This window comes from Acinetobacter populi, from assembly GCF_002174125.1.
In the GTDB taxonomy this organism is placed as follows: domain Bacteria; phylum Pseudomonadota; class Gammaproteobacteria; order Pseudomonadales; family Moraxellaceae; genus Acinetobacter; species Acinetobacter populi.
The window spans coordinates 288358-346028 of the sequence record NZ_NEXX01000002.1 but is presented as its reverse complement, the minus strand read 5'-3'; the positions used below and the strand labels follow the sequence as shown (position 1 = coordinate 346028).

At 41.5% G+C, this 57671-nt stretch carries 50 protein-coding genes, 1 tRNA gene and 1 pseudogene (2 of these 52 only partly in view); 28 read left to right on the top strand and 24 right to left on the bottom strand.

Annotated features, from left to right (window positions below):
* The 3 genes from CAP51_RS07780 to CAP51_RS07770 all read left to right on the top strand — a co-directional run.
* A protein-coding gene (locus CAP51_RS07780; protein ID WP_087620182.1) for a hypothetical protein crosses the window boundary here: on the top strand, positions 1–100 show its final stretch. The gene continues 149 nt to the left of window position 1, outside the view; the window shows 100 of its 249 coding nt (coding positions 150–249); the start codon falls outside the window, past its left edge; the stop codon is at positions 98–100.
* 158 nt (positions 101–258) lie between these two features.
* Positions 259–570, top strand: a complete 312-nt coding sequence (locus CAP51_RS07775; protein ID WP_087620181.1) for a phage holin family protein — start codon at positions 259–261, stop codon at positions 568–570.
* Positions 567–1328, top strand: a complete 762-nt coding sequence (locus CAP51_RS07770) for an NlpC/P60 family protein (RefSeq protein WP_087620180.1) — start codon at positions 567–569, stop codon at positions 1326–1328. The genes CAP51_RS07775 and CAP51_RS07770 overlap by 4 nt, the downstream gene beginning before the upstream one ends.
* A gap of 11 nt (positions 1329–1339) precedes the next feature.
* On the opposite strand, the gene CAP51_RS07765 is transcribed toward CAP51_RS07770, so the two are convergent.
* The 3 genes from CAP51_RS07765 to cysS all read right to left on the bottom strand — a co-directional run bounded on the left by CAP51_RS07765 (position 1340) and on the right by cysS (position 4160).
* Positions 1340–2353 carry a tyrosine-type recombinase/integrase gene (locus CAP51_RS07765; protein WP_087620179.1) on the bottom strand — a complete coding sequence of 338 codons (1014 nt, stop codon included), beginning with the start codon at positions 2351–2353 and terminating at the stop codon, positions 1340–1342.
* Between the two features lie 214 nt (positions 2354–2567).
* Positions 2568–2643 (bottom strand) — tRNA-Gly (locus CAP51_RS07760).
* A gap of 74 nt (positions 2644–2717) precedes the next feature.
* Positions 2718–4160: a cysteine--tRNA ligase gene (cysS, locus tag CAP51_RS07755; protein WP_087620178.1), complete on the bottom strand. Its 1443-nt coding sequence runs from the start codon at positions 4158–4160 to the stop codon at positions 2718–2720.
* Between the two features lie 248 nt (positions 4161–4408).
* Here cysS and CAP51_RS07750 point away from each other — a divergent pair, with 248 nt between their 5' ends.
* The 5 genes from CAP51_RS07750 to lptB are packed head-to-tail and all read left to right on the top strand — an operon-like array spanning position 4409 to position 7787.
* Positions 4409–5392: a KpsF/GutQ family sugar-phosphate isomerase gene (locus CAP51_RS07750; RefSeq protein ID WP_087620177.1), complete on the top strand. Its 984-nt coding sequence runs from the start codon at positions 4409–4411 to the stop codon at positions 5390–5392.
* 2 nt (positions 5393–5394) lie between these two features.
* Positions 5395–5934, top strand: coding sequence for a KdsC family phosphatase (locus tag CAP51_RS07745; protein ID WP_087620176.1), 540 nt, complete (start codon positions 5395–5397; stop codon positions 5932–5934).
* A gap of 29 nt (positions 5935–5963) precedes the next feature.
* Complete coding sequence (gene lptC, locus CAP51_RS07740; protein ID WP_087620175.1) at positions 5964–6521, top strand: LPS export ABC transporter periplasmic protein LptC; 558 nt, start codon at positions 5964–5966, stop codon at positions 6519–6521.
* The gene (gene lptA, locus CAP51_RS07735; RefSeq protein WP_087620174.1) at positions 6502–7050 is read left to right on the top strand and encodes a lipopolysaccharide transport periplasmic protein LptA; all 549 of its coding nucleotides are present in this window, start codon (positions 6502–6504) and stop codon (positions 7048–7050) included. Before lptC ends, lptA begins: the two co-directional genes overlap by 20 nt.
* Entirely contained in the window at positions 7050–7787 is a 738-nt protein-coding gene (lptB, locus tag CAP51_RS07730) for an LPS export ABC transporter ATP-binding protein (protein ID WP_087620173.1), read from the top strand. Before lptA ends, lptB begins: the two co-directional genes overlap by 1 nt.
* Before the next feature lie 100 nt (positions 7788–7887).
* On the opposite strand, the gene CAP51_RS07725 is transcribed toward lptB, so the two are convergent.
* Positions 7888–8736 (bottom strand): DMT family transporter, encoded by an 849-nt coding sequence (locus CAP51_RS07725; RefSeq protein ID WP_087620172.1) that lies wholly within the window; start codon positions 8734–8736, stop codon positions 7888–7890.
* 141 nt (positions 8737–8877) lie between these two features.
* The gene (gene ahpC, locus CAP51_RS07720; protein ID WP_087620171.1) at positions 8878–9441 is read right to left on the bottom strand and encodes an alkyl hydroperoxide reductase subunit C; all 564 of its coding nucleotides are present in this window, start codon (positions 9439–9441) and stop codon (positions 8878–8880) included.
* A gap of 408 nt (positions 9442–9849) precedes the next feature.
* On the opposite strand from ahpC, the gene hrpA reads away from it, so the two are divergent.
* The 3 genes from hrpA to CAP51_RS07705 all read left to right on the top strand — a co-directional run bounded on the left by hrpA (position 9850) and on the right by CAP51_RS07705 (position 16293).
* Positions 9850–13731 (top strand): ATP-dependent RNA helicase HrpA, encoded by a 3882-nt coding sequence (gene hrpA, locus CAP51_RS07715; protein ID WP_087620432.1) that lies wholly within the window; start codon positions 9850–9852, stop codon positions 13729–13731.
* Positions 13732–13753: 22 nt separating this feature from the next.
* A complete protein-coding gene (locus tag CAP51_RS07710; RefSeq protein WP_087620170.1) occupies positions 13754–14860 on the top strand; it encodes a beta-ketoacyl-ACP synthase III in 1107 nt (368 codons plus the stop codon).
* A 329-nt stretch (positions 14861–15189) separates the two neighbouring features.
* Entirely contained in the window at positions 15190–16293 is a 1104-nt protein-coding gene (locus tag CAP51_RS07705) for a beta-ketoacyl-ACP synthase III (protein WP_087620169.1), read from the top strand.
* A 60-nt stretch (positions 16294–16353) separates the two neighbouring features.
* On the opposite strand, the gene tal is transcribed toward CAP51_RS07705, so the two are convergent.
* Positions 16354–17343, bottom strand: a complete 990-nt coding sequence (tal, locus tag CAP51_RS07700) for a transaldolase (RefSeq protein ID WP_087620168.1) — start codon at positions 17341–17343, stop codon at positions 16354–16356.
* A 225-nt stretch (positions 17344–17568) separates the two neighbouring features.
* Between tal and CAP51_RS07695 the strand changes: the two genes are divergently transcribed.
* The 8 genes from CAP51_RS07695 (at position 17569) to CAP51_RS07660 (ending at position 26092) form a co-directional block, all read left to right on the top strand.
* Complete coding sequence (locus tag CAP51_RS07695) at positions 17569–18882, top strand: serine hydrolase domain-containing protein (RefSeq protein WP_087620167.1); 1314 nt, start codon at positions 17569–17571, stop codon at positions 18880–18882.
* Between the two features lie 72 nt (positions 18883–18954).
* On the top strand, positions 18955–19500 hold the full coding sequence (locus CAP51_RS07690; protein ID WP_087620166.1) for a DUF3465 domain-containing protein: 546 nt from the start codon (positions 18955–18957) through the stop codon (positions 19498–19500).
* A gap of 257 nt (positions 19501–19757) precedes the next feature.
* Entirely contained in the window at positions 19758–20753 is a 996-nt protein-coding gene (locus CAP51_RS07685) for an aliphatic sulfonate ABC transporter substrate-binding protein (RefSeq protein WP_087620165.1), read from the top strand.
* A 90-nt stretch (positions 20754–20843) separates the two neighbouring features.
* Positions 20844–21740 (top strand): LysR family transcriptional regulator, encoded by an 897-nt coding sequence (locus CAP51_RS07680; RefSeq protein WP_087620164.1) that lies wholly within the window; start codon positions 20844–20846, stop codon positions 21738–21740.
* Positions 21741–21839: 99 nt separating this feature from the next.
* On the top strand, positions 21840–22925 hold the full coding sequence (locus tag CAP51_RS07675; protein WP_087620163.1) for an LLM class flavin-dependent oxidoreductase: 1086 nt from the start codon (positions 21840–21842) through the stop codon (positions 22923–22925).
* Between the two features lie 16 nt (positions 22926–22941).
* Positions 22942–23931 carry an ABC transporter substrate-binding protein gene (locus tag CAP51_RS07670; RefSeq protein WP_087620162.1) on the top strand — a complete coding sequence of 330 codons (990 nt, stop codon included), beginning with the start codon at positions 22942–22944 and terminating at the stop codon, positions 23929–23931.
* A gap of 5 nt (positions 23932–23936) precedes the next feature.
* Positions 23937–24503 carry a cysteine dioxygenase family protein gene (locus tag CAP51_RS07665; protein WP_087620161.1) on the top strand — a complete coding sequence of 189 codons (567 nt, stop codon included), beginning with the start codon at positions 23937–23939 and terminating at the stop codon, positions 24501–24503.
* Positions 24500–26092, top strand: a complete 1593-nt coding sequence (locus CAP51_RS07660; protein WP_087620160.1) for a rhodanese homology domain-containing protein — start codon at positions 24500–24502, stop codon at positions 26090–26092. The genes CAP51_RS07665 and CAP51_RS07660 overlap by 4 nt, the downstream gene beginning before the upstream one ends.
* 150 nt (positions 26093–26242) lie before the next feature.
* Here CAP51_RS07660 and CAP51_RS07655 read toward each other — a convergent pair whose 3' ends face one another.
* The 11 genes and pseudogenes from CAP51_RS07655 to lipA all read right to left on the bottom strand — a co-directional run bounded on the left by CAP51_RS07655 (position 26243) and on the right by lipA (position 37672).
* Positions 26243–28228, bottom strand: coding sequence for a family 2A encapsulin nanocompartment cargo protein cysteine desulfurase (locus tag CAP51_RS07655; protein ID WP_087620159.1), 1986 nt, complete (start codon positions 28226–28228; stop codon positions 26243–26245).
* Positions 28203–29135: a family 2A encapsulin nanocompartment shell protein gene (locus CAP51_RS07650; RefSeq protein WP_087620158.1), complete on the bottom strand. Its 933-nt coding sequence runs from the start codon at positions 29133–29135 to the stop codon at positions 28203–28205. Before CAP51_RS07650 ends, CAP51_RS07655 begins: the two co-directional genes overlap by 26 nt.
* Positions 29136–29567: 432 nt before the next feature.
* Positions 29568–30482: a serine O-acetyltransferase EpsC gene (epsC, locus tag CAP51_RS07645; RefSeq protein ID WP_087620157.1), complete on the bottom strand. Its 915-nt coding sequence runs from the start codon at positions 30480–30482 to the stop codon at positions 29568–29570.
* A 67-nt stretch (positions 30483–30549) separates the two neighbouring features.
* A pseudogene (locus CAP51_RS07640) lies at positions 30550–31056 on the bottom strand (rhodanese-like domain-containing protein).
* A 201-nt stretch (positions 31057–31257) separates the two neighbouring features.
* Positions 31258–32337 carry an alanine racemase gene (gene alr, locus CAP51_RS07635; RefSeq protein WP_087620156.1) on the bottom strand — a complete coding sequence of 360 codons (1080 nt, stop codon included), beginning with the start codon at positions 32335–32337 and terminating at the stop codon, positions 31258–31260.
* Positions 32338–32364: 27 nt separating this feature from the next.
* The gene (dnaB, locus tag CAP51_RS07630; protein ID WP_087620155.1) at positions 32365–33807 is read right to left on the bottom strand and encodes a replicative DNA helicase; all 1443 of its coding nucleotides are present in this window, start codon (positions 33805–33807) and stop codon (positions 32365–32367) included.
* A gap of 148 nt (positions 33808–33955) precedes the next feature.
* Positions 33956–34402 carry a 50S ribosomal protein L9 gene (gene rplI / locus CAP51_RS07625; protein ID WP_087620154.1) on the bottom strand — a complete coding sequence of 149 codons (447 nt, stop codon included), beginning with the start codon at positions 34400–34402 and terminating at the stop codon, positions 33956–33958.
* Between the two features lie 8 nt (positions 34403–34410).
* Positions 34411–34638, bottom strand: a complete 228-nt coding sequence (gene rpsR, locus CAP51_RS07620) for a 30S ribosomal protein S18 (protein ID WP_087620153.1) — start codon at positions 34636–34638, stop codon at positions 34411–34413.
* 11 nt (positions 34639–34649) lie between these two features.
* Positions 34650–35036: a 30S ribosomal protein S6 gene (gene rpsF / locus CAP51_RS07615; protein WP_087620152.1), complete on the bottom strand. Its 387-nt coding sequence runs from the start codon at positions 35034–35036 to the stop codon at positions 34650–34652.
* 233 nt (positions 35037–35269) lie between these two features.
* Positions 35270–36373: a winged helix-turn-helix domain-containing protein gene (locus CAP51_RS07610; protein ID WP_140404412.1), complete on the bottom strand. Its 1104-nt coding sequence runs from the start codon at positions 36371–36373 to the stop codon at positions 35270–35272.
* A 213-nt stretch (positions 36374–36586) separates the two neighbouring features.
* Complete coding sequence (gene lipA / locus CAP51_RS07605; RefSeq protein WP_087620151.1) at positions 36587–37672, bottom strand: lipoyl synthase; 1086 nt, start codon at positions 37670–37672, stop codon at positions 36587–36589.
* 361 nt (positions 37673–38033) lie between these two features.
* Here lipA and CAP51_RS07600 point away from each other — a divergent pair, with 361 nt between their 5' ends.
* The 5 genes from CAP51_RS07600 to CAP51_RS07580 all read left to right on the top strand — a co-directional run bounded on the left by CAP51_RS07600 (position 38034) and on the right by CAP51_RS07580 (position 43875).
* Positions 38034–38996: a thiamine pyrophosphate-dependent dehydrogenase E1 component subunit alpha gene (locus tag CAP51_RS07600; protein WP_087620150.1), complete on the top strand. Its 963-nt coding sequence runs from the start codon at positions 38034–38036 to the stop codon at positions 38994–38996.
* A gap of 14 nt (positions 38997–39010) precedes the next feature.
* A complete protein-coding gene (locus CAP51_RS07595) occupies positions 39011–40030 on the top strand; it encodes an alpha-ketoacid dehydrogenase subunit beta (protein WP_087620149.1) in 1020 nt (339 codons plus the stop codon).
* A gap of 1 nt (position 40031) precedes the next feature.
* Complete coding sequence (locus CAP51_RS07590; protein WP_087620148.1) at positions 40032–41588, top strand: 2-oxo acid dehydrogenase subunit E2; 1557 nt, start codon at positions 40032–40034, stop codon at positions 41586–41588.
* Positions 41589–41598: 10 nt separating this feature from the next.
* A complete protein-coding gene (gene lpdA, locus CAP51_RS07585; RefSeq protein ID WP_087620147.1) occupies positions 41599–42999 on the top strand; it encodes a dihydrolipoyl dehydrogenase in 1401 nt (466 codons plus the stop codon).
* A 90-nt stretch (positions 43000–43089) separates the two neighbouring features.
* Positions 43090–43875, top strand: a complete 786-nt coding sequence (locus CAP51_RS07580) for an acetoin reductase (RefSeq protein ID WP_087620430.1) — start codon at positions 43090–43092, stop codon at positions 43873–43875.
* A gap of 143 nt (positions 43876–44018) precedes the next feature.
* Here the strand turns inward: CAP51_RS07580 and CAP51_RS07575 are convergent, their stop codons facing one another.
* A complete protein-coding gene (locus tag CAP51_RS07575) occupies positions 44019–44255 on the bottom strand; it encodes an SEL1-like repeat protein (protein WP_087620146.1) in 237 nt (78 codons plus the stop codon).
* A 333-nt stretch (positions 44256–44588) separates the two neighbouring features.
* On the opposite strand from CAP51_RS07575, the gene CAP51_RS07570 reads away from it, so the two are divergent.
* On the top strand, positions 44589–44924 hold the full coding sequence (locus tag CAP51_RS07570) for a hypothetical protein (RefSeq protein WP_087620145.1): 336 nt from the start codon (positions 44589–44591) through the stop codon (positions 44922–44924).
* A gap of 35 nt (positions 44925–44959) precedes the next feature.
* Here CAP51_RS07570 and CAP51_RS07565 read toward each other — a convergent pair whose 3' ends face one another.
* The gene (locus CAP51_RS07565) at positions 44960–46501 is read right to left on the bottom strand and encodes a M16 family metallopeptidase (RefSeq protein ID WP_087620144.1); all 1542 of its coding nucleotides are present in this window, start codon (positions 46499–46501) and stop codon (positions 44960–44962) included.
* The gene (locus CAP51_RS07560) at positions 46498–47904 is read right to left on the bottom strand and encodes a M16 family metallopeptidase (protein WP_087620143.1); all 1407 of its coding nucleotides are present in this window, start codon (positions 47902–47904) and stop codon (positions 46498–46500) included. Before CAP51_RS07560 ends, CAP51_RS07565 begins: the two co-directional genes overlap by 4 nt.
* A 384-nt stretch (positions 47905–48288) precedes the next feature.
* Here CAP51_RS07560 and ftsY point away from each other — a divergent pair, with 384 nt between their 5' ends.
* Together ftsY and CAP51_RS07550 are read left to right on the top strand one after the other, a co-directional pair.
* A complete protein-coding gene (gene ftsY / locus CAP51_RS07555) occupies positions 48289–49419 on the top strand; it encodes a signal recognition particle-docking protein FtsY (protein ID WP_087620142.1) in 1131 nt (376 codons plus the stop codon).
* Positions 49420–49573: 154 nt separating this feature from the next.
* Positions 49574–50254, top strand: coding sequence for a DUF2057 family protein (locus tag CAP51_RS07550; protein ID WP_087620141.1), 681 nt, complete (start codon positions 49574–49576; stop codon positions 50252–50254).
* A 58-nt stretch (positions 50255–50312) separates the two neighbouring features.
* Here CAP51_RS07550 and CAP51_RS07545 read toward each other — a convergent pair whose 3' ends face one another.
* From CAP51_RS07545 to CAP51_RS07530, 4 genes are all read right to left on the bottom strand, one after another.
* Positions 50313–52769 (bottom strand): acyl-CoA dehydrogenase, encoded by a 2457-nt coding sequence (locus CAP51_RS07545; RefSeq protein ID WP_087620140.1) that lies wholly within the window; start codon positions 52767–52769, stop codon positions 50313–50315.
* A 267-nt stretch (positions 52770–53036) separates the two neighbouring features.
* Positions 53037–54242: an acyl-CoA dehydrogenase family protein gene (locus tag CAP51_RS07540; RefSeq protein ID WP_087620139.1), complete on the bottom strand. Its 1206-nt coding sequence runs from the start codon at positions 54240–54242 to the stop codon at positions 53037–53039.
* A 15-nt stretch (positions 54243–54257) separates the two neighbouring features.
* Entirely contained in the window at positions 54258–55568 is a 1311-nt protein-coding gene (locus CAP51_RS07535) for an acyl-CoA dehydrogenase family protein (protein ID WP_087620138.1), read from the bottom strand.
* A 295-nt stretch (positions 55569–55863) separates the two neighbouring features.
* Positions 55864–57240, bottom strand: a complete 1377-nt coding sequence (locus CAP51_RS07530) for an ABC1 kinase family protein (RefSeq protein WP_087620137.1) — start codon at positions 57238–57240, stop codon at positions 55864–55866.
* Between the two features lie 331 nt (positions 57241–57571).
* Between CAP51_RS07530 and prmB the strand changes: the two genes are divergently transcribed.
* Positions 57572–57671: the 5' portion of a 50S ribosomal protein L3 N(5)-glutamine methyltransferase gene (gene prmB, locus CAP51_RS07525; RefSeq protein ID WP_087620136.1), read on the top strand. It continues 908 nt past the right edge of the window; 100 of the gene's 1008 nt are visible here — the first part of the coding sequence; its start codon is at positions 57572–57574; its stop codon lies beyond the right edge, outside the window.

Here is a 57671-nt window from a genome sequence, read left to right as displayed (position 1 = left end):
TGCACAAGTCGATACAATTCGAGTGGTTATAAGATTTCCGACAGGCTGGGGTGCAACAGATAAATTCATACTTCGAGCTGCAGGTGCTATAACGATTTAATTTGACAAGCATAATTGCACAACCAACCACCACAAGTCTTAAGTTTAAATAGCTTAGGGCTTTTTTATTGCCAAAAATTTTAGTGTCAACAGGAAAACCCGTATTTTTAAAATCCAGATTTAAACTCCGCTAAGCGGGGTTTTTTTATTGGGGTAAAGATGAGTGTCTGGGATTTTTTGGTTAGCGTATATAAGTTTTTGGTTGATACGTTAACCATATACGGAGTGACGATTATGGCTTTACTTCTCTCGATTATTACATCTGCGCTCAAATCGATTAAGCGCAAAGGTAAACTGGATTGGGTGGAAGCATTGATCTGTGGATGTCTTACACTTGCGGTCTCAAGCACACTTCAATACTTAAAACTCTCTTCTGAAATATCAATCTTTCTTGGCGGCCTGATCGGATTTAAAGGGAGCCTATGGGTTGATGCACGTATCAATAAAGACTTGGGAGATGATAAGCAATGAACCTTATCAACGAAAGCATCTGGAAATTTAAGTCAACTCAATGGTCAGCCATAGCAACACTATTTATTTCAATTTTTGTACTGGTGCTGCAATTTACACTTGATGCAAAATTATTGCCAAGCGGCTATGAATCGATTGCATCAGCGATTTTGGTTTTTATAGCTGGCGCAGCGGGTAAAAAAGTATATCAGCCGGAATTGCACGCTCCGGATCTAAATCAGTTTGCTACAATTCAGCCGCTTGTAAGTGCGCCTGTGTCAAGTAATGATCTGGCTTGGATGGTCGAAGCCAAAAAACATATTGGATTAAAAGAAAATACAAGTAAAACCGCACATAATCCAACAATTCTGTCTTGGTTGATATCGCTTGGTGCATGGTGGTCTGAAGACGAAACGCCATGGTGCGGTGTATTTGTTGCTTGGTGCCTGAAACAAGCCGGGGTTGCGTACCCTAAACACTGGTACCGCGCATTAGCATACGCAGAAGGTGGAGCAAAGCTACTTAAACCGGCATATGGTTGTGTGGCAATTAAAACCCGCAGCGGTGGTGGACATGTTTGTTTTGTTACCGGTAAAACCAAAGATGGTAAACTGGTGTGTATTGGCGGTAATCAAAACAATATGGTTAGCTATGCACTGTACAATCAATCCGACTTTCAAGAATTTAGGTGGTACGGCAAAACATCACGTCCGGCAGATAGTCGATATAATCTGCCGATCTTAAATAATGTGACTGCTACCAAAGTGAGCGAGGCTTAGGCTTCGCTTTTTTATGCCACTTCAAGCATCTTAGCAATTTCGGATGCAGTCGGGTTGTAGTAAGTATTTACTAAAATGCTAATCGTTTTATGGCCTGTGATTTTAGCCAGAATTTCAACGGGCAATTTATATTGATGAACAAAGCGAGTGATTGCCTCATGCCTTGTATCATGAAAGTGAATTGTCCTAGCTAAACCTACTCGCCTTAAATTGCGTTCCCACAATAATCTAAATGAGTTATAACTATGAGGCACCATTCGAGTATCGCTCACATCACTCGGCAGTAAGGCAATAAGCTCTTTAGCGCGTGCGGTAAGCGGTACATCTCTTGATGTGCCGTTTTTCGTTTCTTTGAGTTTTACAAAGTCAGCAAAGATATGCTCATTATGGATACTTAAAATTTCAGATTTACGCATTGCTGTTTCAAGTGCGAAAAGAAAAGCCCATGCTACATAATGCCTAGGTTGTGTAGGAATTTTACCCCATTCATAGTCTAAACCTTTTAAAATTTTCAGCTCATCTTCTGTTGAAATACGTTGATTTCTTGCTGGCGGGGCGGGTGGTTTGGAAATTTCTTTGAATGGATTTTCTTTGGTTAGAAATAATTCTTTTCGTGCATGATCGAATACAGAACTATACAATCCCATCTGGCGAATAACGGTACCAGGCTTTACAGTCTTAAGACGCTTATCACGCCATTGTTTTACTTTGACTGGTGTTAGATCATGGATAGAATCATCAGCAATTGGCCCCCATGTTTTTCTCAAGGATTTTAATTGCTGTGCAATAAACTTTGCACTTTTCATTGTCTTACCAACTTCATTATAGTATTGGTCAAGTAATGAATGGAAAGATATGTGGATCTTTGGCTTTTCCTCAGATTGAGGAGAAGATTGTAATTCAAGAAGTTTTTTTGCGGCCCATTGCTCACATTCTTGTGCGGTATCACGAGTGGCTGTATGGCGTTGGCCATTGTAGCGGACAGTAATACGCCAGGCATTGCCGCGCTTGACAGGTTTTTGCATGTAAATACACTCCAAATTTCATGGTGTCACAACGGCACCAAAATTTGAAAAAGTACAAAAGACCTTAACTTTTTTGGTGTCGCGCGGAAATATAAAGCGTTTTTTAATGCGAAATTTGATTATTTTGAGTAATCAAAGCTGACCTATCGACAATAAAAAAAAAGCCAAAAGATTATTAAAACCTTTCAGCTTATTGATTTTAAAGAGTAAATCTTGGAGCGGGAAACGAGACTCGAACTCGCGACCCCAACCTTGGCAAGGTTGTGCTCTACCAACTGAGCTATTCCCGCTTTGTGCTGCGTATTATAATTAACTCTGTTCAAGCGTCAATATATTTTTACACAGTGATCAATCGGTTGTCGAATTAATCAGCACGTCGCCATGTGGTTCCTTGTCGACTGTCTTCTAAAACCACATTTTTATCGAGTAATGCCTGACGAATTGCATCGGCTTGGGCAAAATCTTTGGCTTTTTTGGCATCGGCTCGTGCCTGAATCTGTGCTTCAATCTCAGCTTCAGAGAGTTCAAGTGCCTGTTGTCCAACATCAGATTTCAGGAATTCCTCCACATCATGTTGCACAATGCCCAAAATATTGCTTAGCTTTTGCAGTACTGCATATGCTTGTGCCGCAGTTTGCCATTCATTGGCTTTTAAAGCACGATTTACTTCGCGACTCAATTCAAATAGAGTTGATAAGGCTTCGGGTGTATTAAAATCATCAGACATGGCCTTAACAAAATTTTGATAGGCATCGCTTTGTTTGATGGCATCTTCTTTGATCGAAACCAGAATCTGTTTGACTTCATCACTATTTTGGATGCCTTTCGCTGTTTGATAAAAGCGGGTCAGGGCATTTTTGGCTTCTTTTAAGGCATGATCCGAAAAGTTAATAGGACTGCGATAATGTGATGCCATGATAAAGAAACGAATCACTTCTGGATGAAACTTTTGCATCACATCACGAATGGTAAAAAAGTTGCCTAAAGATTTAGACATTTTCTCACCATCAACATTGACGAAGCCTACATGCATCCAGTAGTTAACATATTTTTCACCAGTTGCACCTTCACTTTGTGCAATTTCATTTTCATGATGAGGGAAGATCAAATCTCCACCACCGCCATGAATATCAAAATGATTGCCAAGGCAGCAGGTAGACATCGCAGAACATTCAATATGCCAGCCCGGACGACCATTGCCCCAAGGGGATTGCCATGAGGGTTCGGAGGGTTTGGCAGCTTTCCAGAGCACAAAATCAAACGGGTGTTTTTTCTCAACTTCTACATCAACACGTTCACTTGCACCGGCTTGCATATCTTCCAGATGACGCCCCGATAGACGGCCATAATCTTTAAATTTTTCTACTTCATAATAAACATCACCATTTGGTGCAGGGTAGGCGATACCATGCTGGATCAATTCATCAATCATATGCTGCATTTGCGGGATATAGTCTGTGGCACGCGGTGCTTCATCGGGATCAAGACAACCCAGCGCATGTGCGTCTTCATTCATTGCTGTGATAAAACGATCAGTAAGCTGTTGAATGGTTTCGTGGTTTTCATTGGCGCGATTGATGATTTTGTCATCAATGTCGGTGATATTCCGCACATATTTGACATGCCAGCCCTGACTACGTAGAAAGCGAATAATGTAATCAAATGCCACCATCACACGGGCATGACCTATGTGACAATAATCGTAAACCGTCATCCCGCAGACATATAGATCGATATGGCCTGCTTTTAAAGGCTGGAATTCAACTTTTTGACGTTTTTCAGAATTGTAAAGGACAAATGAATGCATTGCGAATAGATAGCGTATATAAAGAAATGGAAATCATAACTGATAAATCAAATTACACAACCATTTGTATGATTTTTATCATACAAATACAGTTCAGTCATATTTATATACGGGCTTATGCTACAATTTGCGAAATAAAATGATGATGGTATGTTGGCATTTTACAACTTTATATCGACTGCATGATATTTCGTTGAATGCCAGCTATCTAGAAGTCTTATCGTTATTTAAGGATTAAAAGTTTGACCATGCCAACCGAAAAGCAACCTGTCAATTTCATTGAAAGTGCATTGGAAACTTTGCTCATTGAACAAAATGCTCTAAAAATCCTTTCCACACAAATTGATGATCGATTTAGTCAGGCATGTGAAATTATACTGCAATGCAAAGGTCGTGTTGTGGTAACAGGTATGGGAAAATCAGGACATATTGGGCGTAAAATTGCTGCTACATTTGCCTCCACGGGCACACCTTCCTTTTTTATGCATCCAGGTGAAGCAGGGCATGGCGATTTGGGTATGCTGGTTCGAGGCGATGTCCTCATTGCGATTTCAAATTCGGGTAAAAGTGATGAAATCATGATGTTGATGCCATTGGTCAAGCATTTGGGTGTCCCACTGATTACCATGAGTGCCGATGATTCCGGACCAATGCCAAAAAATGCGGATGTTGCATTAACATTGGGACATTTACAGGAAGCCTGTCCATTGGGGCTTGCTCCGACTTCAAGTACCACCGCAACATTGGCTTTGGGTGATGCACTGGCGATCGCATTACTGGAAGCAAGAGGTTTTACCGCAGATGATTTTGCCCGTTCTCATCCGGCAGGCGCATTAGGTAAACGCCTATTATTGCATGTAGAGCACATAATGCATCAGGCAGAAGAATTACCGAAAGTCTTTCCTGATACACCATTAAATGAAGTGTTATATGAAATTACGGATAAGCGTCTAGGCATGACCACGGTGGTAGATCATGAAAATACCTTATTGGGTATCTTCACCGATGGCGATTTACGTCGACTGCTGGACAAGGAACAACAATTTAATGTACATACGCCTGTTTCGGCAGTGATGACCAAAAATCCTTCTACAATAAAAGCTGGAATGCGGGCAGTCGAAGCTTTACAATCGCTGCGTGATAAAAAAATCAATCAATTTGTGGTGGTTGATGATGAAAATAAAGTCATTGGTGTGATCAGTATGCATGACTTAATTAGTGCGGGAGTATAACGATGTCATCTTATCTTTTATTGGAAAAAGCTCGTCATATGCAGGCTTTGGTTCTGGATGTAGATGGCATTTTAAGTGATGGTTTTGTGACCTTGACCAATCATGGTGATGAAATCAAATCTTTTGATATTCGTGACGGTTTAGGCATGAAGCTAGTCCAGCAAATTGGCATGAAGGTCATTATTATTACCGGACGCAAAAGTCAGATTGTTGAAAAACGCATGACGGATTTAGGTGTGGATTTGGTTTTTCAGGGCCGTGAAGATAAAGGTCTAGCCTTGCGTGAAGCCTGTGCGCAGCTTGGATTGCTCGCGGAAGATTGTCTTTATATGGGTGATGACTGGCCGGATTTATCGGCATTTGCCATAGCTGGGATGAAAGTTACTGTACCGAATGGCCATGTTGAAGTACGCCGCCGTGCCGATTTGGTGACACAGGCATATGGTGGACGTGGTGCTGTACGTGAAGTATGTGACATGTTGTTACATGCAAAAAATGTTTACGATCAGGTGCTTGATAAATTCCTTGCCGCCCCACATTAATGATTGATAGATTCTGCGAGTGCTTATAGATGGATACCCGACTGCTTTACACGATTGCACTGGTTATTGTGACCGTAGTCGGTGGCTTTTACTATTACAGTGGTAAAAGTAAAAAGCTTGAAACCGCAGGCAGTCAGAACCTAAATTCTACTGCGGACAATATTCAGGTGGTTCAAACCAATGAACACGGGCAACTATATGCCAAAGCCAGTGCCAAACATATGACGCAATGGATGCAAACAGGTCGCGCCGAGATTGAGCAAATACAGGGTATGCTGTATGAAGCAGGTCTGCCAAGCGCGACATTTCATGCGGATAAAAGTATTGCCACCAATGATTATGCCAATATCGAAATGCTCGGTAATGTGACCATTTCACGTTTGGCTGCGGATAACAATCCAAGTGTGATCTTTAAAACAGATCGCTTACTTGGTTTAACAAAAAACAATACCATTGAAACTGATCGTCCAGTACAGGTGACCAGTCCCCAAGCACAATTTACTAGTCAGGGATTAAAAGCCAATTTAAGCACTGGTCAATATGAATTATTTGCACTTCGAGGTAAGTATGCACCATCTTCTCCCTAATGCTGTAAGTAAATGGGTTTTGTCTTTCTTAACAGTAGGAAGCTGTGCCTTACTTCTGGCAAATGTTGCCTATGCGATTCCAAGTGATCGTAATCAACCGATTACCCTAGAAGCCGACAAAGCAACCTTTAACGAAAAAACCGGTATCACCACCTATACTGGAAATGTGGTGATTCAGCAAGGTACATTAAAATTTCAAGCCAGTTCAATTGTGGCAAATTTAAACTCCAGTAATAAAATTCAGTTAATTACTGCACAGGGTTCACCTGCCAAATTCCAGCAACAAATGGACACTAAAGGTGGCATTGCAAAAGGTGAAGGTCGCAATATCAAATATAATGCAGAAACTGGAATTATCACATTATCTGGTAACGCATTCCTCTCACAAAATGGTGCAACCTTTAAAGGTGAAAACCTGACGTATAGCATGAATAAGGGAGATATCGAGGCCAATGGTGGTAATAACGGACGTATCCAGATTGTGATTCCACCATCAGCCCAGCAAAGTTTTTCAGGGGTAAGAAATTAATGGCAGAACATGTGCAAACTCTATGTATTGAACACCTTGCCAAGAACTACAATAAACGCTGGGTGGTAAAAGATGTCTCCTTTGCCATTCATAGTGGGCAGATTGTTGGTTTGCTAGGACCAAATGGTGCGGGAAAGACCACAAGCTTTTATATGGTGGTAGGTTTGGTCCGTATGGATAAAGGCTCGATTCATCTGGATAAATTGGATCTATCCCATCTTTCCATGCATGAACGTGCGCGTAAGGGAATCGGTTATTTGCCGCAGGAAGCCTCGATTTTTCGTAAATTGACCATTGGCGAAAATATTCTGGCGATTCTGGAAACACGCAAGGATTTAAATAAGCAACAGCGCTTACAACGTCTTGATGAATTACTTGCCGATTTTAAAATCACTCATATCCGTGATTCATTGGGGATGAGTGTCTCCGGTGGAGAGCGTCGTCGTGCCGAGATTGCCCGTGCGCTGGCTGCCGATCCTAAGTTTATGTTGCTCGATGAACCATTTGCAGGGGTCGATCCGATTTCTGTCAGTGACATCAAAGATATTATTCGTACCTTAAAAGATCGCGGTATTGGTGTATTAATCACCGATCATAATGTACGGGAAACTTTGGCGATTTGTGAGAAAGCTTATATTGTGTCGGAAGGCAGCGTGATTGCAGAAGGTACCCCTGATGAAATCCTTGCCAATGATACCGTGCGCAAAGTTTATCTAGGTGATGATTTTAAAGTATAAGTTTTAAGGTATAAGCTTTAAAGTATAAAGTTAAGGGTTTAGTTTCTAAAATATTAAAAATCAATGTTTGAAAGTATGTTTTAACCTATCAATGTATGGGTTAAAGCATACTTTGCATCAAACAATATACCGCAAGTATTGCACAAAGACCGCCTAAGATTTTTCCTGTCGTCATTTTTTCCTTAAAGATCAGGATTGCTGCGACGACGCCAAACAACACCACGAGAATATTCATGCCAGCAAAGACAATTGCTGGGCTATCTTTGAGTTGCTGATGTGCTTGTAGATAAAAATAAATATTGGAAAAATTCAGTACACCAAGCCCTAATCCAGCAAAAATACTTGCACTGTGCCATTGAACAGACTTGAATAAATTCACTGCAAACATGACCAGTGCCGCACAACAGAAAATTGCGGTTAGGGTGCTACTAAATTGTAGTCCCAGACTTGAGGTATATTTGAATAATAAATCAATCATTGCATAGCCAATCCATACAGCAAGAATATATTGCCATGCGCCGGATTGTTTTTTTGCTTGTGCACCTGATTTACCCATTAACATGAGGAGTACAGCAATGATTCCCAGTGCAATACCAGCAATTTTTAACAGGCTAAAATGTTCCTGATAAATCATTGCAGAGATCAAAATGGTTAATACCACGGAAATACGCTGTGCGATTTCAGTTTTGATTAAACCTGCATGCTGCAAGGCACGATCCAGACACCAGAAAATACTGGGTAATAATATGCCCAGTAATATAATTAACCACCATGAGCTATGCAGATTAAAATGGCTAAAGTCTGGTTTTAAATAGATAAAGGCAAGTAAACTAGCACTCACGTAATTAAAAGCAAGAATTTGTAAAATGTTAAATTGATACTTTTTATAGATTTTTAGCGTAACCGAAACTGAAACACTAAACAATGCAGCAATAATAAGCAATAACATGATAATCCGGCTTTAGATCATTTTTGCGTTATGATAATTCAATTACATCATGCGTCAAAGTAAATAAAAGACCAAATGACGCATATAAAAAAAGAGCATCACTTGGATGCTCTTTTTATTCTATTTAAAAGAATCTAAAACTTAGATTTTACCAACTAAGTCGATAGATGGTGCAAGAGTTGAGTCACCTTCTTTCCATTTTGCTGGGCAAACTTCGCCTGGGTGAGCAGCAACGTATTGTGCAGCTTTCACTTTACGAAGAAGTTCTAATGCATCACGGCCAATACCACCGGCATTGATTTCAACGATTTGGATTTTACCTTCTGGATCAATTACGAAAGTACCACGATCTGCAAGACCATCAGCTTCGATTAATACGTCAAAGTTTTTAGATAAAGTCCAAGTTGGATCGCCGACTAAAGGATATTGAACTTTTTTGATGGCATCAGAAGTGTCGTGCCAAGCTTTGTGAGTGAAGTGAGTATCTGTAGATACACCGTAAATTTCAACACCTAATTTTTTGAATTCTTCGTAGTTGTCAGCCAAGTCTTCAAGCTCAGTTGGACAAACGAATGTAAAGTCAGCTGGATAGAAAAATACAACAGACCATTTGCCTTTCAGATCAGCTTCTGTTACTTCAACAAATTGACCATTGTGGTAGGCTTGTGCTTTAAATGGTTTTACTTCGGTATTAATTAAGCTCATTTCGTATCTCCATTAATGAGTGAATGAATGTTTAACTTTCGGAATTAAGAATAGTGTAAATTCTTTAATTGGTAAAACAGTATTTTTATATACAAATAATCGGAAAATTTGATCGACATCGAACATATCAAAAGGATCATGAGTTTTAATACACACTATCCTCATCACATGACAATTTAATGATCAAAACCACTTAAATTTGTACATCAAGGAGTGTAACAGTACATTAAGGTGAAAAGAAAAAATTCAAGGCGACACCAAAAATATTTCTGTGACAATGTGTAACTTGATGGCGATAAAAGAAAATATTTTAGAATATGCTGGAAAAGGAGTAGAATACTCTGCTTTATTTATTTTGAGTGGGAAGACAGTTTGACAACAACCGATTTTGATATACAAGATTTAGTCATGGCCAAAGATCGTCATCGCTTGTATCGGTTAAAAAAAGGCAAACAGCAGGATGAGCATAAATATCAGCAGTTGTTGGCCCAGTCTAAACGACATGTCGCCGCGCGTCTGCAACATTTTCCACAGATCAAATTAAATCAAGACTTACCCGTTACCCAATATGCCGACAAACTGGTCGCAGCCATTCAAAAGCATCAGGTGATTATTGTTGCCGGGGAAACTGGTTCGGGGAAAACCACACAGTTGCCCCAGATTGCCATGCTGGCTGGACGTGGGTTGACTGGTTTAATCGGCCATACTCAGCCACGTCGACTTGCAGCGCGCAGTGTGTCACAACGGATTGCAGAGGAACTGGGCGAACCGCTGGGTAAAAGCATCAGTTTTAAAGTACGTTTTAATGAACAGGGCAATCAGGATTCGATTGTCCGTTTAATGACAGATGGGATTTTGCTGGCAGAGCTGGGACATGACCGCTTTCTCACCAAATATGACACCATTATTATTGATGAAGCGCATGAACGTTCACTAAATATTGATTTTATTCTGGGTTATATCAAGAATATTTTGCCCAAGCGCCCAGATTTGAAAGTGATCGTGACTTCGGCAACGCTGGATGTCAATCGCTTTAGTCAATATTTTCATGATGCCCCGATTTTTGAAGTTGAAGGGCGTAGTTTTCCGGTTGAAGTGCGTTATCGTCCAATTTCGGAAATGACCGTTGGTGGCAGTGATGATGATGCCTTTGATGATTTTGAGGAAAACTTACCACGTGCTGTAGTGCAGGCTGTTGAAGAATGCTTTGCTGATGCCGAAGCAAAAGGTCATCCGGAATATGCTGATATTCTGATCTTTGCCAGTACCGAACAAGAAATTCGGGAGTTGCAGGAAACTCTGCAAAAATATGGCCCACGCCATACCGAGATTCTACCGTTATATGCCCGTTTAGCGTTATCTGAGCAACAAAAAATCTTTAATCCCGGTGGTAAGGGACGGCGTATTATTATTGCCACCAACGTGGCGGAAACGGCTTTAACTGTGCCCAATATTCGCTATGTGATTGACAGTGGTTTTGCTCGTATTTCCCGTTATAGCTATCGATCACGGGTTCAGCGGTTACCCATTGAAGCGATTTCACAGGCTGCTGCCAATCAGCGTAAGGGTCGTTGTGGGCGTATTGCGGCAGGTGTTTGTATCCGCTTGTACAGTGAAGAAGATTTTTTAAGTCGACCAGAATTTACCGAACCTGAAATTAAGCGTACTAATCTGGCATCGGTTATTTTGCAGATGCAAAGTCTGGGTTTAGGTAGTCTGGAAAATTTTGATTTTATCGAACCGCCGGATCATCGACTGGTCAATGATGGTCGTAAACTATTGATCGAACTCGGAGCTTTGGGTTTAAATCATTCGGATTCCTCCGCTGAGAAAAAACCGTTATCTTCTGCCAAAAAAGAAAATAGGGGAGATGCCTTAACCAAAATCGGACAAATGATGGCAAAAATGCCGATTGATCCGAGATTGTCGCGTATGTTGGTGGGCGGTGCGCATTTTGGCGTATTACAGGAAACCTTGATTATTGTCAGTGCTTTGGCTGTGCAAGATCCACGGGAACGTCCGGCAGACAAGCAAATGCAGGCAGATCAGAAACATGCACTGTTTAAAGAAGCAGATTCTGATTTTCTATTTTATGTGAAGTTATGGCAAACCATGATGTCACTCAAGCATGAACAGCAAATGAGTGAAAATCAGCGTCGCCAATTTGCCCGACAGCATTTTTTAAGCTGGTTGCGTTTGCGCGAATGGCGACAAACCTATCAGCAATTGTTGGAAATGACACAACAACTGGGCATGAGTTTAAATGAAAAATCTGCCAGTTATGAGAATTTACATCGTGCCTTGTTAACCGGTTTATTGTCTTTTGTGGCGCAAAAAACCGATGAACGCAATGTTTTTCAGGCTGTGCGTCAGCAAAAAGCCAAGGTATTTCCTGCCAGTACTTTGCATAAGACCAATACGCCTTGGGTGATGGCCTTTGAAATGGTGGAAACTTCGCAAGTGTATTTGCGTACACTGGCGAAGATTGAACCGGAATGGATTCTGCTGGCAGCACGGGATTTGTTGAAATACCATTATTTTGAGCCACATTGGTCGAAAAAAGCCGGAATCGTCAATGCCTATGCGCAAATTTCCCTATTTGGTTTAATTATTCAGCCCAAGCAACTGGTCAATTTTGAAAAAGTGGATCGGGAAGCCGCCCACGAGATCTTTTTGCGGGATGCACTGGTGACGGGAAATCTAGGTATTACGCCACCTTTTTTACAGCATAATCTACTTAAGCTCAAAGAAATTGAACGGGTTGAAGATAAGCTACGTCGTCGTGATTTGATTGTCGATGAAGAAACACTGTATCAATTCTATGCCGAGCGTATTCCCAAAGAGATTGCATCACGTCGTAGTTTAGAAGATTGGCGGGCAACGATTGAACCTGGCAATCCACGGTTTTTATATTTTAATGAACAGGATTTATGGTTGAGTGATCGGCCAACTACAGCACAGTTTCCGGACTATTTAAAAAATGGTCAGCTTAAACTGGCGGTCAAATATCATTTTGATCCGAGTCACGACGACGACGGTGCGGTGGTCACTGTACCGGTACAGGCATTATCACAGATTGATGCAAATCAATGGTCGTGGGGAATTGCAGGCTGGCGATTGGATTTAATTGAAGCTTTGTTAAAGAATTTGCCTAAAGAAAAACGTCGCCTAGTGGTACCGATTCCCGATACTGCCAGAAAGATTGAGCAGCAACTTAGCTTACCGGATCAGCAAAAACATATAGTTGATTTACTTGCATTTATGTTACGTGGTGAGGGCATTCAGGCTAGAGATTTTAGTTTCGAGCATATTCCTGCCTATTTATTGCCACTGATTAAAGTCGTGGATGAGCGTCATCACCTGATTGATCAGGGGCGGAATTTAGAGGAATTACAGGCCCGTTGCCGTGTGCAGACTCAGCGACCAGTTAAGCAGTTGAAAGGTGAGTTCACAGAATTTCCTGCCGATTTTGTATTTGAGTCATCACAAAAAGTATCTGGCGTGGTGGTACAAAATTATCAGGCACTCAGTCCTGTTACTGCTTTCGTTGATTTGGATGTTAATACCAAAACTGGCGTGGTGATTCAGCGTTTTCATGATCTCCAACAGGCAATGCTTCAGCAGCGTGAAGGTGTGATTCAACTGGTATATCTGCAACTGGGGGATTTAATCCGTCAATTGAAAAAGCAGATTTCAAAACCACTGGCACTGGCATTTTCACCTTTAGGGGAAAAGCAACAACTGGAAAAGATTCTGATTTATGCCACCTTGCAAGTCACCTTGCAAACCATAGCGACCAGCAAAGATCAGTTTGAGCAAATTTTACTGGATGCCAAACAACGCTTTTTAAGTGTTGGGCAACAGGTGTTGGCTGTAATTACAGATATTTTTAAATTATGGCAAAATATCCGTCAATTATTGTTAGGTATTGATCTTGATGTATTTGAACGAAGTATCAATGATATTGAAGATCAGTTAGACTTAATGCGTTTAAGTGAATTTGCTTATCAGGTGCCAAGCGAAATCTGGTTAGAATATCCACGTTATTTGAAAGCGTTACAGGTGCGACTGGAACGTTTGCCGAATAATCTGAAACGTGATCAGGACGCAATTGATGTGGTTGATCCATGGATGGATAAATTATTTAATTCTCCAAGAACAAAAACACATCAAATTTATCCCATGGTGGAAGAGTTACGTATTTCTTTATTTGCACAACCAATGAAAACCCGATTTGCAATTTCACCTGCACGATTGCAAAAAGCCTGGGCGCAGTTGGATGTCCGTTAAACTGAGTAAGAAGGAGTTGTACATGAGCATTCGTATTACAGGGACAGGCGTTTATACCCCGCCAGAAACAATCTCGAATGAGGAATTGGTTGCCAGCTTGAATGCTTATGTAGAACGCTACAATCAAGATCATGCCGAAGCAATTGAACGTGGTGAAATTGAAGCATTGCGCGGATCGACAGCAGAATTTATCGAAAAAGCTTCCGGGATTAAATCACGTCATGTGGTGGAAAAATCGGGTATTTTAGATATTAATCGTTTGCGTCCGAATTTGCGTGAACGTGGTAATGATGAAATTTCATTACAAGCAGAAATGGGTGTCGCTGCGGCAAAGATTGCCATGCAAAAAGCAGGGGTTACTGCTGAAGATATTGATGTGGTGATTTTATCCTGCTCGAATATGCAGCGTGCCTATCCTGCGGTCGCCATTGAAATTCAAACTGCGCTTGGTATTCAAGGCTATGCCTATGATATGAACGTTGCTTGTTCGGCAGCTACGTTTGGTTTAAAGCAGGCACATGATGCGATTAAATGTGGTGCCCGACGTGTGCTTTTGGTCAATTCTGAAATCACTTCGGCACATAATGATTTTGGTACACGTGATAGCCATTTTATTTTCGGTGATGTGGCAACGGCTTCGATCATTGAAGATACAACAGCAAAAGCGGGTTTTGAAATTGTAGATTGCCAGTTGATTACCCAGTTCTCTAATAGTATTCGCAATAATTTTGGCTTTTTAAATGCCAGTGAAAATGCGACGCATGGACTGTTGTTTAAACAAGATGGTCGTAAAGTCTTTAAGGAAGTTTCGCCCTTGGTGGCAAAAACCATTAAAGAACAATTAACCCGTTTAAATATTGATATTCATGCGCCAAAACGCTTTTGGTTACATCAGGCCAATGCCAATATGAATGCACTGATTCTTAAACTTATTCTGGGTAAAGATATTGCACCGGAACGTGCACCGATTGTACTGGATGAATATGCCAATACCTCATCGGCTGGCGTGATTATTGTGCTGGATAAAACAGGACATGAGCTTGATGATGGTGAATACGGTGTACTTTGTTCTTTTGGTGCCGGTTATTCTCTTGGCTCAATTATCCTGAAAAAAGTTGCTGCGGCATAATTTTATGAATTGAAACAAAGCGGAAATTGTGAAATTTTCGCTTTATTATTTTTACTTAATGAATGATATCGCCAATATGAGCCTCATATTTTAGAGCATCAAAAAAAATAATAAGCAGTGCAGGAATGCCATAAATAACCATAATCATGAAAACTTTGCAGCTTAATGACACGATTTTGATGAATTTGGTGGAAAAAACGTGATTAGAACAAATATTTTCCAGAATTAAAACCGTAGCACAAACTTGTACGATAACAGATACTTTAGGTCATCAACGCTTGGCAGTAAATGTGGCAAAATGTTTCGGTCTATAAAACAAGGAATTTTGCATGAGTATTCGCATTACAGGTACAGGCGTATATGCCCCATCTGATAGCATCAGCAACGAAGAACTGGTGGCGAGTCTTAATGCATATGTGGCGCGCTATAATCAGCAGCACGAGGCTGCCATTGCCGCAGGTGAGCTAGAAGCACTGCGTCCATCGACAGCCGAGTTTATCGAAAAAGCTTCAGGCATTAAATCCCGGTACGTGGTGGAAAAAACAGGTATTCTGGATATTGATCGTATGATGCCAAACTTGCGTGAACGTGAGAATGATGAAATTTCACTGCAAGCAGAAATGGGTGTTGAAGCTGCAAAAATTGCCATGCAAAAAGCAAATGTTACGGCTGATGATATTGATGTGGTGATTTTATCCAGCTTATGTATTCAGCGTGCTTATCCTGCGGTTGCCATTGAAATTCAACATGCACTTGGCATTAAAGGCTATGCTTTTGACATGAATGTGGCTTGTTCTGCCGCCACTTTCGGCTTGAAACAAGCGTATGATGCGATTAATTCCGGTGCTAGACGGGTGTTATTGGTCAATGTAGAAATCATGTCAGGGCAGATTGATTATACTTCACGGGACAGCCATTTTATTTTTGGTGATGTAGCAACGGCCTCAATTATTGAAGAGACAACAGAAAAAGCAGGTTTTGAAATTGTGGATTGCTATCTGGAAACTCAATTTTCCAATAATATCCGTAATAATTTTGGTTTTTTAAATGCCAGTGAAAATGCGATACGTAATGATCGTATTTTTAGACAGGATGGCCGTAAAGTATTTAAAGAAGTCTGTCCAATGGCTGCACAAACCATTAAGAATCAATTACAAAAATTGAATATTGATGTGCATCTACCCAAACGTTTCTGGTTGCATCAAGCCAATGCCAATATGAATGCGCTGATTTTAAAACTCTTGCTAGGTAAAGATGCTACACCAGAACTTGCACCGAATGTATTGGAGAATTATGCCAATACCTCATCTGCCGGTGTGATTATTGCCATGGATCAAACTTGGCATGAGGTTGAACAAGGTGAATATGCAGTATTGTGTTCCTTTGGGGCAGGCTATTCGATTGGTTCGATTGTGGTAAAAAAAGTCGATTAATTCATCAGAATAAGCGTTTATGTACGTCACATAAACGCTTGTGTGTTTTTAACTGTTTAATCAGTCATCAATATTGGCAATACCAAAGCTGCTACGCAACAGGGTTGCCAGTTGTTCCCGGGCTTTAATAAAGCCATCAATACCACTTTGCAATAATTGGAATGCCATCAGATCATTTTCCAGTTGCGCTTTAAATGAAGCTTCATTTAACGGCTCAAGGGTAATTTTCTCAGCCTCCAATGCCTGTGCGACAGAAAGTTGTGGCTGAACTTGATCAGATTGTGCAGACAACTGTTCTAATAAGGCAGGTGCAATGGTCAGTAAATCACAACCAGTCAGTGCCAGTACTTGTGCTGTGCTACGGAAACTGGCACCCATGACTTGGGTTTTAATCTCATTTTGCTTGTAATACTGGAAAATTTTCTTAACCGACAGTACACCCGGATCTTGTTCGATTGGATAGCTGTCTTTATTTTCCGCTTTTTTGTACCAGTCCAGAATACGGCCCACAAAAGGCGAGATTAACGTAACCCGGGCATCAGCACAGGCTTGTGCTTGCGCTAAGCCAAACAATAAAGTTAAGTTACAGTGAATGCCTTCACTTTCCAGTTGTCTTGCTGCCTGAATCCCCTCCCAGGTTGAAGCGATTTTAATCAATACGCGATTGGTATCAATACCAAAACGCTGATATAGATTAATCAGGTCATAGGCTTTTTGTACCGTAGCTTCAGTATCGTATGATAGGCTGGCATCGACTTCGGTAGAAACTCGCCCATCGATATATTTCAGGATTTCCACACCAAATTTGACGGTTAGAATATCAATGCTACGTTCAATCAGCGCATCACCTTCATAGTTTTCTGCACGTGCCAGCTCAAATGCATCTTCAATCAAGCTACGATTTTGCGATTGATTTGCAGCTGCGGTGATCAGTGAAGGGTTGGTGGTGGCATCAATCGGACGAAACTTTTGTACAGCATCAAGATCACTGCTATCGACAACGATGGTGGTATAGTGTTGCAATTGTTCAAGGTTATTGGCGTTGCTCATGACTTATTCAAATTAATAGTTAATCTTCGTCACTATGTATAACATATTTTTAAAATATTAAAGTAGCACATTGACGATTTATTCGGCAGTTATATGCTTTGCTTTTTTAAAAATTATTATAAAGTTCTTTATTTCTATTAATAACTATTAGACAATATGGATTGTCAAGATTGGAGGATTCAATCTTAAAGACAAAAACAGGTATTAAAATAATAAGGACAGAGGATGAAAATTTTTTCAAGTAATACGCTGGATATTCCCAAAGATTTACAGCCGATTACCGATGCTCGACGAGAACATCCAGCCGAAGCTGGCGGGATGAGTGAGCAACAATTACAACGGATCATAACGGCAGTAGAGGATTTATACCGTACCGGGAATCATCCGCAAATTTCTTTTTGTTTACGGCGGCAAGGCAAAATTCTGATTAATCGCAGTATTGGTTATGCTCGCGGTAACTTTGCTGATGCGTCTTTACAACAAGATATCACCACACAACAAATTGCTGCAAAAACCACCACACCGATTTGTTTATTTTCGGCCTCTAAACTGATTACGGCAATGCTGGTTCATATATTGGATGAGGCAGGGGAGATAAATCTGCTGGATCCAATTAGTTATTATATTCCAGAGTATGCACAGCGTGGTAAACGCTATACCACGATTTTTCATTTACTGTCTCATCGAGGTGGGATTCCACGGCTGGAAGGCAAAGTAGATCCCGAGATTTTATTTGATCAGGAAGAAATTTTAAAACGGCTTTATGCTGCAAAACCGATGTCTGCTTCGGGATCGAAACTGGCATATCATGCATTGACTGCTGGTTATATTCTTGGTGAGATTATCGAGCGTGTGACTCAAAAAAATTTGAAGGACTATTTGCAGGAAAAAATTGCCAGCCCGATGGAGATGCGTTGTTTTAATTATGGGGTTGCACCTGAGTTTCGAGATGAGGTCGCGCTGAACTACGTGACGGGATTTTATTCCAGATTTGGTACAGACCAATATCTGAGTCATGTTCTGGGGGCAGATTTAAAAACAGCCGTGCAAGTGACCAATGATCCAAGATTTATGGACAGTATCAGTCCTGCGGCAAATATATATACCAGTGCCGAGGAAATTTGCCGCTTTTTTGAGATGCTGTTAAATGGTGGTGAATATCAGGGACATAGAATCATGACGTCGGAAACCGTATTTCGGGCAACCTTGCCAACCTCCGGCATTAAGCTTGATCACTCCTTGCTGGTGCCGATGCGTTATGCACTTGGACCGATGCTTGGGAATAATCCGGTAGGATTATATGGCCCAATGACTGGTCAGGCTTTTGGACATCTTGGATTTTCCAATAATATTTGTTGGGCCGATCCACAACGTGACATTAGTGTCGCCTTGCTAAGTACCGGAAAATCTGTGGTCGGAACACATTTACCTGCATTGATGAAGCTGTTATATCAGATCTCTACTCAATGTCCAAAAGTTGAGCGAAGTAAACGACGTGCGATTTTTGGAACAGATCCTAAGCAAACTGAAATCATTTAATGGCGTTTATTTTGCTACAATTAAAACCTGATGGCCTGTGATCAGGTTTTAACATAGATGAGATGACGTGATATGGCTGGAAAGAAAAAAAGTATCAATGCTGGGGTAATTGTTGCCATTATCGTGGCCATTGTATTGGGTACCAATATTTTTAGTCGTGATCAAAATCATAGCGGATCGGCACCCACAACGGCAGAACAAAACTCACATCATCAATTGCAAGATCAGATTGTTGCGGGTGACAAGCAACAGTTTGAGCAAAATCAATCTTCCTCATTACTTGCGGGTGATGCCAAAATTCAGCAGGCCTTTCTAGATCGGCGCAGTGATGTTCAGGTGGAAGGTGTGGGTGTGGTTAAAACAGTTTTAGCTGATGATCAACAGGGTTCTCGTCACCAGCGTTTTATTCTGGAACTTGGAAATGGCATGACGGTTTTGGTGGCACACAATATTGATTTATCACCACGCCTAGAAAAGCTAAGCAAAGGTGATACTGTCCAGTTCTTTGGGGAATATGAATATAATACTCAAGGTGGTGTGATTCACTGGACGCACCGTGATCCACAAGGTCGCCACATTGATGGCTGGTTAAAGTATAAGGGGAATATTTATCAATAGAAAGATTTGTTAAAGCATCACAACATGGAAAGGAGGCTGCAATTTTATTATTTTGACTGAATTTTTTGGTTTATATATCTATTTGTGATATTAGTTTATATATAAGATTTATTATATTAATTTAGTCTTTTGTTATACCGTGATTGTCCTACACCTTCCTTTTGAGATGAAATTTATATAGAGATTGAATCTGGTTCGATGTCTTGCCTTGAGTATGGCTAAATTTCTCTCATCGATATTGTCATAGGATATAGATCATGGCTAAAAAATTGTTGTTATGGTTCAGTGTATTGATGGGCATTATTCTCTTGGCTGCCTGCACTAAATCACCTGAGTCCAGTGCTCAACAACAAAATGAAAAAACCGCGACCTCGCAACAGGTTGTGCGTATTGGTTATCAAAAATCTTCGACCTTATTAACCCTGCTTAAGCAAAGTGGTGAACTGGATCAGCAACTGGCAAAACAGGGATATAAAGTCAGTTGGCATGAATTTACCAGTGGTTTACCTTTACTGGAAGCACTGAATGTCGGAAATATTGATGTGTCTGCCGATGTGGCGGATACTGTACCAGTTTTTGCACAGGCAGCTGATGCACAGATTACCTACTATGCCAAAGAAGCGGCATCACCTACTGCTCAGGCGATCCTCATTCCTGCCAATTCACAGATTAAGACACTGGCAGATTTAAAAGGCAAAAAAATTGCGGTGACCAAAGCTGCGGGTAGTCATTATTTATTAATTGAAGCATTGAATAAAGCTGGATTAAGCCTAAAGGATATTACGCCATCATGGCTGACACCGGCAGATGGTCGTGCAGCATTTGAGCATGGCAGCGTTGCCGCATGGGTAACTTGGGAGCCGTATGTATCTAGTGGTCAAATTCAACAACATGCCAAAATTTTAACCACAGGTGAAGGTCTGGCAAGCTATAAACGTTATTATCTGGCGTCAAGCAGTTTTACCGAACAACATCCTGAAGTGATTGAACAAATTATTGCTGCATTAAAAGCCAAAGCAGAATGGGTAAAAAATTCTCCTGAGGATGCAGCAAAAATTCTGGCACCACTTTGGGGAAATTTACCTTTGGATGTGGTACAGCAAGCCAATGCACACCGTTCTTATCAGGTTGAAGCGGTAACCGCAGAAGATTTGCTGGATCAGCAAAAAATTGCAGATGCATTCTTTAAGGAAGGTTTATTGCCTAAAAATATTGATGCAAAAAGCTCTCAAATTTTCCATACACAGCCTTAAATAAATATCTTTTTTTACAATCATCAGCATGGCTGGTGATTGTGATCAAAACAGATTAAAATTTTGATATAGAGCATTTGAACACATATTATGAAGCTAGAAGATATAGAAGCCTTTGTTACCTTTGTCGATTTGCAAAATACCAGTCTGGCCGCTAAAAAGTTAAATATCTCCCAACCTGCAATCACCAAACGGATTCAAAATTTGGAGCAGGATGTTGGTTTGATTTTGTTTGATCGAACCTCCCGTCCTTTAAAGCTGACGCAAAATGGAATCGCTGTTTATGAACAATGCCAGCAGATCAATCAGCAGATTCGTCAGTTTAATCACCTATTGATGGCATTAAAAACCGAGCAAAATAGCATTCGTATCGGGATTGCGACCAGTATTGCAGACATCAGCTTAAATCACATTATGGCCTATAAAAACCAGCATTATCCCCAGCTAAAATTTGAAATATCAACGGGATGGAGTACAGATTTAGTCGAATTATTTGCACAAAATAAATTGGATATTGTGATTTTAACCACCACAGATATTCCCGGAATTCAGCAAGATCAACATTTGCATAGTATTGCAAAATTAAATATCGTGCCTGTGATTACGCAAAAATTAAAGAAAACAGCATTGCAGACCTTACAGGACTGTCAGCGCTTAGGTTGGATTTTAAATCACGAAGGCTGTGGTTATCGTGCCTACCTTGGCAAAATTCTTGCGGAGCATCAACTGTCACCGAATATAAAAGTTGAAATTACTGGCTCAAAAAGCCATATGGAACTGATTGCACAAGGCCATGGTATTGGTCTGATGCCCAGACAATTACTCGAATATAGTGAATATGCCCACCAATTGGTGGCGTTGGATATGGAAGGTTTTCCATTTGACAGCTTGCTCTATGCCAAAGTACAACAACATGCTGATGCAGCATGCCATCAAATATTGGAAGATATCTCACAACAACTCAGAGGAATATTAGGATTGGTTTAGTATTCCCATTTTTGATATTAGGTTATATTTAATATTTATTTTTAATATAAATGCTGTCGTTTTATCCTATGCTCAAGTTAAATTCCAATAGGTTAAACCATGGCAATTCAAATTTTAGGGATGATTGGACACCGTGAAGTGTCAGAAATTATTCCTGCAACCACAACATTTGATAAAGATTATATTGCAAAATTTGCACAGGCGCATGAAGCAGCGGGCTTTGATCGTATTCTGGTGGGGTATTGGTCTGATCAACCAGATGGTTTTTTGATTACGGCATATGCCGCAGCGCATACCCAAAAAATTAAATTCCTGTTAGCCCATCGTCCCGGATTTGTATCTCCTACGGTGGCTGCACGTAAATTGGCGACATTAGATCATTTAACTGATGGCCGTTTGGCTGTACACATTATTTCTGGTGCTAGCGATACAGATCAGCAAAAAGATGGTGATTTTTTAAATAAACAGCAGCGTTATGCGCGAACTGATGAATTTTTGGATATTGTGCAAAATACTTGGTATGCCCAGACACCTTTTAATTATCAGGGTGAATATTATCAAGTCGTCGATGCGTATTCCGAAATTAAACCACTGCAAGCGCATTTACCCATTTATTTTGGTGGTTCTTCTGAAGAAGCATTAAAAATTGCTGCAAAACATGCCGATGTCTATGCGCTATGGGGTGAACCTCTTGCTGGTGCTAAAGAGCATATTGAAAAACTGGCCCCGTTATTGGCCGAACAGCAGCGTCAATTGCAATATAACATTTCCTTCCGCCCGATTATTGCTGATAGTGAAAAACAGGCTTGGGAAAAGGCACAGGATATTTATCAAAAAACCAAACAACAGCTTGAGCAAACAGGCACACAGGGGATTCACTTTAAACATCCCGGTGTTGGTGGACAACGCTTACTTGAAGCTGCACAACATGGCGAGGTACTGGACCGTAATTTATGGACTGGTATCGTATCACTGGTAAAAGGAAACTATAACTCAACTGCATTGGTGGGAACGCCTGAGCAAGTGGCGGAATCCATTGCCGATTATTATAAATTGGGTATTGAAAATGTGCTGATTCGTGGTTTTGATCCACTTGAAGATGCAAAAGATTATGGCAAGGAACTGATTCCTTTAATTCGTGAAAAAACTGCTGCTGTTGATCAGGCACAACAAAAAATTGCCTAATTGAGGATAGATGAAAATGACAAAAAAGAAATTGGCATTATTTACTGCGCTACTCAGTACATTGACTTTGCTGGGTTGTAATAAGCAAGAGGCTGCAAAAAATGTAGATTCTTCACAGGCATCTCTAGCAAAATCTGAAGTCGTACTAAAAATTGGTGACCAAAAAGGTAATATGCGTGCGCAGCTTGAAGCATCAGGGGCGTTAAAAGGCGTCGATTATAAAATTAACTGGTATGAGTTTCCAGCCGCAGCACCTGTCGCAGAAGCCTTAAAAGTAGAAGGTATTGATATTGGTTATCTGGGTGATGCACCATTTTTATTTGCCAATGCCAATGGTGGAACTGCTAAGGCAATTGCAGTCTATAAAACAGACCCTTACCCAACAGCTATTTTGGTTCCAGAAAATAGTCCGATTAAATCTGCCAAGGATTTAAAAGGCAAAAGTCTGACCATGAATAAAGGTTCAATCAGTCATCTTTTAACTTTAAAAGTTTTAGAACAGCAAGGATTAAAACCTGAAGATGTGACTTTTAAATTTTTGCCGCCCGCTGATGGAAAACTTGCAGTTGAGAATGGTTCCGTTGATGCCTGGGTAGTTTGGGATCCCTATACAGCATATGCCGAGTTAAAAGATCATTACCGCATTGTTGCCAATGGTCGTGGTTTATATTCCGGTTATATCTTTCTGGCCGGAACACAAAAAGCACTGGAAGATCAGCAAAAACGGGTTGCGATTCAGGATTTCATTTATCGCTTAAAAGCATCACAAATCTGGACCAATGAGCATGCAGAAGAATTTGGTAAGGAATATGCCAAAATTGTCGGTTTACCAGAAGACGTAGGAATTCTTGCTTTTAAACGCAGAAATTCAAGCTGGGATCCAATTGATGCCGATGTAATTAAAACCTCGCAGGAAACCGCAGACTTTTATACCAAGTACCAATTGATCAATAAACAGTTTGATGTCAGCAATTCATTTGATCAAGGCTTTAAGGTGACCAAGTAAATCCGATGACAGATTTAATCGAACAATTGCATCCTCTAACTGCAAAAATTGAACAAGGTTTGGCACAGGGAATTCAGGGAGAACAGTTAATTAGATCCTTTATTCCCGAGTTCAAGACTTTATTAAGCCAAAAAGACTGGTTGCCGCAACAATTCCGGCAGGAACATCCGCAGCATTATCAGCAATATTTATTGTACCTCGATCCGCAGTCACGATTTTCGATTGTGAGTTTTGTCTGGGGACCCAATCAAACCACCCCGATTCACAATCATGAAGTTTGGGGTGTCGTGGGCGTGTTACAGGGTGCGGAAATTTCACAGCGTTATCAACGTGAACATGATCGCTTAATCCCAGTGGACCCAGCGGATGTGTTAAATGAAACCGATATTGATTTTTTCACCCCGGAACAGGGTGATATTCATCAGGTCAGTAATGCATTTCAGGATCGGGTTTCGATCAGTATTCATATTTATGGCGCAGATATTGGTCAAGTCAAACGCTTTAGTTTTGATGCCGAAGGCCGTGCCAAACCGTTTATTTCAGGCTATTCAAATCAGGAATTTAAATCATGACAGTTGCTACTCAAAATTATCAGGATATTCGTCAAAAGCTGATTGATGGTCAGGAAATTGCTATCGTTGACGTACGTGAAGAAGATCTCTATGCTCAGGGACATCCATTATTTGCGGTCAATATTTCTTTTTCACGGCTGGAAATTGAAGTTTTGAATCGTATTCCGCGGCTGGATACCGATATTGTGATTTATGACAATGGCGAAGGTTTGGCACATCAGACCATCGAAAAACTACAACAGTTGGGTTATCAGCAATTGTCCTTACTAGAAGGTGATTTAAACGCTTGGCAGGCAGCTGGCGGAGAATTATTTATTGATGTTAATTCTGCCAGTAAAGCATTTGGCGAGTGGGTTGAACATTTTAAACATACCCCTTCTTTGAGCGCTCAGGAAGTCAAACAGCTCATTGATCAGAATGATAATATTGTGATTCTGGATGCCCGTCGCTATGACGAATACCAAACCATGAGTATTCCACAGGGCGTAAGTGTTCCCGGAGCAGAACTGGTGTTGCGTGCACAGGATATTGTCAAAGATTCGGAAACCAAAATTATTGTCAATTGTGCCGGACGGACACGTAGTTTGATTGGCACTCAGTCTTTAATTAATGCCCGAATTCCACATCAGGTCTATGCTTTGCGAAATGGTACCATTGGCTGGACGCTTGCAGGGCAGACATTGGCAACTCAGCAAGCCGCACAATATAAAGATTTTAGCGGGCAAAACGACCGGCAAAGTATTTTAGACAATGCGAAAGATCTGGCACAACGTGCCGGTGTAAAAACTATTGATCTGGCACAGTTGACACAATTGCGTGCTGAAACCGAGCGTACTACTTATGTTTTTGATGTACGTTCCGAAGAGGAATATATTACGGCACATATACCGGATAGTCGCTGGATTGCCGGTGGGCAACTGGTGCAGGAAACCGATCATTATGCCAGTGTACGTGGTGCCAGAATCGTGTTACTCGATGATGCATTAGTACGGGCATATATGACAGGGTCGTGGCTGGCACAGATGAATTGGGAGGTCTATGTACTGGAAGATGATTATGCAACAATCCTGACCGAGCAGGGTGCATGGCAGGCCAAAGTTCCAGCCAATCATATTGAGCATGCTATTTCGGTTACAGAACTGGCCGAATGGATTGCACAGCAGCAGGATGTAACAATTCTGGATTTCACCACCAGTGCCAATTATAAAAAAGGGCATATTCCAACGGCAAAATGGGCATTGCGTAAAGACATTGATGCGCTCTTTCAAAATGGGAAAATTGCCACCGATCAACCCATTGTTGTGACCTGTGGCACCAGCTTATTGGCACAATATGCTGTGAGCCAGATTGAAAAATGGACACAACAACCGGTGTATGTGTTGCAAGGTGGTAATGCTGCATGGAAAGCACAGGGCAATGCAGTGGATACAGAAAATCATGTGTTGTTATCGGAACAAATTGATCGCTATAAACGTCCATATGAAGGTACAGATAATTCCGAACAGGCGATGAATGCTTATCTTGAATGGGAATATGGATTAGTTGATCAACTCAAGGCAGATAATACGCATGGATTTTTTGTAATTTAAGGGTATTTTTAACTTAAAGATAATTCTAGTTTAGAAACCATCTTGGATCGAAGGTGGTTTTTTTATGGATCACACATATACAGATAAATCATGAAAAAACCGAATTGCGAACAATTCGGTTTTTATTTGTGATTCAAATGTCAGTGAAGATTAGTACTGCCTTCTTTTTTTGCTCAATTGATGCAGTACAGATACCATTAAATCAATTTCATCAGTTGTATTATAGAATGCTACCGATGGGCGCACGGTTTGTTCTACACCAAAACGACGTAGAATAGGTTGTGCACAATGATGTCCGGAACGTACAGCAATACCGTATTGATTCAGCGCTTTACCGACTTCTTCAGTTGAATAACCTTCCAGTGTAAATGACATCACACTGGCTTTATTCAATGCTGTACCAATTGGTCTTAAACCTGAAACACTACTTAAAGCATTTTGACCATAATCTAGTAAAGCATGCTCATAAGCTGCAATGTTCTGGATACCAATACGTTCAACATATTCAAGTGCCGCGCCCAGACCTACTGCATCGGCGATATTACCTGTGCCTGCTTCAAACTTGTTCGGTGCAGGTTGATAGACCACTTGTTCGAAAGTGACATCCTGAATCATGTTGCCGCCACCTTCCCAAACTGGCATGGTTTCCAGAATTTCAGGTTTGGCATACACTGCGCCAATACCAGTTGGACCAAAAACCTTATGGCCTGAGAACACAAAGAAATCGGCATCGATACCTTGTACATCAGTTGGCATATGCGATACAGATTGCGCACCATCCACCAATACTCTGACGCCATGGGCATGAGCAATTTGAATGACTTCTGCAACAGGTGTTACAGTCCCCAGTGCATTGGATACCTGAGTAATCGACACCAACTTAGTACGATCATTGATCAATTTGGGTAATTCTTCCAAAATGATCTGACCGGTATCATCAACAGGGATAACCCGTAATTTTGCACCGACTTTCTTGGTTAATTGATACCACGGAACGATATTGGCATGATGCTCAAGATTGGAGACAATGATTTCATCACCTTCACCAATATTTTGCTCACCCCAACTTTTTGCAATCAGATTAATGCCTTCGGTTGTACCACGCACAAAGATGATTTCTTTGGACGATTTTGCACCAATAAAACGTGCCACAACATTACGGGCATGTTCATAGGCATCGGTAGCACGCGCAGCCAACTCATGTGCAGCACGATGAATGTTGGAATTTTCATGCTGATAAAAATAAGCAATCCGATCAATCACACTTTGCGGTTTTTGAGTGGTTGCCGCATTGTCAAACCAGACCAGTGGGCGACCATTCACTCGTTCTTGCAAGATTGGAAAATCCTTGCGGATCGCAAATACGTCAAGTGGTTGAGCACTGCTTGGGGTAAACTGCGTTTTATCTGCATGATAACTTTGTGGAATATTGCCAACATGCGGCTGATTTTGGGGAAAAGCGTCCAGAAAATAAAATGCCGATTGACTGTTTTGCGGTGTTTGCACCTGAGGCGAATCATTTCTTAATAAAGATGTTAAGCCATCTCCATAAGGCAAATGAAAGGATTTCGCGATATTGCCATGATCGTTACCACGACTAAAATCATTTAAATCTGGATATGCAGAGCTAGGTGCTGAACTAGCAGATGCCTGGTTTAGAAAATAAAACGGCGAGTCCGATTGTGTACGTGGTGCTTCAGCAGCCACAACTGGAATACTGGGTTGTGGATGGGCAATTTTTGGTGAATGCGGTTCGTAGGGCGGTTTAGGTAAATTTGCCCCGCCAATCACCGGTGCAGAGGCAACAGCTCGACGTTCGGGATAGTCCGGTAAATTGGGAATATGATCGGGCAATTCCGGATTTAGACCTTTTTGGAACGCAATATTCGGTGCACGACCACTTAATGCCGTAACATTTTCGGCAGGTTGTGGTGGATGCGGAGGCGGTGCCACATTCGGTAAATCCAAATTTAAACCGGAAGGATTCTGTCCGGAATTGGGTAGAGTCGAAAAAAACTCATTTGCCAAACGGGCTATAGTAGCTTCATCGGGTAAATTTGCCGGTGGTTGTACACCACCGACGTCATTTACACCCGCATGACTACTTGGATTATTTGTAGTTAACTGGGTAGTCATGATATTTATCTATCTCCACATCTTCTAATACAGCAAGCGCATCTTCGGTGAGTACCGCAAGAGAGCAATATAATGAGATCAGATAAGACGCAATAGCATTGCGATTAATCCCCATGAAACGTACAGATAAACCAGGTGATTGTTCACCTGCAAGACCCGGTTGGAATAAACCAACAACGCCCTGACGTTTTTCACCTACACGGAGCAAAATGATTTTGGTTTTGCCATCTTCTACAGGAATTTTGTTGGAAGGAATTAGCGGTACGCCACGCCATGTAATGAACTGCGAACCGAACAGGCTTACTGTTGGTGGTGGAACACCACGGCGAGTACATTCACGACCAAAAGCGGCAATCGCATCTGGATGTGCAAGGAAGAATCCTGGTTCTTTCCAGACTTTACGTAATAAATCGTCCAGATCATCAGGGGTAGGTGGACCACTTAAAGTCGATAAACGTTGGTCGTCTGTTACACTGGCCAATAAACCATATTCCGGGTTATTAATCAGTTCACTTTCCTGACGTTCTTTGATGGTTTCGATGGTCAGACGTAATTGTTCTTTAATCTGGTCATGCGGGCTGCTATAGAGATCGGCAACACGGGTATGCACATCAAGAACTGTCGATACACCATTTAGGAAGTATTCACGTGGCTGAGGATCATAGTCCACAAAAGTTTGTGGCAAAGTCGCCTCATCACGCTGTGTACATGCTACCTGAATATCATCGGTATTATTCACACGGTTGACACGGTAAATACCCGCTTCAACAGGTACCCATTGTAATAAGTGGGTTAACCAACGTGGTGTAATGGTGGAAAGTTGAGGAACGGTTTTCGTTGCATTGGCGAGCTGGCGTGCTGCAATATCGCCCAGTGCAAGTTGAGTTTTATCACTATTTTTTGCCATCAATTTGTCCTACATACGGCGTTGTTAACAAGATGCATATAAGATTAAGTGGAAAAAAACATTTTGGAAAATAACAAATTAAGATAATGTTTCCATAAAAATTTCTATATAACTTATATAGATAAATATATGAGAAAAAAATATATAAAAATGCTAAGAGATAATTGTTTTCAATTACGGACATTAAAAAACATATAAATGTGCAGGGTTATTGGGTGATTTTTGCATATTTATTTCAGCTGATCATCACCATTTGTGCTGAAAAATTTGCAAAATTGATCAGCAAAAACGGATAAAATCAGGACAGGAAAATGATTTAAATATGTCGATAAAACAATTTATTGTTTTATCGTTTCCATGCCCTGATTATTGTGAATATCAGATTTCCTTACAATTTTAAAATTATTTAGAATCAATAACTTATGATTGGCGCTAAATTGATGTTTTGGTTGATTGCTCCGAACTGGATTGTAAAATCTGACTATTTGGAGCAATACTGTGGGTTAACCAGACATTACCGCCAATGGTTGAGCCTTTGCCAATGGTAATACGTCCAAGAATGGTTGCACCGGCATAAATCACGACTTCATCTTCAACAATAGGATGTCGAGCATAATCTTTTTTCAATGAACCGGAATCGTCAATTTCAAAGCGTTTTGCACCCAGTGTTACGGCCTGATAAATACGAACCCGTTCGCCAATGATACAGGTTTCACCGATGACCACACCGGTACCATGATCAATGAAGAAGCCTTTGCCAATCTGTGCGCCGGGATGAATATCGATACCCGTTGCAGAATGCGCCAATTCGGAAATAATTCGTGACAATAAAGGCACATGCGGGAAAAGTTGGTGAGCAATACGATGATAAATAATGGCAAAAATACCCGGATAGCAGAGGAGTACTTCATCCACATTTCGGGCAGCTGGATCACCGTCAAATGCCGCCAGTACATCGGCATCTAACAAACGCCGGATTGTAGGCAAATCATTAGCAAAATTCTGTACAATTTGGTGCGCATGTTCCCTGTGTTGTACCAGTTCCTGCTGAATATGCAAACGCTTGGTTTCATAACTTAAGGTGAGTACTACCTGCTGAAATAAATCATTCAGTACACGATCAAGGGTATAGGCAATATAGTAATCTTCGCTTTCCTGACGCAGTTCGCTGGGCCCAAGTCGCATTGGAAATAGAATGCCACATAGGTCTGTTAAAATTTGTTTTAAGGCTTCTTTGGAGGGCAGTTCACGCCCACCAAATTCCTTGGCACGTTGTTGTGATTCACGCCAGTCATGCCGGGCATGTTGCAGACCATGAATCACATGTTGAATTTGCCAGTGTGACACGGCGTACTCCTTTACTTGGGTGATTTTTACTTAGGGCAATTGTTATCAAACGAGTCTGATGGGTAAATCAATCCTGTACCCATGGCAATTGACGAATACGCCAACCATTACTCTGGTTGCGCTGCTGTTGTTCGTTTAGATCACCTTCAAACCCTTCGAGTATATTATACACCTGTTCAAACCCCGCCTGATAGGCAGCCGCAGCGGCCAGTGCAGAACGGTTACCACTACGGCATAAGAGTAAAATCGTTTTATCTTTGCCGACTTTATTTTCCAGTTCTTTTAAAAATCGTGGATTGCGATTAAAGGAGGTACCCGTTGCCCAAGCAATATGCGTAGTTTCTGGAACATAACCGACAAATTTACGTTCTTCATTGGTACGCACATCAACCACAACGGCATGTCCACTTTAAAACAGTTGCCATGCTTCCTGCGGTGTCAGGCTACCAGTAAAATCCAATTCATTTTCTGCTGCGTAGTTTTGAGCCTTTTCGAGAATCTCTTGCGCTTGTTGCTGATTTAATTGGCTATATGCTGTTGTATTTAAAAATTGAGTTTCTACTTTGGCGTTCATTACGTTTTCCTACAATACGACATGTGTTTCAATGTCTAAATAGTACGCCTGCACTGTTATTCTTCAAAATAAGCAAATTTTATTTTTTTATATTAAATATTGATAAAGAAAAGATTGTAAGAGATGCATTTGACGATGAATAGATCGATTTTTCATGATTTGTTGCGCTTTTATGGAATTGGCATAAAAGCGCAAGCATGATTACTCGATAATGCGTTTGGGACGATTGGTTAAGCGACATAACAATTCATAACCAATGGTTCCATTGGCTGTTGCCACATCATCGACCAGACGGGTTTTACCCCATAGTTCAACAGGTGTATCGATGGTGACTTGTGCTGCAATGTCGGTCACATCAATGGTGATCATGTCCATGCTGACACGTCCGACCACAGGCACCAACTGACCCTCAATGGCAACAAAATTATCTTTTACAAAGGCGCGCGGATAGCCATCGCCATAACCAATTGACACCACAGCAATGGTCATATCTTTAGGTGCTTTATAGCGAGAACCATAACCGACAAATTCACCTGCTTTGATCTGATTGATGGCAATAATAGCAGCATTAAATTGCATCGCTGGTTGTACACCCAAATCCTGAGCAGAACGATCTTCAAAAGGAGAAGCACCATAGAGCATAATGCCGGGGCGAACATAATCAAAATGCAATTCAGGATAATTGAAAATGGCTGCTGAATTACAGCAGGAAACTTCAATCGGCATGCAGGCGGCTTTGACCTGTAATAGTTGTGAAATCTGATGCTGATTCATCGGATGATCGGGAACATCGGCATTGGCGAAATGCATGGCAAGTACACAATGGAAACCATCTGACTTTAATTGTTGAATAACGTCAATAATTTCCGGTACTTTAAAACCCAGACGATTCATACCGCTATTGAGCTTTACCCAGACTTTTAAACCGGCTTGCTGATACTGTTCTTTGTAGTTATATAACCAGTCAAGTTGTTGTTGGTGATGCACAATACATTCGATTTTTTCTGCAACGGCAATCGCCATTTCATTCTGGCTAAAAACCCCTTCGATCAGGGTAATTGGCTTCTGGTTGCCCAGTTTGCGAATTTCCAGTGCTTCATCCAAACAGGCAACACCAAAAGCATCGGCTTCGTCAAATGCTTCAATGGCGGGCTGTACCCCAATACCATAGGCATTGGCCTTGACCATGCACACAACTTTTGCAGTTGGGACAAGTTGTTTTACACGTTGAAAATTATGCTGTAATGCTTGTTTGTGAATACAAACCGTTGCCTGACGCACAGCGAAACTCCTTAAACGATGAAGAAACTATTCTTCATTTTCTTGAAAATTATTGTAGAACTCTGGGGATAAATTACTGAATCGGGTATATTGTCCCTCAAAAGCCAAACGCACAGTACCAATTGGACCATTACGCTGTTTACCAATAATGATCTCGGCTGTACCGGCTTCTTTGGATTCCTTATTGTAAACCTCATCACGGTAAATAAACATAATTAAATCGGCATCTTGCTCGATTGCACCGGATTCACGTAGATCAGACATAACTGGACGTTTATTGGGGCGGTTTTCCAGACTTCGGTTCAGCTGTGACAAGGCGATCACTGGACAATTCATCTCTTTTGCCAGTGCTTTTAAACTTCGGGAAATTTCCGAGATCTCACCTACACGGTTATCACCCATACCGGGTACTTTCATCAACTGTAAATAATCGACCATGATACAGCCGAGTTTACCATCATGCTGTTTGGCAATACGGCGTGCCCGGGAACGTAGTTCGGTCGGTGGCAGGGCAGAAGAGTCATCAATATAGAGGTGCTTCGATTCGAGATGCACAATGGTACTGGTGACCTTCGACCATTCATCACCATCAAGTTTACCAGAGCGTAAATGTCCCTGGTGGACACGGCCAAAAGAGGAAATCATCCGCATGGCAATTGAGTCGGCTGGCATTTCCATGGAAAAGACCAGCGCTGGCAGATCGCAGTTAAAGAGGACACTTTCGACCAAATTCATGGCAAAGGTTGTTTTACCCATCGATGGACGCGCTGCGACAATAATCAGGTCGCCTGCTTGCATGCCATAGGTTTTGTTGTCCAGTTCGACAAAGCCGGTGGATAGACCGGTAATGTTACTGTCCAGTTTGGATAATTCGTCCAGTTTGCTGACGACGGAAGTGACCACATCGCTAATTGATTGTGGTCCGGTTTTGCTCTGGCGATTATTATGTTGTTCTGCAAGAGAAAAAATATTGGTTTCGGCAAGGTCCAATAAGTCGGAAACTGTTTGTCCTTTGGGATCGTAGGCGGTCTGTAAGATCTCATTGCCGACTCCGATCATGTTGCGTAGGGTCGACAGTTCCTTTACTTTTTCTGCATAGCTTGGCAGGTTAAATAAAGAGGTTGGTGATTCCGACATCAATTGCATGAGATAGGCTTCGCCACCCGCAGCTTCGAGCAAATGTTGATTGGCAAGCCAGTCATTAACCAGTACCGCATCATAAGGCTGATTTGAATTGGCCAGTTTGGCAATCGCCTGAAAAATATAACGGTGGCGTGCAGCATAGAAATCATGCTCAGATAAAATATCGGCAATGCTTTCCCATGATTCTGCAACCGTCATCAATGCCGCCAATACTGCTTGTTCCATCGTCAAGTTATGTGGTGGCGTACGAAAGTTTTTTTGTTGGTCGTTTACTGCATTATCTGAATTTGTCGTTTTGGAAGACGCTTGTTTGTCCTTAGCCGACATAAGAAATAGTACCTAAAAAGAAATGTGATCGATGAATTAAGGGATAAGATTTTAGCATTAAAAATGAATGGAGAGTGTGGTCATTACAACAAAAAAGGCATGTGTTTCCACATGCCTCTTGTTTGAATAATTTGTCTAGAAAGAGAAATTATTCAGAAACGATTGTTACAAGTACTTCAGCAGTTACATCGTGATGTAATTGAACAGCAATTGTAAATTCGCCAGTATGACGAAGTGCACCGTTTGGAAGACGAACTTCTGAACGGTCTACTGTAAGACCAGCAGCAGTTAAGGCATCAGCGATATCACGCGTACCGATAGAACCGAAAAGTTTACCTTCATCACCAGCTTTTGCAGTAATAACGATATTCACTTCGTTCAATTGTTCAGCACGGGCATTCGCAGCAGCCAATACTTCAGCTTCTTGTTTCTCGAGTTCTGCACGACGAGCTTCAAAAGCAGCAGTATTTGCTTCAGTTGCAGCAACAGCTTTACCTTGAGGAATTAGGAAGTTACGACCATAGCCAGCTTTAACTGCAACTTTGTCACCTAATTTACCCAGGTTTTTAATGCGTTGTAATAGAATAATGTCCACAGCTCACCTCACTTATGGTTGTCAGTGTAAGGAATCAAAGACAAGTAGCGAGCTTGTTTGATTGCAAGCGCTAATTGACGTTGATAACGCGCACGAGTACCAGTGATACGGCTAGGAACAATTTTGCCATTTTCAGTGATGTACTGTTTTAAAGTGTCGATATCTTTGTAGTCGATGTATGCAACATTCTCAGCTGTGAAGCGGCAGAACTTGCGACGACGGTAAAAACGTGCCATGTGTGTTCTCCTTATCCTTCAACAGATTCTTGAGCTTGTTGTGCTTCTTCACGTTGCGCCTTACGGGCACGTTTTTCTTCAGCACTCTTAGCCAATAAAGATTCTTCAGTAATCGCATGTTCACGACGAATGATAATATTACGAATGATTGCGTCGTTATAACGGAATAATTCTTCTAATTCATCAAGCGTAGTTTGACCACATTCAACATTCATTAAAATGTAGTGTGCTTTGTGAATTTTGTTAATTGGGTAAGCCAATTGGCGACGGCCCCAATCTTCTAAACGATGGATTTGACCACCGGCTTCTTTGATTTGTGCGATATAGCGTTCAACCATACCCACAACCTGATCGCTTTGGTCTGGATGTACCAAAAGCACGATTTCGTAGTGACGCATTGTCAGCTCCTTACGGTTTAAACAGCCCCTGACAATGTGTCAGAAGCAAGGAGTCACAACCAAAATAGTTGTGTCGCATAAGTGCGAGGGCGAATTTTAATGAATTTGACAGTAAATTTCAAGTAAAACATGTTTGATTTTATCTGAATAGAGAATGGATTATCCATATATCTTGGATAATGATCCATGCCATGTCATCCGGATTTTCCAGTCATGTGCATGGAAGGGGTGAGCTATAGCATCAAAAGTGCAGCGATTTTATCCCGATACGGACTATTGACAGGTAAAAGATCCAGTAAACGCTCGACTGCATCTATACGGTCGGGTGCTCGTTGTACCAGCGCGAGTAATTGTTCGACATCATGTGATTGATGAATATGATAGCTGAGTCTGGCATCAAAGGATTCGCGCCATGCTCTTAAAAAAGGACTATCCGATTTAGATAAAAAATTTCCCTTATATAGATTACATGCCGTCGAGAAGCAGCCTGAATTAAGTGATTGCTCGGCAGTGATAAAGTCACATTGTACTTCACAGGTCAAACGATAGGAACGGGATTGAATCTGATCATTTAATAGATGACGCAACTGGGAAATTTCTGATTTTAAGGTTTTACTACTGACCTCACGATCACCATACAAGGCATAATGCAATTCATCCAGACTAATTCCGGCAGGGCAAAGGGCCAGAATACACAGGATTTCTATTTGCCGGTGCGTAAGTGTTAAAGGTTGATGATTAAACGATATTTGTGGTGTGCCAAAAGCATGAATGATCAGACGGTCCTGTTTAATCAGCTGCAAGGTTCCCAGAATAATATCTGAGCAGCGTTCAACCGCAAGTTTACCTAGAATACTGTGCTTTTTATACTTGGTCGATAAGTTGACAATGCCATAATATTGTTTGGTCATTTTATCGATAATGGGTGTCGCATAACAGACCCAGTCTCGAACGCTTTGCATGGCATTTTCGTGAGAATAGACACAGCTTGTGGTGTGTGTATGCAATGCCAATCCCAGAGCATTGGTGCCAACAGATTGCAAATCCCATTGACCACCTTCAACAAAGTGTACCTGTTCGGCAGAAGTGCGCATTGCCCGGCTGCTCCATGTCCAGAGTAACGTGCCACAAGGATCGGTAACGCCAATTGCCATACCGGCATCTTCGGCAATATCGGCTAGACTGGATTGGTTTAAAGCGATTGCATTGCCAAACACAGAAGATTGCCAGTCTTGCGTCAGGGCTAAAATAGGTGCTGCTTCAACATTTGCCAAAGGCGTGTAATGATGTGTAGGCTGCTGGGTATAAGACTGTGATTTAGAACGTTGAGTATCCATACAATACTTCCTGATCACTGATTGACGACTCCAAATCCGTAGAGTCGTGAAGAGGTTAACATATTAGGATAAATCACAAATTTAACGATAGTCGATCAATGTATGATTGCTGTAGCAAGTTTTATCGTTTTGCAATTTAATTTTACTAAGAGAGCGATACAGACCTATTCAAACAAAAACTGGATAGGGATACATTGGCAAATTTGATCAAAATTAAACCAACGAATCTGGTGCGGATTCACCATGATATTGCCGATCTGCATAATAGCTGGAACGAACCATGGGTGAACTCCATATATTTTTAAAATTCAGTTGCTTGCCATGCTTTTCATAGCGTTTAAATTCTTCCAGAGAAACAAAGCGGTGAATGGCTGCATGCGATTTACTCGGCTGCAAATACTGTCCAATCGTGACCAGATCGATATGGTGATCATCTAGGTCGTTAAGCAGTGCAAAAACTTCCGCTTCGATTTCACCTAGCCCAACCATCAATCCGCATTTGGTAACTAAATCCGGACGTAGGGCTTTAAATTTTTTCAATAAATCAAGTGAATGTTGATAATCCGAACCAGGACGCATGGCTTTGTAAAGTCTGGGTACGGTTTCGATATTATGGTTAAACACATCCGGTGGTGTTTCCGCCAAAATATTAAGGGCGATGTCTAGTCGTCCACGAAAATCTGGCACCAGAATTTCAATTAAAGTATCGGGACTACTTTTACGAATTTCCTTGATACATTCAACAAAATGCTGGGCTCCACCATCTAATAGATCATCACGATCAACAGATGTAATCACCACATATTTGAGTTTTAAATTTGCCACTGTTTCTGCCAGATGGCGGGGTTCTTCCGGATCAAGCGCATTGGGCCGGCCATGTGCCACATCACAAAACGGACAGCGGCGAGTGCAGATATCGCCCATGATCATAAATGTTGCTGTGCCGCCACCAAAACATTGTGGCAGGTTTGGACAGGCGGCTTCTTCACATACAGTATGCAATTTTTGTTGGCGTAATAAATTCTTGATGCGTTTAATTTCTTCAGGCTGACTAATTCTGGCACGAATCCAGCGAGGTTTTTCTGGAATAGTTGTAGTTGGAATCACTTTGACCGGGATTCTGGCAACTTTTTCTGCACCACGTAATTTGATACCTGTATTATGATTTTGCTGTGTTTTTGGCTGGCTATGTGCAGAATTTCCATCAACTGGTGTGCCAGCAGGCAATATTGCAGAGTGCAGATTTTTTTGCCTATTAAGTTGCTGTATATCGGGCGTTGTATTTAATAATTGATACATTTTAAATTCCTTTTAAAATATATATCTAATAAAGCGAAATTTAATTATAATGTCAAACTATTTTTTAATCATTATAGATTGGTTTTTAATAATTAAATAGATCATTATATTAAATAAAGGTTGGTTGAAGGTTTGTTTTTATAAGTAAATGATAAATAATAAAAAGTAACAATTATTTTAAGTGTTTTAAATCGTTGTTTTACTGGTTTTTATTATAATTTTTATAAAAATATTTTTTTAGTCTAATAGCTTATTTATTTAAAATAAATTTATATAAAGACATGGGTGTTTAAGCGGATCTATAAATACCCAGTTTAATATGAATCATTGCTTTTTAATTGAGTAAAGAAGGATCATTGATATGCAATTAACGGAAGAACAATTGCTGACTGCATACCGACGTATGCGTGATATTCGTGAATTTGAAGATCGACTTCACGATGAAAATAACACAGGTGATATTCCTGGCTTTATTCACTTATATAGTGGAGAAGAAGCAGTCGCTGTCGGGATTTGTGAGAATTTAACCGACAAGGATTACATTACTTCAACCCACCGTGGACATGGACACTGTATTGCCAAAGGTTGTGATATTCACGGCATGATGCTGGAAATTTTTGGTAAAGATGATGGTTTATGTCGTGGTAAGGGTGGTTCCATGCATATTGCCGATCTGGATAAAGGCATGTTAGGTGCCAATGGTATCGTTGGCGGTGGGCCTCCTTTGGCAATTGGCGCAGCATTGACAGCCAAAACCTTAAAAACCGGTGGTGTTGGGCTGTCATTTACAGGTGATGGTGGTTCCAATCAGGGCTTGACTTTTGAAGCCATGAATATGGCTGTGGTACTTAAACTGCCTGTGGTTTTTGTGTTTGAAAATAATGGCTTCGGTGAAGGAACCGCGCATGACTATGCTGTGGGTAGCAAAGACATTGCAGGTCGTGCAGCAGCGTTTGGTATGCCAGCACAAAAAGTTGATGGCACAGATTTTTTCGCAGTCTATGAAGCCGCCAATGCCGCCATCGAACGGGCTCGTCGGGGTGAAGGACCAAGTGTTATTGAAACCGTGACCAACCGTTTCTACGGGCACTTTGAAGGTGATCCGGGCTTGATCCGTTCTAAAGAAGAGCTGGATTATGTCAAGGAAAATAAGGATCCATTAAAAATTTTCCGTGAAAAAGTCAAAGGAAAAATTGATGAAGCCAAACTGGATGCGATTGATGTTGAGTCAAAAGCCAATGTCGATGATGCCGTGGCAAAAGCCCGCGCCGCAAAATATCCAGAAACATCGCAACTTCTTACAGACGTTTATGTGTCTTACTAAAGGAATAGTAAATCATGCCAGTTAAAAGCTATCGAAATGCCATTAAAGAAGCCATCGAATTGGAAATGCGTCGTGATCCAGCCGTCATTGTGGTGGGTGAAGATGTTCGTGGTGGTCATGGTGGTAAAAATACCGATGATAATAAGTTAGAAGGTTTTGGTGGTGTACTTGGCGTCACCAAAGGTCTATGGACCGAATTTGGTTCAGAACGGGTAATTGATACCCCAATTACCGAATCTGCCATCATTGGGATGGCAGCAGGTGCCGCAGCAACAGGTTTGCGTCCGGTTGCCGACTTGATGTTTATGGATTTTTACGGTGTTTGCTATGACATGATGTATAACCAAGCCGCAAAATTCCGCTATATGTTTGGTGGTAAGGCCAAAGCACCCATGGTGGTGCGCGGCATGATCGGTGCAGGTTTTTCTGCCGCAGCGCAACATTCACAATCACCTTATAACGTATTTGCCTCTGTACCCGGCTTGAAAGTCGTGGTGCCATCAAATCCATATGATGTAAAAGGTCTATTGATTCAAGCCATTCGTGATGATGATCCAGTGATCTTCTGTGAACATAAACTGTTATATGACGTCAAGGGTGATGCACCTGATGAGGCTTATACCATTCCATTTGGTGTGGCGAACTATACCCGTGAAGGGACTGATGTCACCATTATTGCCTTAAGTTTAATGGTACATCGTGCCAATGAAGTTGCCGATAAACTGGCTAAAGAGGGTATTTCAGTCGAAGTGGTCGATCCACGTACCATTTCACCACTGGATGAAGAGGGTATTTTGGAATCCGTTGCTTCAACTGGACGTGTGGTCATTGTTGATGAATCGGCAGCTCGTTGTGGCTTTGCGCATGATGTGGCTGCACTGATTGCACAAAAAGGCTTTAACTATCTGAAAGCACCGATTGAACTGGTCACGCCACCGCACACGCCTGTGCCATTCTCACCTGTATTGGAAAAAGAGTGGTTGCCGAGTGTAGAACGTATCGAACAGGCTGTACGTAAAACTCTGGAGGCTTAGGATGAGCGAGATTAAAACACTGGAAATCCCAAAATGGGGATTATCCATGGAAGAAGGCACCATTGCCCAGTGGTTGATTCAGGAAGGTAGTAGCTTTAGTAAGGGACAGGAAATTTGTGAGATTGAAACCACAAAAATCGTCAATGTGCTGGAAGCACCTTTTGATAGTACCTTGCGAAAAATTCTGGCAAAAGATGGCGATACGCTACCTGTCGGTGGGTTAATCGCAGTCTGTGCCGATGCTGATGTATCTGATGCCGAGATTGATGCCTATGTGCAATCATTAGGTGGTACTCAAACTGCTGAACAGCCTACCAAAACTGAACAGGCTGCTCCTGCACAGCAACCAACAAAAGTCGCTGAAACAGCAGGAACAACAACGACTGCGCCAGTACAAAAAAATGCAGAAATTGCGACCAAAACATCTGCGTCTGTGGTACAGGGTGGCTATCGAGTACCGTCGGAATTACAGGGTTATCAGGCTGCTGATGGGTTATTTGCTACGCCGCATGCCTTAAAACTGGCAGAAAAATATAATGTTAATCTTGCCAAGGTAACAGGTACAGGACGTGAAAATCGGATTAGTGTTAACGATATTCAGGCAGCGGTGCAATCGGCGGGTGGTAGTTGGCCCGATGTAAAAAATCAGGCGAGCGGTAAAATTGTCAAATCCAGTGCTGATGACAGTCAGATTGCCGCAACGCCTGTGGCACGTCGTCTGGCGAAGGAATGGGGCATCAATCTGCATGATTGCCGTGCTTCGGGTTCTCGTGGTCGAGTGTGTAAAGAGGATGTGGAAGCAGCATATTTACGTGAAAATCCACCTGTAGTGCAAGCTGAAGGGCAGGAGAATCCATCTGCACCAGCGGCAACAGTCACTGCCATTGCTATGAATGGGATGCGCCGTGCCATTGCTTCGCGTTTACAGGCAGCCAAACGCAATGCACCGCATTTCCGTTTAATTGTCGATCTAAATGTCGATGAAATCCAGCAGTTACGGGCACAAATCAATGCCACTGTGCCGCAGGTGAAATTGTCAATTAACGATATGTTGATTAAAGCAGCCAGTGCTGCACTGATCAAAGTCCCTGCGGTCAATGTGCAATACGATGAGGAAAAGCAGGAAATTCTGCAATTTTCCCAAGCTGATATTTCGGTTGCGGTTGCCATTGATAATGGTTTGATTACGCCAATTATCAAGGCTGCCAACAAGAAATCTCTGGCAGAAATTTCCACTGAAATGCGTGATCTGGCAACCCGTGCCAAAACTGGCAAGTTAAGTCCCGACGAGTTTCAGGGTGGTAGCTTTAGTATTTCCAATCTTGGCATGTTGGGTATCAAGCAGTTTGATGCCATTATTAATCCGCCACAAGGTGCGATTTTGGCACTCGGTGCATCAGAACAGCGTACTGTGGTGGAAAACGGTGAAATTGTGATTCGTCAGATCGTCACTGCTACATTATCTTGTGATCATCGGGTGATTGATGGTGCCGTGGGTGCAAAATTCTTGGCGAGTTTTAAACAATTCGTTGAAAATCCTGCGTTAATTTTAGTGTAGGAGGATCAGCATGTCAGACACACAATTTGATTTAATCGTGATTGGTGCTGGTCCTGGTGGGTATGTGGCTGCAATTCGTGCAGCCCAGCTCGGGCTAAAAACCGCTGTGGTAGAAGCCAGTCATTTAGGCGGTATTTGTCTTAACTGGGGCTGTATTCCGACTAAGGCATTGCTTGCAGGTGCAGAGTTGGCACATCAAATTCAACATGCAGGGCAGTTTGGTTTTCAGGTGTCGCAAGTCGATTTTGATATGAGTCAACTGGTCCAACATAGTCGTCAGGTCTCGGCACAACTGGTACAGGGTATTGGTCATTTGTTAAAGAAAAACAATGTCACAGTATTTAATGCCAAAGCAAAATTTATTGCTAAAGAACAGTTGCAACTCACCGATGCAGAGGGTAAAACTCAAAAACTTTCCGCACCGCATATTATTGTTGCCACAGGTGCTAAGGCAGCAACCTTGCCACAAGTGCCTGTCGATGGTGAATACGTCTGGAGTTATAAGGAAGCGCTTGTACCAAAGGCATTACCAAAATCTTTACTGGTGATTGGGTCAGGTGCAATTGGCAGCGAGTTTGCCAGTCTATATCAGGACTTGGGTTGTGAAGTGACTTTGATTGATATTGCCAAACAGATTTTACCGACTGAAGATGCTGAAGTTGCTCAATATGTGCAAAAGCAGTTTGAACAACGTGGCATGAAAATATTGACTGAATCGGTAGTGAATGCTGTGACAGTTCAGGATAATCAGGTCACATGTGAAATTGAAGGCGCCAATGGTGTAGAAACACAGGTATTTGATCGGGTGTTATCTGCGATTGGTGTACGACCTAATTCCAGTGATCTGGGACTCGAAGCCTTGGGTATTGAGTTTGATCGTGGCTTTATCAAAACAGATCAATGGTGTAAAACCAATGTGGTTGGTGTATATGCCATTGGTGATGTTGCTGGCGCACCTTGTCTGGCGCATAAGGCTAGTCATGAAGCAATTTTGTGCGTCGAAAAAATTGCTGGTGTCAAACATGTTCATGCATTGGATCGTACTCAAATTCCAGGCTGTATTTTTACCCATCCGCAAGTGGCGAGTATTGGTTTAACCGAGCAAAAAGCCAAGGCAGAAGGATATCGTATTCAAGTTGGTAAATTTCCATTGTCTGCCAATGGCAAGGCGTTAGCGCTCGGTGTTGCCGAAGGTTTTGTTAAAACCATCATCAATAGCGAAACTGGGGAGTTACTCGGCGCACATATGGTTGGACATGAAGTGACCGAACAGATTCAGGGCTTTGCCATTGCCAAGCATCTTGAAGCCACTGATGAAAGTCTGGCTGAAGTGATTTTTCCACATCCAACCTTATCCGAAGCCATGCATGAATCTATTTTGGCAAGTATGCAACGGGCAATTCACATTTAACAAACAATAACCATAATTTTATTGTGCCTTTCTGGTCTGAGGGTTATGGTTATTTTACAAAATTTATATGTCACAAAAGAGAGCGAGAAAATGCCAAGAGGATTAACTGGAAAAGTTGCTTTAGTTACAGGTGCAGCACAAGGCATTGGTCGAGGCATTGCGCTACGACTTGCCGAAGAAGGGGTAAATGTTGCATTAGTTGATTTGAATCAGGATAAATTAAATGCGACACAGGCAGAAGTAGAAGCCTTGAATGTCAAAGCAACAACTTTTGTTGCGGATATTAGTAAACTTGAACAGATTACCGCAGCAATTGAACATACTTATAGCACCTTGGGTGGGTTTGACATTATTATTAATAATGCTGGTATCGCACAGGTTCAGCCTTTAAGCGATGTCACCCCAGAAGAGTTCCGTCGTATTACTGATATTAATGTCGGTGGTGTGTTATGGGGAATTCAGGCCGCAGCCAAGAAATTTCAAGCATTAAAACAAAAAGGTAAAATTGTAAATGCCTGTTCAATTGCAGGACATGATGGTTTTGCTTTACTCGGTGTTTATTCATCAACTAAATTTGCTGTGCGTGCATTAACTCAAGCTGCTGCAAAAGAATATGCAAGTTCTGGCATTACCGTGAATGCCTATTGTCCTGGTATTGTGGGTACAGATATGTGGGTTGAGATCGACAAGCGTTTCTCTGAAATCACTGGTGCACCGATTGGCGCAACCTATGAAAAATACGTGGCAGGTATTGCCCTCGGTCGTGTTGAAACCCCTGATGATGTTGCTGCATTGGTTGCATTCCTTGCCAGCGAAGATTCAGATTATATTACTGGTCAATCCATTTTGACCGATGGTGGTATTGTGTATCGGTAAGCGATTCTATTGTCATTGGTAAATGTCAGCCTTTGTGCTGGCATTTTTTTGATTTTGAAATGTATTTGCTATTTGGTCATGAAATATGGCACTTATAAAAACCAAAAATGCCACGATATGTGGCATTGGATGTGTTGATTAACCTAAGCTTCTTGGCATGCTAAGTCTTGCCAATATTGTGCTTTAAGCGAATCTCGTTCTACACGAAATCCCTGATAATACAATTGTGACAAGAACATTGCCGCTTTACCATGACCAGCACGGGCTGCGGTTTCCAGTTGAGAAATACCATTACGGTAATCCATTTCTGTTTGTACTGTGTTGACACCTGTTGAGTATAGATGCTCAAGTTGGTGAATAGCAGTATTTGTAAATTTCATCTTTCGACTCCTTTATATTTGTAATAAATGGATAACATCATCATTATCATTTGGATATGCTTTTTCTAGCGACTTTTACTATGTCAAAAGAACATGACACCTATATGACAATAAAAAAGAACGCTGTAGCAAGAGTGTTGAGAGACTTTAATATTTATTGGGAGCTAAAGTCTAACAATTTATTTGAATAATCAAAGCATATCGCTTGATAAGTCTTACTTATCTTTATCTCTTATACTTTAGATTGTCTTATGTGTCAATAGTTGTCGCTATGCATGTAAAAAATAATATACAAAGCTTGAGGGAAGGTGCGTTGCTGGTTAAACTCCATTTATGAAAACCAATGCTATCTATCAGTTAAAACACACATTCAAAGCGTTTCTGGCAACGCATTCTGCTGTAATTGATCGTTATCAATGTATTGTGATGTATGTCATTATTGCCATGATTCTGTCATGGGCGATACATTTACTGGATCGTCCGATTGCAACTCAACAGCAGCAAGAAGTTGCACAATATACCGCACAATATCTGTATCCACATACGCAAGGGCTGGCAACGGATTTGTTAGAGCAAACGCAACCGATTAACCAATATCAATATTTTAAGTTTTTACGCATTTTGCATTTTGAGCGTCATCGTATCCATTTTCAAAAGGATGAAGATTAAGCTGAGCTGATTTCTTGCTCATATTTATTGTATCGTTATTGTTGCTGCATTGGCTGTTGTTCTGATTCGGTCGGGGAAATATTTGTGAGCTGGCTATTGTCGAGATGGCGTTGTAATACGTCACGGTAAATTTTGGCAATGGCTGTGCCATCGATATCTTCGCCCGCAGTAATGGTGAGCATTTTTTGTGGATCGAAATGACGTTGCCATGCGGCTTGAATATCTTCGGCAGTGACACTGGAAATATAAGTGGGATATTCACTTAAATAATTGCTAGGCAAGTGATAAAAACCCATCATGCCAAGTTGTCCATTAATACTGGCATTACTGCTGAGAATTTGCGGGAAAGCTCGAAGCATACCGATTTTTGTGTTCTCGACCAGCGTTTCATCGAGTGGCTGATAAAGAAAATCCAGCAAGGTTTGATAAGCAACCTCAATGCTGGTCAAGAGCTGTTCACGACTGGTCGAGTAATTGAGTGAAAATAGTCCCTGCGATTGCATACTGTTTAAACGGCTGGACACGGAATATGTCAGCCCGCGTTTTTCCCTTAGTTCTTTCATCAGTAATGAATTAAATCCGCCACTGCCGAGAATTTCATTGCCGACCTGTAGTGCAAAACGATCTGGATTTGACTGTTGAATGCCGATTTCACCCATCATGACATGTGCTTGTGAAGAGTTAAAAGCCAAATTGATAATGGTTGATTTTTCCAGTGGCTTGGCATCAGGTAATGCCGCTGCGGGTTCACCTAATGGCAGATTATGACTGATCTGATTGGCAATTTTTTTGACTTGAATGGCATTAAGATCACCAGTAATGGCGATATTCATGTTATTGGCAACCAGATAGCGATTTTTAAATGCCTGAATATCCCGTGAGGAAATCCTGCGTAAACTTTGAATGGTGCCAGTAACAGGTTCTGCATAAGGGTGTTTGCCATAAATTGCCCGATAAAAGCGTACACTCATGGTTCGACTTGGGTTTTCCTGTACCTGTTGTTGGCCAACCTGAGCATTACTAAATAAGCGATCAATACTTGATTGTGGAAAATTTGCGCCTTTTAATAATAAAATCAGTTGATTGATCGCCGGCGTCAGGCGTTTCTCATCGGACATGACACGTAACTTGATAATAAACATATCCCGATAGGCCTGAGCACTATATTGTGCGCCCAGATTTTCAAAGGTTCGGGCAATATCATCGGCAGATTGAGTCGCAGTACCTTCATTGAGTAGTTGTGCAGTCAGGTTTGCTAGACCATACAAGCCACTACCAATACTCTGGTCGCGGGCTGAACCTGCATTAAAGGTTAGCTGAATATCGACAATCGGTAAACTATGTGATTCGGCAAAGAGCGTGCGTACTTTATTGTCGCTATATATTTCCTGTACATAAGGTGCACTAAAACTTTGATGCGATGGCAAATCATGCAGGCTTTGCAGATATTGGGTTGCGGTAATTGGCTGTTGCTGTGAATCTGAATTCAGATTGAAATCTTCTTCTAACTCTTGTGCAGCTGTAAATGGACTTGCCAGTATTGAACACAGGAATAAACAAGGCGTTAAATTTTTCATGGATTAATCTCCTGTATATCTTCTGCTGCAACAGGAGGTTCAGCAACTTCAGTTTCTTTGGGTTTAGGTTTTTTATCTTCGGATTGCAGGTATAAAGTCGCCAGATTGTCCCGATTAAAGTATTGCTGTACGACATTCTGAATATCCAGTGCCGTGATACTGTCATATAAAACAGGAAATTGGTCAATGATATGATGATTGATACTATTCACTTCCAAGCTACCAATCAACTGTGCCTGACCTTGCAAAGTATCCTGACTGAATATGAGTTGCGATAATGTGACAGATTGTACGCGTTGTAATTCTTCGGGAGAAACCAGCTCTGTTTTGAGTTGATTGATGACTTTTTCAATGGCTGCCTGTGCATCTGCCAAACTGGTTTTCGCAGCAGGAATTGCGGTAATACTAAATAAGGTATCACCCCGATTGATCATGTCGTAATTGACATTGACTGTGGTTAAAATTTTCTTTTTACGCACCAATTCACTGTTTAATCGTGAGGAAATACTACCGTCGAGAATATTTTTAAGCAAACTTAAAGCATAAGCCTGTTGCGGTTGCGACGCAGTCACCAGACTGGGTACATTCCATGCCATATATAAGTTGGGAACCTGAATGTGGGAGTATTCATCTAGATGGCGATAACCGGAATTTATTTTTTCATTTAAAGTAGGTTTAGCCAGCAAGTTTTTTTTGCTAATGTCACCAAAGAAGCGTTGTACCTGTAATAGCGTTTGTTTGGCATCAACATCCCCGACTACCACTACAATAGCATTATTGGGTGCATACCAAGTGTTATACCAGTTTTGCAAATCATTTAGGCCGAGCTGCTCAATGCTAGACATTGGACCAATTACAGGATTGCGATAAGGACTAGTCGGATAGGCAAGATAACGGAATTTCTCAAAAGCAAGGGCTTGTGGGTTATCGTCGGTACGTTGCCGACGTTCTTCCATGACGACACGGATTTCTGTTGCAAAATCCTGTTGTCGCAAATACAGGTTGCTCATGCGATCTGCTTCAAGTTCTAGCGCAAGATTAAGGTAATCCTTGGGGAAAAGCTGATAATAATAGGTGTAATTGTTACTGGTAAAGGCATTTAAACTGCCGCCATACTGGGCGTTAATTCTTTTTAATTCATCATTGGGCACACGGGTCGTGCCTTTAAACATCATATGTTCGAGTGCATGAGAGATTCCCAGCAATTGCTCAGGTTCGTCTGCGCCACCAACTTTGTACCAGATTTGCACCATCGCCAGTGGCGCTCGATGATCTTCCCGGATAATGACTTTTAACCCGTTATATAAGGTTGTACTGAGTTCGGCATTTTTTGCATGACTCCAACTGCATAGCAATAGGGCATTCAATAATATTGTAGAGAGAATTCGAATTAAAAATTTCATGTGCCAACAGTCAGGTCATTGAGTAAAATAGAAAAATAAACAGTTACTATAGATCAAAGTGAAATAAGCTTTAAGCCATTTTTCGATAAAAATGATGTGTTCGCAAGGCAATTACGTTTCGTTTGGTAAATAGATGGACATGTTTAAGAACTAATCACCACTTCGGTTTTTGAGATGTAATCTTTGCAATGCAAGATTCTTCATTTTTAACTTTAATTTAACATGTGATTAATTTTTGACGTGCTCTGAATTTAGCTCAAAAGTAGAACGCGCTATATTGCATTTTTTATGATAAAGATCACATCTCAACATGCCTAGTTGAAAAAAGTAAATGTGCTACAATAAAACAATTATTTGACTCTATTTAGGCATCAAGGACTTCGCATGCAACAACCGTTAAATTCACAACAAAAGATTTTGATTGATGCTGATATTGCTGATGATGATGTGACTTTGCCGAGTCTAGCCGCTGTCAATATACCGGTGATTGAAAGTCCACGGGTACAGCAAACCCAACCTGTTAAAAGCATAGAAACTGCAATTGCAGAAGAAGATCGCCAGTCTAAAGAAGAACAGGGCGAAAAATCAGGTGGTTTCTTTAGTCGCATGAAATCCGGCTTGAGTAAAACCCGTAAAAACCTTGCAGATGGTATGGTCAATATTTTGGTCGGAGGCAAGGAAATTGATGATGAATTGCTCGAAGAAGTTGAAGACCAATTGCTAGTGGCTGATATTGGGGTTGATGCCACCAAAACCATTATTAAAAATTTAACCGAGCGTACCGAACGTGGCGATTTGATTTACTCCCATTCCCTTTATAAGGCATTACAGGAAGAACTGGTCACATTGTTAGCCCCACGGGTAAAACCTTTGCATATCGATCCCAATAAACAACCTTTTGTAATTTTGGTGGTTGGGGTAAATGGTGTTGGTAAAACCACCACCATCGGTAAACTGGCAAAACGCTTACAGGGTGAAGGTAAAAAAGTGATGCTTGCCGCAGGGGATACGTTCCGTGCTGCTGCAACTGAACAGTTACAGATTTGGGGGGAACGCAATAATATTGCTGTCGTGGCACAAGGTCATGGTGCCGACAGTGCATCGGTGATTTTTGATGCCTTTGAAAGTGCCAGAGCCAAAGGTATCGATGTACTCATTGCCGATACAGCAGGGCGTTTACATAATAAATCTCATTTAATGGACGAATTGACCAAGGTAAAACGGGTCATGCAAAAAATTGATGCTACGGCGCCTCATGAAATTATGTTGGTGGTGGATGCAGGTACAGGGCAAAATGCCATTAATCAGGTGCAAATGTTTGATGAAGCAGTGGGTTTAACCGGATTGACCATCACCAAACTTGATGGCACCGCAAAAGGTGGCGTGCTGTTTAATATTGCCAGTAAAACCCATGTGCCGATTCGTTATATTGGTGTCGGTGAAAAAATTGATGATTTACGTCCGTTTTCTGCCAAGTCTTTTGTAGCAGCATTATTCCAGACAGATGAAAAATAACATGAATTCTTTCAAAAGCCGACATTGTTCGGCTTTTGTTTTATCCTGCAAAGTAAAGCAAAAATAATGATTTGTATAAATGTCATAAAAACGTCATCTTTTAGCAGCATAGTTCATATAGTTTTAAAATGACAGTTTGATGAAAAGGTTGAGTATGTTTAAGCAAGGGTTGATCGCTTTGGTATTGGGCAGTGTAAGTTTTTCTGCACTCGCAGCAGTAATTGTTGAAGCACCGGAAGAAATTGTCGTTGTAGCAATTGATGATCAGGAAGTTGGGGGAAGCATCTTTCGTGGTAAGTTGAGCCAATATAAGATTGATGCTGGTCAACATAGTATTTCGGTTAAATATCAGGAAATTTTTAACCATAATGATGGTGAACATGATGTTTTAAAATCAAATATTGTGACGCTGAATCAGCTTGAATTAAAAGATGGGCAGACTTATCAGCTCACTTTGGTGAATGCGCCGAAAACTTTTGAAGATGGTCAAAAATTTGCAGAACAACCGGTGATTGGTTTAAAAGATGCCAAAGGGCAATTGATTGCACAACAAGCAGGTGCAACCAGTAAATCCAAGCCATGGTTAAGTCAGGGTATTTTTGGTTCGATTCTGGATTTACGTCAAAAAGATGATAAAAATACCAATCCAAACCAGTCATCAATGATTCAGCCTGCAAGCACACAGCCTGTTGCAACGGCAACGACAGTAAGCACAGCTGCGACAACGACAGTACAGGGCAGTAAAGATCAACAATTAATAGACCTGTGGAAATCGGCGACACCAAACGAACGCCAGCGTTTTATGACATGGCTAACGGAACAGGCATCAAAATAAAAATTTATTGTCATGTCCTAAGCCAGTCGTATGACTGGCTTAAGTTTTTTAATGCAGCTTAAAGATATTGCTGATGTGGATTGTGTAGAGGCTCTACCTGTTGCAATTGCATATCAAAAATATCTGTCAGCATACTGTCAAAGCGTTTGGCATTATATTTTAATAATGTGCTGGCTTCTTCCTCACTGATAAAACCGGTTTCAACGGCATGTTCAATATGCGCCTCAAAACTTAGGCCATCAAATTGACCTTTATTCTCAGCTTTTTTGAATTTGTCCCAAAGGGGTTCAATCTCCAATAACATCTGGAAGGTCGATTCCATTCGGCCATTGACATCATCTGCATCCGATGAAGAGAACACGTGCTGTTTTAATTGCTCCCTAAAGGCATGATTTTGCATAACCAATTCGCCCAGTTTAAGTTTGAGTTGATCATCCGGTTTGGCAATCGGGCGACCAAACGGGAAGCAAATCCATTTCACCAGTGTGGCAGGAAGTGGCATCGGGAAATTTTGATAGAGATCATAAAATGCCTCTTGAACATTAAATAATGATTTTTCCAGTGCAAGTTGTGCATGAAGCTGTTCGGCTTTACTACGTTGGCCATGTTCATAAAATTTTAGAATGGCTGTTGCAATAAACAGGTAGGCAACAATATCTGCAAGACGTCCAGACAGCATTTCCTTGCGCTTAATATCACCTGCCAGCAAGCCCAAACACAAGTCGGCGGTTAAGGCAAAATTTGCACTTAAGCGGTTAATGTGTTTGTAGAATGGGCGGGAAAAGTCATCGGCAGCTTGCGTGGCATCAGCAGGACCACCAGTAAATGCGTAAGCAAATGAACGTGCAGTTCGGTTAAAGGTATAGCCCAGATGTTGATAAAAAATCTGGTCAAATTGCTTTAATGCCTTGTCTTTATCTGGGGCTTGCAGCAATTGTAATTCTTCAAACAAATAAGGATGGCTGCGCATTGACCCTTGACCAAAGATCATCAAAGAGCGACTTAGAATATTTGCACCTTCTACCGTAATGGAAACCGGAATGGCTTGGTACATTAAGGCGAGGAAATTACGTGGTCCCATTTGGATAGCACGTCCACCCACCACATCCATACCATGATTGACCATTTTACGCATGGTTTCGGTGGCATAATATTTGGCGATTGCAGTCATCATGGCAGGTTTGCCACCTTGATTTAGACCGCAAGTAACCAGATAACGAAATGCTTCCAGCATATAGGCATCACTGGCGATATCGCTGGTGGCTTCTTGAACGCCTTCAAATTTACCCACCGAGAGTTTGAATTGCTGGCGAATCTTGGCAAATGCGCCGACATTTAAATAGGTCATTTCACCTGCCGCGGTAGAAAGTGCAGGTAGGGAAATACCACGTCCGACACTTAAACATTCCATCAGCATACGCCAGCCTTTGCCAGCATTGACTACACCACCAATGATCCAGTCAATTGGAATAAATACATCACGTGCCTCGACTGTACCATTCATAAAAGGCGAGCCGGGATGATGCCGTACACCGGTTTCAATCCCTTCATGACTGGCCGGAATCAAGGCACAAGTAATACCATATTCTTGTTTGGACGCATCACCTAATAAGCCTTCCGGATCATAGAGTTTAAAGGCAACGCCAATCACAGTTGCAATCGGCGCTAGGGTGATCCAGCGTTTGGAAAAATTCATGTTTAGCCCAAGCACCTGTTGGCCTTGATATTCACCCATACAGACAATACCTGTATCCGGAATCGATCCTGCATCGGATCCTGCTTCGGGGCTGGTTAAACCAAAACAGGGAATTTCTACACCTTTTGCCAATCCCGGCAAGTATTGATCTTTTTGTGCCTCTGTACCGTAATGTAATAAAAGCTCGCCTGGTCCTAGAGAGTTAGGCACCATACAACTCACCGCAGCAGTCAATGAACGAGAAGCAATCTTGCTCATGATCCGACTCTGGGCAAATGAGCTAAATGCCTTGCCGCCGTATTCTTTGGGAATAATGAGTCCCAGAAAACCTTTATCTTTAATAAATTGCCATGCTTCGGGTGGCAGGTCTTTTAATTCATGATGAATCTGCCATTCATCCAGCATCTGGCAAAGTTGCTCGACCTCATTGTCCAAAAAGGACTGTTCTTCTTCAGATAAAGTCGGATAAGGATATTGCTCAAATTTTTCCCAGTCGGGCGCACCCATGAAAAGATCTTTTTCCCACCAGCTCGTGCCAGCATCCAGCGCTTCTCGTTCAGTCGTGCTCATACTTGGCATGGCATTGGCCAGTGTATTAAATGCAGGTCGGGTATAAAATCCCATGCGTAAAGGTGCAATAAGCAATACCGTGCCGACCACAATTAAAGGTAATCCGAGGATTAATGACCATGCCGAAATAAATGCACTGATGATGGACACTGCAATAATCACGCCTGAGCCAACAGGACGAGACAGTTCAAAATAGAAAATAGCCCACAGGCTAAAAACAATGATCAAAAGACTTAAAATAAACCACATATACACTTACTCCCAGAAAATCCTGATCCCAGCAAGGGATATGGAACACAGCGTAATCAATCGAGCTTTAAAAATTTTTGAAAGGTATTTATTGAGGAAAAAGAATTTAGTAATTTAATTTTTAACATTTTTTTGTTGGGGTTGTACATGGTTTAATCAGTTGCGTTTTGTGAAGATACGTAATTTGGACGCAAACGGATTTTCTGACTGACAAAAAAATTGCCAGAAATAATATCTGGCAACTTGTATCATTGGGATAAATGTTGGTTATTTTAATTCACTGGAGGATTTTCCTAGTTCGCGACGGGCAATAATTAATTGCTGAATTTGCTGTGTACCTTCAAAAATATCCAGAATTTTGGAATCTCTGGCCCATTTTTCTAATAATTCATCTTCATTGTAGCCGACACTGGTCGCCAGTTCGACACATTTCAATGTAATTGCATTGCCAATACGTCCAGCTTTGGCCTTGGCAATTGATGCCTCTTTGGAATTAGGTTTCTTATTGTCTGCCATCCAGCAGGCTTTTAAGGTTAATAGGCGTGCAGCTTCCCATTCTGCTTCCATATGATAGATTTGTGCAGCAATATTCGAGGTTTGTAAGTAAGGCGTTGCATAGTCGTCTTCCAATTGATCATGGAAAATTTCTTTAATACGCTCTAGTGATGCTTTGGCACAGCCAATTGCCATTGCTGCAACCAGTGGACGGGTATTATCAAATGTCTCCATAACACCGGCAAAACCTTTAGCTACATCGACTTCTGCATTCCCCAATAAGTTTGCAGCGGGCACACGGCAATCAATAAAACGAATAGAAGCAGTATCAGAAGCTTTGATGCCCAATTTATGTTCAAGGCGTTCTACCGTCATGCCGGGCGTGCCTTTTGGTACCACGAAAGATTTAATTGCCGCACGTCCTGCATTACGATCCAATGTTGCCCAGACCACAACACTATCGGCACGTTCACCGGAAGTGACAAAAATTTTCTCACCGTTAAGAATGTAGTCATCACCATCTTTGGTGGCTGTGGTACGGATCGCCGCAGAGTCTGAACCGCAATTCGGTTCGGTAATGGCCATGGCTGCCCATGTGCCTTTAAATCGTTGTAGTTGCTCATCATTGGCAACTGCTGCAATGGCAGAGTTGCCTAGTCCTTGACGTGGCATGGATAATAACAATCCGGTATCGCCATAGCACATCTCGATGATACTGAGTGCCGTGGATAGATTGGTACCATTGCGATTGCCTTCATTTGCCGTATCACTACGTTTACCTGCACCAGCAGCACCGGCATTCATACCTTCACCGCCTTCATTCATGCCATCGACCAATGCAGACAGCATATCCAGTTCTTTTGGATAAGCATGTTCAGCTTTATCATATTTACGTGAAATCGGGCGTAATACGTTTAATGCTACTTCATGTGCCTGATCAATCAGCATTTTAAACTTTTTCGGATTTTGTAAATTCATTGTTATTCTCCAGAATTAGGCATGTAAACCTGATTGCATAATGGCGGTTGCACGTAAATCACGATACCAGCGTTCCACAGGATGTTCCTTGGTAAAGCCATGTCCACCTAAAATTTGGACGCCATCGGTACCGATTTTCATTGATTTTTCTGCACAGAGTAAACGCGCGAGATAAGCTTCCCGATGAAAATTCTGTCCTGCTTCGGCAAGACTTGCTGCATTCCAGACCAGCATACGCATGGCATCAATTTCGATGGCTATATCTGCGATCATAAATGCCACACTTTGCCGATGCGAAATCGGTTCGCCAAAGGCAATGCGTTGATTGGCATACTCGATACAATAGGCTTTGACTGCTTCGGCTGTCCCAACAGCCATGGCACACCACATCAGATTACCGAGATCCAGAAATTCCTGATAATTAAAATCATCATCGCCTAAACGCTGTGCTGGCGTTTGATTAAAACGCAGTGTGACGGTTTCGGCAGCTTTTAAGCCCATTGCTGGCGTTGGTTTGCTGGCAATACTTTGATCTGGTTCGACAATAAAGACTTCCGGCTTACCATTTAAATCGGCAGTGACCAGTAATAGGTCGGCAGATTCTCCCAGAATCACCAAGGTTTTATCACCAGTAATTTCATAGCCGTGATCAAGTTTGCTGGCTTTGGTTTTGAGTTGTAGGGGATTAAATGCTGGGGTCGCTTCCTGACTGGCGATGCTGGCCTGAATCTCACTATCTTCGGCAAAGGCAGTTAAATATTTGCTTTGAATTTCAATATTGCCCCAACGGGTAATGGCATTGACGACACTGAAAGTACTGAGTAATCCTGCGGCAAGACTATAATCACCACGTGCCAGATCTTCGGCAATGAGTACATTGCTTACCACACTTTGTTCTGCTGCCACACCGCCATACGATTCGGGCAAGGCATAGAAATTTAACCCTAGTTCCTGTGCTTGAGTCCACAATGGGGCAGGAAATTTGGCAGCATTATCCGCTTGAGCCGCGGCAGGATAGATCACTTCCGAAGCAAAACTTTGTAAGGCTTCACGTAACATGGTCTGTTCTTCGGTTAATCCCAAATCAAATAAATTTTTGGATTGTGGATTGAGCCGTTGTTTACTGTCTGACGTTTTTTTTTGTTGCTGTTTACTTTTTAATAATTTTTGACTTTTGGAAAGGGCACTAAAACTGGTTTTTGAACCCTGATATAGTGAGCGTTCGATGAATTTACGTAATCGTAGTTGATCAAGTACCTCGCTGGAAGCCAATTTTGTTAATGCGGCTAATCCTAAACCTTGGACTTTATTTATCATATGACTCATGTGCAATCCCTGAGTGAAAATTTGATTGATCTTTGTTTTTATCTTGGCATAAGTATGAAAAAAAACTATCGCATCCGTGACTATTGGAAAAAGTTTTTCTGACATTTTTGCTTAAAGTTTAAATTCTATTAAGCTATTAATTTATAATTAAAATCTTATGTTATTTGCTTTTTGAAAAAGTATTGAATTGGTAGAAATGACACAGTAAGCATTTAACTGACCGTGCAATCATATATTCTGTATTGATTTACACACGTACAAAAGATGCACGTGTGATCTATCCTGTGCAGGAGATTTATTTTAAAAATGGCGTTACCATATCTCGGATATTGGTTTTGGCATCAATTACGGTCATAAAAGTATAGGCACCAATAAATTTACGGCTAATAAACATAAATTCCTTGGGCGGTACGGAAAAATAACGTGATGCCATAGATTTACTGGCTTGTTGAATGACCCGACTATGCAACTGGCTTTTTTTCCAATCATAACGATGTTCTGCATCCATTAAACCTTCCGGCATTTGAGGATTGTTTTGCGGTGTGCTAAAAGCCTCAGTTGCCAGCAAAAATACTTCTGCCATATCTGGTTTGATTGATGCTGGAATGGAATCAAAGAAATGATAACCGGTCATGGCTGCAACCATCTGTGCTTTATCGTGATGATAGCCGGCAATAATCAGGTGACGTGCGACATTTAGCAGATGATCATCAAACTGACGAATGGCGCCAAAATCTAATAATACAATTTTGTCTTTAATATCTGCACCATTACCCAGACGAACCAGATAATTACCAAAGTTCGGATCGGTCTGCATTTCGCCCCATTCAAACAATTCACGAACTGCAATATCAAGTGATGCTTCACCCAGTGCATTACGACGTGCTTGAGGCAAGGTCAACATGGCAGGGCTATTGATTGGTACACCACGCTCAAAGGTCATACACAAAATGCGATTATTACTATAATCATCGACAATATGCGGTACGATGTAGCGATCATCTTTGGCTAGACGTTCGGCAAAACGTTTGGTGGTTGCAGCTTCCATATGATAATCGACTTCACGATGCATCATACTGCGGACTTCTTCGTACCATTCATCAAACTCACGGGTTTGTGGCACCATGCGGGTAAGTTTGAGCATGCTGCGAAACAGGCTCATATCGGAGTCGATGGCTTCTGCAACACCGGGATATTGTATTTTTAAGACCAGTTCCAGACCATCGGATTTACGCGTGGCACGATGCACTTGTGCCAGTGATGCAGTCCCGATTGGTTCACGATCAACATTTAATTCATCAAGTTTGCTACCTAACTGGCTACGCAAATGCGGTTCAATCGCAGACCAAGATAAGGCAACAGTTTTATCATTGAGCGTATTTAGGGCGGTGGTAATTTCTTCGGGTAAAAAATGTTCGCCATACAGCGCCATCATTTGTCCGATTTTAACCACCGAACCTTTGAGTTTACCAATTTCCTGTACCAGATAATTGGCTTGTTCAGTCATTGCCTGTTTACGTTTTTTCTCTTTTTCAGTTTCACTGGAAAACATACTGGTGGCATTGGCAGTTGCCCAGCGTGTACCCGCCAGCAGTGATGCTTTTGCGATAGATAAACGACGGTCAAAAGCTGATGTTTTGAGATTGTCTAATTTGTCATTTTGATCTGACATAAATGCAAAATCCTGAAAATTGAGAAACATGCAATGCAGAAGTGTACACTAAACTGGCAATGGTTTGCGTATAAAAACAGTAGGCTCAGATACAAACTATAAAGTTTTTTGGCTGCGTGTGGGGAAAAAATGACAAATAATTGTTTACGGGGTTTATAAAATCGTCGAGATCAAATTAAATTAGGCGGCAAATTTTATTTCGCATGCTCTGATGAAGAATAAAACGCCAGATTCAAACGATATATGTGCTTAATTTGCGTTGTAACCTTATATCGGTTGCAGAAAAACAGTAGAATATAACGCTATTTTTCTATTGTTGGAGTGTCTCTGCGTGGATCATCCATTGATTAGCCAGGAAAGTTTACAAGAAGCTGCCGATCAACTGAGTACAATTCGGGATTTTATCCGTTTTGGTGTCACTGCCTTACGTC

What these genes read in the sequence shown, in the direction of transcription:
- hrpA (WP_087620432.1), top strand. Translation starts at nt 9,850, where the DNA reads ATGGCCAAAGATCGTCATCGCTTGTATCGGTTAAAAAAAGGCAAACAG.
- dnaB (WP_087620155.1), bottom strand. Translation starts at nt 33,807, where the DNA reads ATGTCGGCTAAGGACAAACAAGCGTCTTCCAAAACGACAAATTCAGAT.
- CAP51_RS07665 (WP_087620161.1), top strand. Translation starts at nt 23,937, where the DNA reads ATGACAGATTTAATCGAACAATTGCATCCTCTAACTGCAAAAATTGAA.
- lptB (WP_087620173.1), top strand. Translation starts at nt 7,050, where the DNA reads ATGGCAGAACATGTGCAAACTCTATGTATTGAACACCTTGCCAAGAAC.
- CAP51_RS07750 (WP_087620177.1), top strand. Translation starts at nt 4,409, where the DNA reads ATGCCAACCGAAAAGCAACCTGTCAATTTCATTGAAAGTGCATTGGAA.
- CAP51_RS07590 (WP_087620148.1), top strand. Translation starts at nt 40,032, where the DNA reads ATGAGCGAGATTAAAACACTGGAAATCCCAAAATGGGGATTATCCATG.
- CAP51_RS07745 (WP_087620176.1), top strand. Translation starts at nt 5,395, where the DNA reads ATGTCATCTTATCTTTTATTGGAAAAAGCTCGTCATATGCAGGCTTTG.
- CAP51_RS07600 (WP_087620150.1), top strand. Translation starts at nt 38,034, where the DNA reads ATGCAATTAACGGAAGAACAATTGCTGACTGCATACCGACGTATGCGT.
- lptA (WP_087620174.1), top strand. Translation starts at nt 6,502, where the DNA reads ATGCACCATCTTCTCCCTAATGCTGTAAGTAAATGGGTTTTGTCTTTC.
- CAP51_RS07560 (WP_087620143.1), bottom strand. Translation starts at nt 47,904, where the DNA reads ATGAAATTTTTAATTCGAATTCTCTCTACAATATTATTGAATGCCCTA.
- rpsR (WP_087620153.1), bottom strand. Translation starts at nt 34,638, where the DNA reads ATGGCACGTTTTTACCGTCGTCGCAAGTTCTGCCGCTTCACAGCTGAG.
- CAP51_RS07655 (WP_087620159.1), bottom strand. Translation starts at nt 28,228, where the DNA reads ATGACTACCCAGTTAACTACAAATAATCCAAGTAGTCATGCGGGTGTA.
- lipA (WP_087620151.1), bottom strand. Translation starts at nt 37,672, where the DNA reads ATGTATCAATTATTAAATACAACGCCCGATATACAGCAACTTAATAGG.
- ahpC (WP_087620171.1), bottom strand. Translation starts at nt 9,441, where the DNA reads ATGAGCTTAATTAATACCGAAGTAAAACCATTTAAAGCACAAGCCTAC.
- CAP51_RS07575 (WP_087620146.1), bottom strand. Translation starts at nt 44,255, where the DNA reads ATGAAATTTACAAATACTGCTATTCACCAACTTGAGCATCTATACTCA.
- CAP51_RS07685 (WP_087620165.1), top strand. Translation starts at nt 19,758, where the DNA reads ATGGCTAAAAAATTGTTGTTATGGTTCAGTGTATTGATGGGCATTATT.
- lptC (WP_087620175.1), top strand. Translation starts at nt 5,964, where the DNA reads ATGGATACCCGACTGCTTTACACGATTGCACTGGTTATTGTGACCGTA.
- CAP51_RS07535 (WP_087620138.1), bottom strand. Translation starts at nt 55,568, where the DNA reads ATGAGTCATATGATAAATAAAGTCCAAGGTTTAGGATTAGCCGCATTA.
- CAP51_RS07690 (WP_087620166.1), top strand. Translation starts at nt 18,955, where the DNA reads ATGGCTGGAAAGAAAAAAAGTATCAATGCTGGGGTAATTGTTGCCATT.
- CAP51_RS07765 (WP_087620179.1), bottom strand. Translation starts at nt 2,353, where the DNA reads ATGCAAAAACCTGTCAAGCGCGGCAATGCCTGGCGTATTACTGTCCGC.
- CAP51_RS07610 (WP_140404412.1), bottom strand. Translation starts at nt 36,373, where the DNA reads ATGGATACTCAACGTTCTAAATCACAGTCTTATACCCAGCAGCCTACA.
- CAP51_RS07650 (WP_087620158.1), bottom strand. Translation starts at nt 29,135, where the DNA reads ATGGCAAAAAATAGTGATAAAACTCAACTTGCACTGGGCGATATTGCA.
- CAP51_RS07660 (WP_087620160.1), top strand. Translation starts at nt 24,500, where the DNA reads ATGACAGTTGCTACTCAAAATTATCAGGATATTCGTCAAAAGCTGATT.
- CAP51_RS07530 (WP_087620137.1), bottom strand. Translation starts at nt 57,240, where the DNA reads ATGTCAGATCAAAATGACAAATTAGACAATCTCAAAACATCAGCTTTT.
- tal (WP_087620168.1), bottom strand. Translation starts at nt 17,343, where the DNA reads ATGAGCAACGCCAATAACCTTGAACAATTGCAACACTATACCACCATC.
- rpsF (WP_087620152.1), bottom strand. Translation starts at nt 35,036, where the DNA reads ATGCGTCACTACGAAATCGTGCTTTTGGTACATCCAGACCAAAGCGAT.
- ftsY (WP_087620142.1), top strand. Translation starts at nt 48,289, where the DNA reads ATGCAACAACCGTTAAATTCACAACAAAAGATTTTGATTGATGCTGAT.
- CAP51_RS07680 (WP_087620164.1), top strand. Translation starts at nt 20,844, where the DNA reads ATGAAGCTAGAAGATATAGAAGCCTTTGTTACCTTTGTCGATTTGCAA.
- CAP51_RS07670 (WP_087620162.1), top strand. Translation starts at nt 22,942, where the DNA reads ATGACAAAAAAGAAATTGGCATTATTTACTGCGCTACTCAGTACATTG.
- lpdA (WP_087620147.1), top strand. Translation starts at nt 41,599, where the DNA reads ATGTCAGACACACAATTTGATTTAATCGTGATTGGTGCTGGTCCTGGT.
- CAP51_RS07725 (WP_087620172.1), bottom strand. Translation starts at nt 8,736, where the DNA reads ATGTTATTGCTTATTATTGCTGCATTGTTTAGTGTTTCAGTTTCGGTT.
- CAP51_RS07580 (WP_087620430.1), top strand. Translation starts at nt 43,090, where the DNA reads ATGCCAAGAGGATTAACTGGAAAAGTTGCTTTAGTTACAGGTGCAGCA.
- CAP51_RS07595 (WP_087620149.1), top strand. Translation starts at nt 39,011, where the DNA reads ATGCCAGTTAAAAGCTATCGAAATGCCATTAAAGAAGCCATCGAATTG.
- CAP51_RS07565 (WP_087620144.1), bottom strand. Translation starts at nt 46,501, where the DNA reads ATGAAAAATTTAACGCCTTGTTTATTCCTGTGTTCAATACTGGCAAGT.
- CAP51_RS07695 (WP_087620167.1), top strand. Translation starts at nt 17,569, where the DNA reads ATGAAAATTTTTTCAAGTAATACGCTGGATATTCCCAAAGATTTACAG.
- CAP51_RS07710 (WP_087620170.1), top strand. Translation starts at nt 13,754, where the DNA reads ATGAGCATTCGTATTACAGGGACAGGCGTTTATACCCCGCCAGAAACA.
- CAP51_RS07775 (WP_087620181.1), top strand. Translation starts at nt 259, where the DNA reads ATGAGTGTCTGGGATTTTTTGGTTAGCGTATATAAGTTTTTGGTTGAT.
- CAP51_RS07770 (WP_087620180.1), top strand. Translation starts at nt 567, where the DNA reads ATGAACCTTATCAACGAAAGCATCTGGAAATTTAAGTCAACTCAATGG.
- CAP51_RS07540 (WP_087620139.1), bottom strand. Translation starts at nt 54,242, where the DNA reads ATGAATTTACAAAATCCGAAAAAGTTTAAAATGCTGATTGATCAGGCA.
- CAP51_RS07550 (WP_087620141.1), top strand. Translation starts at nt 49,574, where the DNA reads ATGTTTAAGCAAGGGTTGATCGCTTTGGTATTGGGCAGTGTAAGTTTT.
- cysS (WP_087620178.1), bottom strand. Translation starts at nt 4,160, where the DNA reads ATGCATTCATTTGTCCTTTACAATTCTGAAAAACGTCAAAAAGTTGAA.
- CAP51_RS07705 (WP_087620169.1), top strand. Translation starts at nt 15,190, where the DNA reads ATGAGTATTCGCATTACAGGTACAGGCGTATATGCCCCATCTGATAGC.
- CAP51_RS07570 (WP_087620145.1), top strand. Translation starts at nt 44,589, where the DNA reads ATGAAAACCAATGCTATCTATCAGTTAAAACACACATTCAAAGCGTTT.
- CAP51_RS07675 (WP_087620163.1), top strand. Translation starts at nt 21,840, where the DNA reads ATGGCAATTCAAATTTTAGGGATGATTGGACACCGTGAAGTGTCAGAA.
- CAP51_RS07545 (WP_087620140.1), bottom strand. Translation starts at nt 52,769, where the DNA reads ATGTGGTTTATTTTAAGTCTTTTGATCATTGTTTTTAGCCTGTGGGCT.